Genomic DNA, 46,123 nt, shown 5'->3' with positions numbered 1-46,123 from the left:
ATAAACTTGAGTGTCCGTTACATTGCTGCTGTTACCTGCTGCATCTGTAAACGTCACTTTTGCATCGATGGTCTTATCGCCATCTGCCAATAAACCACTGCCCGGTACACTTACACTCCACGTACCATTTGCTGAATTTACTGTTGCGGTATAAGTCACCCCATTCACAACAACAGTTACGACAGTAGTCGCTGCATCTGCTGGTACACCTGTTAATGTGCCTGTTAAGGTTACGTTCCCCGCCGATTCTGCCGCATTAATAACGTTATCCGCAGTCACTGGATCAATATTAAATTTTACGGCATCGGTACTTGGTGGTGTGGTATCACGGTTATTATTATTTCCCCCACCATCATTATCACCAATCGCTGCTGCAATACCACCAATCGCAAGTACAGGTAAAGCCCATAGCCACGGACTGAAACCACTAGATGCTTCACCCGCATAAAGTAATGGCTCTACTGCCTGAATAGGTTGTAATGTTGCTGCTTCAACAGGTGCCGCCGCCGCCTCAGGCACAACTGCTGGAGTTTCTTCTAGAAAAACAGCCCCTTCATGATCATCATCATCTGAGTCCGCATCAGCATCGGCGTCAGCATCGGCATCTGCGTCTGCATCAGTTTCAGCATCTTTAAAATGCGCCCAAACTAATTGATTATCTTCACCTTGAAGAACCAGACTATTATCTGCTACTTCACTATTATTGAAGAAATTATGAATAACGATTGTTTCGCCATTCTTTAATACTACTACCGCATTTACACCATCTCTCTTAACAACTGAAATATCATTTGCAGAGACCTTAATTAATACAACTGAAGGTTCAGAAGGTAATGTGGCTGTTTTTCCCGTCGTATTTACAAGGGTTTGATGACTTTCCTTGGAAATAATTTGTATCTGAGACATGGTTATATTCCTCATTATAAATTTTTAATATTTAATCAGTTCTTAATGCATTATTAACTTAAGTTTAAATTATTGTTTCTAAGTGATAGAGTTCACAGCACCACTTTAAATCAAACCAAATAAATGTTAAATAGCTCACAAAATAAAAAAGTAAAATAACATTGAAACACTTCTTAACAAATAAACAAGATATTGATTAAAAAGAAAATAAAACATTAATTTTTTTAAAATTAAAATTAAAATTACACTTTTAAACAAATAGAACCCCAATTACCATTAAATTCCCAAAAGGTACTTAAATAAAATTTAAAAGACTATTAAAATATAATATCAAAATAGATTTAGCATAAAAAAATATTTAAAAATTCTTAAAAGACATTTAAAAATCTTTTAGATATAAAATAAAAAAAGCCTTTCAAAAAAGGCTTTTTTTAACAAACAAAAAAAACATAGTATTAAAAGTTATCAGGATTCTCTAAACGCTTAACCTCTTCACGTTTATTCGGATGATGCATGGTTGCAACACCATCATCAGTTTTTTGATCCAATAAAATCTCTGGATTAAAGATAGTAATTGTTTCACGCCCCTGACTATCTTCACCTACAATATATTTAAAACCACGACGATTCATCTTATTACACAGCCGCTGATAGAAGCCTTTCAAACCTTGTGTCTCTTCACTCGGGTTGTAGTAGAAAGCATTCATTACAGCTGGTAAACCAAGACCACAAACCACACCTGATAGCAATACACTAATAAAGGTATAACCTATCAGGATGCTACTGTATTGACTCAATTCAGGAATATTCGCTACAGCAAGGATCAGTGCCAATGAAATGCCCCCACGCACTCCGCCCCAAGAGAGTATTGCTAAGCTACCGTTATAGCTTTTATTTCGGAATGATGGAAATAAGGCAAAAGCGGCAAAGTTCGCCGCAAAGCGAGATAAATGTAGAATAATAAAGGCAATGATGCCACCAATAATCAGATTCGCACTCAAATCAAGGATAAACAGCTCTAAACCGATCAAAGTGAATAGGAAGGAGTTAATAATCCCCTCAACCGTATGCCAAAAATGATTGACCTCGCGAATTTCTCGCTGCTCACGAATTTCCTGCCATTTATTTCCGACGATCAGTCCACCAATCACACAAGCAATCGGTGCAGAGGCATGTGCAAATAAAGCCACTAGATATGAACCACTGGCAAGTAAGGCCGTGGTTAAAATCAGAGATTCCATCTCATGTTTACCACGAAGTAAACGTAAGATCGCAAAACCAAATGCAAAACCGATAATTACTGCAACGAATATCTCATATAATAAGGTTTCAACTGTTGCCAATAATGAAAAATGCTCTCCTTGTAAAACTTTTAACAGCGTCATAAATAAGGCAATACACATTGCATCATTAAATAATGACTCACCTTCCAGTTTCACAATCAAATGATGCGGTGCCCGAATAGAACTGAGTACTCCTTTAACCCCAATTGGATCAGTTGCACCAAGTGCCGCACCTAATAAGAGTAAAACACCGATTGGTACTGGGTAGCCAACCAGCCATTGAAATAAGTACAGTAAACCTGCATAAAATCCAGCACATAACACCAAAGCAATTGTGGCCAAAATGCTAATCGGCTTCCAGTAACTTCTCAAATCTGAAATTTTAAACTTCAATGCAGATGAAGTTAAAATAAAACAAATCACACCATTGATTAGAAAATCATAAAAATCAATATTTCTTACAGCAGCTTCAATATTATGAATATTAATGGTAATAAATTGATTGCCATTTAATAAACTCGCACCCCACTGTAAAATAAAGACAAAAATAGCCGAGACAATTGGAACACCAATGGCCTGAGGAAAACCTAATATTCGTTTATTAAAAATGGTCGTTGCAATGGATAAAGCAAAAACAACCGTCAATGCTTGCAAAAGAAAAAAGTTACCCATAAGACCTCTTTATTTATTCAATTTTAATAACATAGACCTGCTTTAAATTTTAAAATTTTAATAAATGATAAAATTTAAAATACTGTACGATTGAATAAAGAATGATGGCCTATGCTGTAATTCATTCATCTGATTATTTAATTCTTATTAACAAATGGTTTAAGCACAACAATAAACCAATCATCCTCAATTCAGCATAGACGCTATTATTTTACGTTAATTCTTCTTCTGATTCGTATATCTTCCGTATAAAAATCAAGGAGCAACGCTCCTTTTTTATCCTACTTAAAGGTATTACACTGATTCACATCACCCGATTTCAACCCAATTTGGAACCATTGCATCCGTTGTTCACTGGTACCATGGGTAAAACTATCTGGCACAACTTGTCCAGTCGCACGGCGCTGGAGATAATCATCCCCAATTTTCTCAGCTGCATCCATCGCTTCTTCGATATCACCTTGCTCTAAAAATTGAGTTCGTTTCTGATTCTGATGTGCCCAAATGCCTGCGAAACAATCTGCCTGCAGTTCCAAACGTACAGAAAGTTGGTTGCCTTGTGTTTGACTGGCTTGGGCACGTGCCTGCTGTACCTGCCCTGAAATACCTAATAGGTTTTGGATATGATGCCCTACTTCATGTGCAATCACATAAGCTTGGGCAAAATCACCCGCTTGATCCTGACGAGAGAGTTCAGTTTGATTCTGCTCACCAGAAATACCCATTTGCTGACGCATTTCTTTAAAAAATGAGGTATCGATATAAACTTTCTGATCAGCCGGACAATAAAAAGGTCCCATCGCAGCCTGTGCAGTACCACAACCTGATCGAACCACCCCACTAAATAATACAAGTCGTGGTGGTTTGTAGCTCATCCCCAATTGTTGAAAAATCGGCGTCCACGTATCTTCGGTATCTGCCAACACTGTCCCAACAAAATCACTGGCCTCTTTTTGATCAGGTGTTAAGCTTTGTGGTGTACTGTCTTGCTGTGAAGACTGAGCATTGGTAACCGCTTGGGTTGCTTGATAGGCCTGTTGAGGGTCAACCCCAAAAAATTTCCAAGCCACAAAAGCGACCACTAGCCCAATAATACTAATTCCACCTGCTTTCGCACCGCCACCACCGCGACGGTCTTCAACATTGGTACTGACTCGACGACCTTTCCAACGCATAACTACCTCACATAATTCTGATGATGACGACTTAGCTTTAAGCGGATGCTTTTTTTGGCCAGAATTTCTGAATCAAACTGACAACCATCAACACAACCACACCTGCAAGCAACCCCACCCCTAAATTAATTAAGGTTGGCGTTAAAGCACCAATAATTGAACCTACACTCGGAATCAGCTCTAAATGATCAACCGTTTCTTCAGTAAAGTGATGCAATAAAGGAATGGTATGCGTAATGATCCCCCCGCCAACTAAAAACATTGCAATCGTGCCTACAATTGAAAGTGTTTTCATTAAAATTGGCGCAAAAGCAAGTAAACCACGACCGATTGTATTTTTTAATTCAGAAGCTTGTTGTGTAAGATATAAACCTAAATCGTCAATTTTTACGATCATTGCAACTAAGCCATACACCCCGACAGTCATAACGATTGCAATAATACTTAATACTGTCACTTTATTCATAAATGCAGCTGTTGCAACGGTACCTAACGAAATCACCACAATTTCAGCAGAAAGAATAAAGTCTGTTCGAATTGCTCCCTTTACTTTTTGCTTTTCAAACTGAGCCAAGTCGACCTCGACTTGTTGTAAGTTCTCACTGGCTTCCTCTGCTGTTTTGGCTTTTTTATGGAACAGCATATGCACGACCTTCTCTACCCCTTCATAACACAGAAACAGGCCTCCGATCATAAGCAATGGATTAATCAACCAAGGGGCGACAACACTAATCAATAGGGCCAATGGAACGAGAATTAATTTATTAACAAATGAACCCTTTGCAACACTCCAGACCACAGGTAATTCTCGATCTGAACGCACACCGCTGACTTGTTGGGCGTTAAGTGCTAAGTCATCACCTAAAACCCCTGCGGTTTTTTTGGCTGCCATTTTACTCATGACTGCAACATCGTCTAAAATCGTTGCAATATCATCCAGTAGTAGTAATAAACCACTCGCCATTTTTATGTCCTGATTTGTATTTATATACCCATTGTAGAATCACGCAGTGAAAGTACAATATGATTTTAAGAAAAAGTTAAAATTATCGCTGACGAAAAAAATTTATTTCTCGTACAATAATATCAATCTTATATCTATGAAATTACTGAATCTTGGAACATATCATGAGTAATGTTGATCAACGTCCCATCATTTTGACAGGCGACCGTCCTACAGGACAACTCCACCTTGGCCATTTTGTCGGTTCATTACGTTCTCGTGTAGGTCTACAAGACAGTCACCATCAACATCTGCTCTTAGCTGATGCACAAGCGATGACAGACAATGCAGATAACCCAGATAAAGTACGCAACAATATTCTTCAAGTGGCACTCGACTATCTTGCTGTTGGCATTGATCCGACTAAAACCACGATCTGCGTACAGTCATGTTTACCTGCGCTCAACGAATTGACCATGCTTTATCTCAACTACGTAACTGTTGCACGTTTAGAGCGTAATCCAACGATTAAGTCTGAAATCCAAATGCGTGGTTTTGAACGTGATATTCCAGCGGGTTTCTTGTGCTATCCAATCGCCCAAGCAGCTGATATCACTGCATTTAAAGCAACGGTTGTCCCAGTGGGCGAAGATCAGATTCCAATGATTGAGCAAACCAACGAGGTTGTGCGTCGTGTGAATCGTCAAATTGGTCATGACCTACTACCAGAATGTAAAGCCCTGTTATCAAATATGGCACGTTTACCTGGTTTTGATGGTAAAGCGAAGATGTCAAAATCCTTAGGTAATACCATTGTGCTCAATGCCACTGATAAAGACATCAAAAAAGCCGTAAATGCGATGTATACCGATCCAAACCATTTACGTATTGAAGATCCAGGTCAGGTTGAAGGCAATATTGTCTTTACCTATCTTGATGCTTTTGATCCAAATAAAGAAGAAGTAGAAGAGTTAAAAGCACATTACCGTCGTGGTGGTTTAGGTGATGGGACGGTAAAAAAACGTTTGGAAGGTGTGCTAAAAGAGTTAATTAGTCCAATTCGTGAACGTCGTGCCGAATTAGAAAAAGATCCGGATTACATCATGGATATTTTAAAACACGGTACAGAAAAATGCCGTGATATCACTCAACAAACACTGGATGAAGTAAAAGCGGGATTAGGTTTATTTAGATTTTAATTTACGTTACTTTTCCCATAAAAAAGCCCACACTTGGGCTTTTTTTTATTTAACTATCTGATTAACTTTAATTATAAAACTTTATTAAAAAAATAAAAAACTAACAATTTTCGTCACTTCTTAACATCAATTAACAGTATTTAACATGAATACCGATGAACTTAGTCAGGTTTTTTAATAATATGGCCTCGTAGGTTAGTTAACACTAATCTCATGACATTTCTCCTTTCAACCGAAACTGTTTTAAACAGATTCGTTGTTCAACGCACTGATCACCCCAATCATTGCGTTTTTTTTTGCCTGCAATAATGTGGTCGATATAGGTTGAAATTCAGACGTATACGCTTTACTCTTATAACTGTTTTATTTTTATAAAAAATTTATTAATTAACGCTAAAAGAAATAAGAGTAATCGCGATGATCTGGGATCTTTTAATACATCCGTCTAATTTGGTTTTTAGCATTGCTTTAATGCTGTGCCTATTTATCGGTATCCTTGAACTCATTCTTTTATTATTCGGTGGTAGTTCAAGTTTTCTAGAACAGTTTTTACCTGACAGCCTCAGTGAGGTTGATCATGCAAATGTCTCTTTAGAATCATCAGAAAATATTTTCACCCAATTATTAGAATGGCTCTATCTCGGTAAAGTCCCTTTACTCATTTGGCTGATTATCTTTTTAACTGTGTATGCACTGACGGGCTTGATCATCCAAGACCTTTTTTTCCAGTTTACTGAACACTATCTATCAGCATGGATCATTGCACCTGCCTGCTTATTTTTATCAATGCCACTCGTACGCTATAGTGCTGCATTAATTGCCAAAATAATCCCCAAAGATGAAACAACTGCAATTCAAGCAGATGATCTGATTGGTAGAACTGCACACATCATTTTAGGGGATGCTAAACCCAACTCCCCTGCACAAGCCAAAGTTAAAGACCAATTTGGCCAAACGCATTACGTCTTGGTTGAACCCGAGCTGGATCTAGTTTTCCATCAAGGGCAAGACGTGATTTTAACGCAAAGAACCAAAATTGGATTCCAAGCGATTGCTGCTTAATTTTTATATTTATTACATGAGGGTATTTACATGTTGAATTCAGCATTGACTGAAATTTTAATTATTACTGGTGTTATTTTTGCAGCACTGATTTTTATTGGCATTATCATTGCCCGTCTCTATACCCGTTCAAGTAAAGAAGTCTCCTTTGTCCGCACAGGTTTTGGTGGCGAGAAAGTGATTCTAAACGGTGGCGCCATTGTTCTCCCTGTTTTACATGAAATTATTCCTGTAAATATGAATACCTTACGTTTAGAGGTAAAACGTGCCGCAGACCAAGCACTGATTACTCGAGACCGTATGCGTGTTGATGTGATGGCCGAGTTCTATGTTCGTGTCAAACCGATTGCTGAATCAATTGCAACCGCAGCCCAAACCTTGGGGCGTAAAACCATGTCCCCACCAGAACTTAAAGATCTGGTTGAAGGTAAATTTGTCGATTCACTCCGTGCCGTGGCTGCGGAAATGGCGATGGAAGAACTGCACGAAAAGCGTGTCGACTTCGTTCAGAAAGTTCAACAAGTGGTCTCAGAAGATTTATCCAAGAATGGTTTAGAGCTTGAAACAGTATCCTTAACAGGTCTAGACCAAACTAGTTTTAAATTCTTTAACCCACAAAATGCCTTCGATGCGGAAGGTTTAACTAAACTGACTGAAACCATTGAAGACCGTCGTAAAAAGCGTAATGACATTGAACAAGATGCGGACCTTGCCATTCGTGCCAAGAACTTGGAAGCAGAGCGTGCACGCCTAGAAATTTCACGTGAAGAAGAATATGCAAAGTTGCAACAAGAGCGTGAAATCTCGATTCGTAAAGCTGAACAAACCGCAGAAATCGCCTCACAAGAAGCAGGTAAAAAACGTGAGGCTGAAGAAGCTCAAATTGCTGCTGAGCGTGAAGTGGAGCTAAAACGAATTGCTTCTGCTCGTGATGTAGAAAATGAAAATATCCAAAAAGCTCAGCTCATTCAAAAAGCACAGGTCGAACAGAAGAAAACTATTGAATTGGCTGAGCAAGATCGCGCCATTGCGATTGCTGAAAAATCTCGTGCTGAATCAGAAGCCAAAGCGCAAGCTGACAAGGCCCGTGCCGAAGCGGTAAAAGCAGAGGAAGAAGTTGTGACTGTACGTGAAACTCAACGCGCTGAGCGTCAAAAAGCGGTCGAGCTGGTTGCAGCTAAACAAACGGCAGAGAAAGAAGCGATTGCGATTACCGTAGCTGCTGATGCAGGTAAGAAAGCCGCTGCCGATGAAGCAGAAGCAGTACGTATTGCAGCAGAAGCAGATGCTGAAAAGATTCGCTTAAAAGCGAAAGGTGAAGCAGACGCAAAAATCCTACTTGCTCAAGCATTGGAAAAACAATATCAGGTTGATGCGGAAGGTGCTCGTGCAGTCAATGAGGCAGCCAATACCTTGTCTGCTGAACAGGTAGAGATGCAAGTTCGCTTGGCACTGCTCAAACATTTACCAGAGATCATTCGTGAAAGCGTCAAGCCAATGGAAAATATTGATGACATCAAAATTTTACAAGTCAATGGCTTAAATGGCTTTGCAGGTGGTTCTGCTGTTTCAAGTGAAAATACTGAACATGGCTCAACGGCTTCATTATCAGATCAGGTGGTAAATAGTGCCCTACGTTACCGTTCACAAGCACCATTGATTGATAGCTTGATGAATGAATTAGGTCTACAAGGTGGAGACATCAATGGTTTGACGCAAGGGTTAAAACCAAAAGCGGAATAAATGTATATACGCCATTTATAGCACTCTTTTGTCAATGGAGACCGAAATGCCGAATGTTCGGTCTTCAATTTTTATCTTACGCTCTTCATTCTTTTCACTAGTATGCATGCCAATCCATAACCTCATCTTTTACAAATATTAGTACTTTAGACAAGATGAACCACTGTATTTCACTGAACTTCAGCCAAGAATAGTTTGATAATCGAGGCAGCATGACTCGGCACAGCTTGAAGTAAACAGTGAGGTGCATCAATCGGTACAATACGAACGGTTGAAAGTTCCTTCTGTATAAAATATGCAGCCGTAGGTGGAACGACTCGGTCTTTGGTTGCTTGTAAATACAAAACTGGCACTGCAATGAATTTTAACTTTGACAAAACATTAACTGCGTGAACTGCATTCAGTCGTGCTTCAAACGCTGCAGAGGACACCTGCCCCACTGCCAAAGCTAGAGCTGAACGAAGTTCTCTAGTCGAATAGCGACCGAGCAGTAGGTAATCTAGCACCGCAATCGGCGCTAACCTAGGTGGGAGGATTTTAAGCAGAGAGCGAAATACCGAAAAAGTTGGACGAGGGTTGATCGCAAAGGTGCAGCATAAAATCACACCAATCAGACCTTTCGGCTGTGCCGCAGCAATAGAGATCGCGATAGGTCCAGAGAATGATTCACCAAGGATCACGAAAGGCTCATCAACTGGAAGGCTCTTTACAACAAGCTCTTCCAAAGTCTCATAACCGAATGCTTCTGTAGATGGATATCGAATAACTTTGACGTTAAAAGTATCACCAACTTCTGCGATCAGTGGCTGAAACAACGTGCCAGTGCCATCCATTCCAGGAAGAAGTACTAGAGCAACCATACAATACTAGCTACAGCTATACGGAAGATAACCATATAACTTTCCAAAAATTATTCCAAGGCTTCTCATCGATTTTATGTAATAACCAAAATTTGGGGATTAAAGCAATAATAACCCAATAAAAAAACCCCAATGTCTCCATTGGGGTTTTTTTAAAGATTAAAATCTAACGTATTACGCTAAACCTTTCTCTTTTAAAACTTGCAACATAGTAGAACCAAGCTCAGCTGGGCTACGTGTGTAAGCCATTCCCGCACGTTCAAATGCAGCAAATTTCTCTTCAGCAGTACCTTGACCACCAGAAATGATCGCACCAGCGTGACCCATACGCTTACCTTTAGGTGCAGTTACACCAGCGATGTAACCGACTACAGGCTTAGTCACGTTTGATTTGATGAATTCAGCAGCTTCTTCTTCCGCTGTACCACCGATCTCACCGATCATGATGATTGCATCAGTATCTGGATCGTCTTGGAACAATTGAAGTGCTTCGATTTGGTTCATACCTGGGATTGGGTCACCACCAATACCGATACAAGTAGACTGACCTAAACCAAGCTTAGTTGTTTGAGCAACAGCTTCATAAGTCAATGTACCTGAACGTGAGATGATACCAATACGACCTGGTTGGTGGATGTGACCAGGCATAATACCAATCTTACATTCACCTGGAGTGATCACGCCTGGGCAGTTAGGACCAACTAAACGAGTACCGTTACCGTTAGTTTCTAAGTAGCGTTTCGCTTTAAGCATGTCGATCGTTGGAACACCTTCAGTGATCACAACGATTAGGCCAACACCTGAATCAACCGCTTCAACGATTGAGTCTAAAACGAATGGAGCCGGTACATAGATTACAGATGCATCTGCATTTGTTTCACGTACCGCTTCTTTCATTGTGTTGAATACTGGTAGGTCAAGGTGAGTTGTACCACCTTTACCTGGAGTAACACCACCAACAACTTTTGTACCGTAGTCTAAAGCTTGTGCAGAGTGGAAAGTACCGTTTTTACCAGTAAAACCTTGTACCAATACTTTAGTGTCTTTATTAATTAATACGCTCATGATTGATACTCCTTACGCTTTAACTGCAGCTACAACTTTTTCTGCGGCATCAGATAAACCGTTCGCAGAAATTAATTTCAAACCTGATTCATCAAGTAATTTAGCACCTAACTCAGCGTTGTTACCTTCTAAACGAACAACAACTGGTACAGTTACATTTACTTCTTGAACCGCTGCAATAATTGCTTCAGCAATCATGTCACAACGTACGATACCACCAAAGATGTTGATTAAAACACCTTGTACAGACGTATCAGCAAGGATGATTTTGAACGCTTCGATTACGCGCTCTTTCGTTGCACCGCCACCAACGTCAAGGAAGTTTGCAGGCTGACCACCATAAAGTTTGATGATGTCCATGGTTGCCATTGCAAGACCAGCACCGTTCACCATACAACCAATGTTACCTTCTAAAGCAACATAGTTAAGGTCAAATTCAGATGCTTTCAATTCACGCTCATTCTCTTGAGACTTGTCACGTAAAGCAGCAACTTTAGGTAAACGGTAAAGCGCGTTAGAGTCGATACCTACTTTCGCATCTACACATAAAATATCGCCATTTTCACGAACTGAAAGTGGGTTAATTTCGAATAATGCAAAGTCATTTTCAACAAATGCTTGGTAAGCAGCAGCCATAATTTTTACAAATTGGCTGATTTGCTTGTCTTTCAAACCTAAAGCAAACGCAACTTCACGTGCTTGGAAAGGTTGTAAGCCAACTAAAGGATCAACTTCAACTTTGATAATTTTTTCAGGCGTTTCTTCTGCAACTTTCTCGATTTCTACACCACCTTCGGTAGAAGCCATGAAAGTAATACGACGGCTAGAACGGTCTACAACCGCGCCTAAGTAAAGCTCACGCTCAACAGGATAAACGTCTTCAGCAACGATAATGCTGTTAACTGGTTGACCATTTGCATCTGTTTGATACGTTACAAGACGAGTACCAATGATGTTGTTAGCAAATTCAATTACATCTTCTTTAGATTTTGCAACTTTAACGCCGCCAGCCTTACCACGGCCACCAGCATGAACTTGCGCTTTCATTACTGCGAATTTACCACCAAGCTGTTCAAATGCAGCGACTGCTTCATCTGCATTTGTTGCCAAGATACCTTCTTGTACTGGCATGCCATATTCTTTCAATAATGCTTTAGCTTGATACTCATGTAAGTTCATTTAGTTACCTACTATGTTGTTTGTAGTGATGCAGCCTAGATCTTCTTAAAACCAGACTGCTACATATTGAATCAATGATTATCTAAACTAGACAATCATCATCATTCAAAAAAGTGTGGCGAACCACACTTTATGTTTTATTTACGCTTACGTTGAATGGCGTGGATTGCACGACCGTCAACTGAAAGCGCTGCTTCATGTACAACTTCTGAGAATGTTGGGTGACCAAAAGTCATCAACTGTAAGTCTTCAACAGAAGAAACAAACTCAAGCGCGATCATACCTTGGTGTACGATATCAGATGCATTAGGACCCACAACGTGCATACCTAAAAGACGATCTGTTTTCGCATCAGCAACGAATTTCACAAAACCAGCAGTATCACCAGCAGCTAACGCACGACCATTCACCGCAAACGGGAATTGACCAGCTTTAACTTCGTGACCTTTTTCAGCAGCTTGTTCTTCAGTTAAACCAACCCAAGCAGCTTCTGGGTGTGTATAGATAACGCTAATAATCGTGTCATAGTTCACTTGAGCAGCATGACCGTGAATACGTTCAACCGCCATTACGCCCTCCTCCATTGCTTTATGTGCAAGCATTGGACCGCGTACCAAGTCACCAATCGCGTAAACACCTTCTACAGATGTTTGACATTGATCATTTACATCAACCAAACCACGCTCAGTCAATTTAATGCCTGAATCTTCAGCCAATAAACCTTCTGCATATGCTTTACGGCCTACACAAACGATAAGCTTGTCAAAAACTTGTTCTTTGTCTTCGCCAGCTTGGTTGTATTTAACCGTTACTTCTTGACCATTGGTTTCAGCGCCAGAAACTTTCGCACCAATGCGGATATCCAAACCTTGTTTTTTCAAGATTTTTTGATATTCCTTAGCCAATGCTTTGTCAGCCATTGGTAAGAATGCATCTAATGCTTCAAACACAACAACTTCTGAACCAAGACGACGCCATACTGAACCAAGCTCTAGACCGATAACACCTGCACCGATCACACCAAGACGCTTAGGAACTTCTGAGAATTTCAATGCGCCAGTTGAGTCAACAATTAAGTCTTCATCAACAGGTGCGACTGGGATATTTACAGGTACAGAACCCGTCGCAAGAATCACGTACTTCGGTTCTAAAACTTGTACTTCACCTTCAAACGGTGTGAATTCTACTTTTTTACCTGCAAGTAATTTACCCGTACCTTGTAACCACTCGATACCATTACCTTTTAGTAACTGAGCAACACCACCCGTCAATTGATCTACAACTTTGTCTTTACGTGCCAACAAAGTGTCTAAATCAAATTTAACTTCACCTGTGGTGATACCGTGTTCAGCAAGTTCATGAACTGTTGCTTCGTAACGGTGAGAAGAGTCAAGCAATGCTTTAGAAGGGATACAACCAACGTTTAAACAGGTACCACCTAAAGATGGCTTACCATTGTGAATACGTTTTTCGATACAAGCGACTTTGAAACCAAGTTGAGCTGCACGAATCGCCGCTTCATAACCACCAGGTCCACCGCCAATGACAACAAGATCAAACTGTTGAGACATTTTTATCTCCAAAATCCCATATAAAGGATCACTTTATATGGGAGGCAATATTTGTAGTATTAAAGATCAAGAATGAGTTTAGCTGGTTCTTCTAACAATTCTTTGATTGTTACCAAGAAACCTACAGCTTCTTTACCATCGATTAAACGGTGGTCATAAGAAAGCGCTAAGTACATCATTGGCAAGATTTCAACTTGACCATTTACCGCCATAGGACGTTCTTGGATTTTATGCATACCCAAGATCGCTGTTTGCGGCGTATTCAAAATTGGCGTAGATAATAATGAACCGAAAGTACCACCATTGGTAATCGTGAACGTACCGCCAGTCATGTCTTCGATACCTAATTTACCGTCACGTGCTTTGAAAGCGTAATCACGGATACCGTTTTCCACTTCTGCATAGTTCATACGGTCAGTATCACGAAGGACTGGTACAACTAAGCCACGCTCACTCGATACAGCGACACCGATGTCATAGAAACCGTGATAAACAATATCATCACCATCAATAGAACCGTTCACTGCTGGATAGCGTTTTAATGCTTCAGTTGCTGCTTTAACAAAGAAAGACATAAAGCCTAAACGCGCACCATGACGTTTTTCGAAAGCATCTTTATATTGCTTACGCATTTCCATGATTGGCTTCATGTTAACTTCGTTGAACGTTGTTAACATTGCAGTTTGTTGTGTAGCCGCCAATAAACGCTCAGCAACACGCTTACGTAAACGTGTCATCGGAACACGTTTCTCGATACGCTCGCCAACAGCAACGCTTAATGGTTGAACTGATGCAGCAGGTTTAGCTTGATGGCTAGCAACATCTTCTTTAGTGATGCGACCGCCACGGCCTGTACCTTGAACGTCAGCAGCATTGATACCAGTTTCAGACAATGCTTTACGAACTGCTGGCGCTTGGTTTTGATCAACTGCTTGAGTTGATGCAGCAGCCGCAGGAGCAGATGCAGCAGGCGCCGCTTCTGCTGGTGCAGCAGCTTCAGGAGCAGCGGCAGCAACAGCACCAGCTTCGAATTGAGCAATCACTTCGTCAGAAAGAACTGTATCGCCTTCACCTTTGATGATTGCAACTAAGCTACCATCAGCTGGAGCAACCACTTCTAAAACAACTTTATCGGTTTCAATGTCACAGATCACTTCATCACGTGATACAGGTTCACCTACTTTCTTGTGCCAAGTTGCGATCGTACCGTCAGCAACTGACTCTGGAAATACCGGTGCTTTAATTTCGGTTGCCATTATTTAGAATCTCCTGATTGTTCAACTTCAATCGCAAGTGCGTCATTGATAAGCTGAGCTTGTTGTTTTGCATGCAAGTATGGCGAGCCACAAGCAGGTGCGGCAGATGCTTCACGACCAGCATAGCTAATACGGATTTGTTTACCAGATTTAAGAACGTCTTCATACAAACGAGGAACGATGAATAACCAAGCGCCTTGGTTCTTCGGCTCTTCTTGTGCCCAAACAAGTTCTTGAATGTTTGGATACTCAGCCATAACTTCAGCTAAGCGTTGTTCTGGGTATGGATACAATTGTTCGATACGCACGATTGCAACATGGTTTAGACCAAGTTCACGACGTTTTTCGAGCAAATCGTAATAAACCTTACCGCCACAAAGCACTAAGCGAGTTACGTCAGCTTTGTTGATTTGATCAATTTCATCAATCACAGTTTGGAATGAACCGTTTGCTAATTCATCTAAAGTTGAAGTCGCAAGTTTATGGCGCAATAACGATTTTGGTGACATTACGATCATTGGTTTACGAATCGGGCGAACTGCCTGACGACGTAATGCATGGAAAATCTGTGCAGGCGTCGTTGGTGTCATCACTTGCATGTTATCTTCAGCACATAGCTGTAAGAAACGCTCTAAACGTGCAGATGAATGCTCTGGACCTTGACCTTCATAACCGTGTGGTAACAACATGGTTAGACCACACACACGCTCCCACTTGGTTTCACCCGAAGCGATAAACTGGTCAATTACCACTTGTGCACAGTTAGCGAAGTCACCAAATTGAGCTTCCCAAACGATCAAGCTTTTTGGCAATGTCGTTGAATAGCCGTATTCAAATGCAAGCACGGCTTCTTCTGACAATAAAGAGTCATAGACCGCAGTGCGTGGCTGATTTTCTTTAATATGGCAGAGTGGGATATAAACAGAACCATCGACTTGGTTATGTAATTTGGCATGACGGTGCGAGAATGTACCACGCCCCACGTCTTCACCCGTAATACGAACCAAGAAACCGTCATCAAGCAAAGTCGCATACGCTAAGGTTTCTGCAGCACCCCAGTTGAGTGGCATTTCACCGGTTTGCATTTTCACGCGATCATCAATGACTTTTTGAACTTGGCGCTGCAATACAAAACCTTCTGGTAATGTATTCATGGTTAAACCAAGTTCTTTCAAACGATCGATGCTGAATGTTGTATCCCAAAGATCGGTGTATTCATGGCCCAAGTAAGGCGCCCAATCAACAAACATTTTTTTGTTTGGTTCACGAACAAGCGCATTGGCAACATGATTACCTGCTTCTAAATCAGAACGATACCCTTCAACCATTGCATCTGCGCTTGCGCGATCAAGGATTTTTTCTTGAACCAATTGATCAGCATACAAGGTACGCGTAGTCGCTTTCTTGTTGATCACTTGATACATCAATGGCTGAGTTGCAGATGGTTCATCCGCCTCATTATGACCACGACGACGGTAGCAGAACAAGTCTAAAATGACATCTTTACGGAAAGTATGACGGAAATCATGTGCAAGCTGAGTTACGAAAATCACAGCTTCTGGATCATCACCATTGACATGGAAAATTGGTGATTGGATCATTTTTGCAACGTCAGTACAGTATTCTGTAGAACGTGTATCACGTGGATCAGAGGTCGTGAAACCCACTTGGTTGTTGATCACGATATGGACTGTACCGCCCACTGTATAACCACGTGTTTGTGACATTTGGAAGGTTTCTTGGTTTACACCTTGACCCGCAAATGCAGCATCACCATGTACGATCACAGGAAGTACGTCATCACCGCCAATGTCTTTACGACGAACTTGACGTGCACGAACCGAACCTTCAACCACAGGTCCAACGATTTCTAAGTGTGATGGGTTAAACGCTAATGCCAAGTGAACTTCGCCACCTGGTGTCATTACGTTTGAAGAGAAACCTTGGTGATACTTAACGTCACCAGAACCTTTCTTATGTAGGCTCTTACCTTCAAACTCACCAAATAGGTCAGCTGGGTTTTTACCCATAATATTAACAAGAAGGTTGAGACGACCACGGTGTGGCATACCAATCACAACTTCTTTACAACCAACACTACCTGCACGCTGGATGATTTCGTTCATCATTGGGATAAAAGACTCACCGCCTTCTACACCAAAACGTTTCGCACCAACGAATTTATTACCAAGATACTTTTCTAAGCCTTCTGCAGCGGTTAAACGCTCAAGGAAGCCTTTCTTCTGATCACTGGTATAGTTAAATTTACCGCGAACACTTTCCAAACGTTGTTGAATCCAACGCTTTTCTTTGGTGTCAACGATATGCATGTATTCCACGCCAACTGAACTACAGTAAGTCGCTTCCATGGCCTCAACCATTTCAGACAATGTTGCTTCTGCTTTGCCAATTGCGAGGTTGCCAGTATTAAATACAGTATCAAGATCTGACTTGGTTAAACCGTGAGCAGATAAATCGAGGTCAGGAACGTCTTCGCGTTTCGCAAGACCTAATGGATCGAGTTTAGCTTTTTGATGACCACGGTTACGGTAAGCAGCGATGAGTTGTAATACACCAATTTGACGACGCTCATGTTCTGTACTTACAGTGCTTTGTACGACAGGCTGAACTCGGCTTGCATTACGTCCCAAAAGGAGGAATTGCTCGCGCACACTGCCGTGTGGTTGATCACCTTTAGGGTATTTATCGAAATATTCACGCCAATCCTCTGACACTGAGGTTGGAGAAGTTAGGTACTGTTCGTATAGCTCTTCAATATACGCTGCACTATCAGCGGAAAGTTCAGTGTCAAGACGCGATGCGTCAGCAACTTCTTGCATTTTTGGACCCATTTCCTATTGCAAAAAATAATACAGGCTGCCTTTTAAGCATACCCATGATTCATAGTGTCAAACTGGTAAACACGACACTACTACTCAAGATCATCCAACCTTGAGACATTATTACTACACATCAGGAGTATTCCCTTTGATGTAACAAATGAGCTACGCACCTTCAATTCAAGGTCCATAACTCATTCTTCATACTCGATGAAATCGAGCAATTTTTTGCAAATCATTTTAGAAAAATTAACTCGAATTTTAACTTTTCTAAATTGACTTTTTTGATGAAACCTGTACAAATCAGCAAGACACTATCGAACGATAACATCAAGAATCTGTTTATTTTTTGATTTCATTTGTGGCAGAAATCCTAACATGTTCTCAGGCTTGGATTGATTTTTTTGACACATACCATCCATAAAGCAGCGAAATACACATATCAAATTATATTCTAATATACCGCCCTTTTGATAAAAGTTGCACTCCAATTGGTCAAAAATAAACATTCTCTACAAATCTTGCACAAACACTATTCAATCTGATGAAAAATAAACCAATATTTTAAATATATCGATTCTCATGATTTGTCTTAACAGCAAAATCTATAAATATTTAAGGCCGAATTACTGAAATTCAAGTCTAAAATATTTAAGTAAACACTTTTTAACCAAGCTCACCCTTTAATCAAATCCCAATAAAAAAAGAAGCCCCTTTCGGAGCTCCTTTTTCGCATTAGAAAAACAGATTAACCTGCTTGATCTAACAACATATTACGAATGTGACCAATTGCCTTTGTCGGGTTCAAACCTTTAGGACATACAGACACACAGTTCATGATCCCTTTACAACGGAACAAAGAGAATGGGTCGTCTAAACGAGCCAAACGCTCTTGTGTTGCCGTATCACGAGAGTCAATGATAAAGCGATATGCATTTAACAATGCTGATGGCCCAAGGAACTTATCAGGGTTCCACCAGAATGATGGGCATGATGTTGAACAACATGCACAAAGAATACATTCATATAGACCATCTAAGTGTTCACGCTCTGCTTGAGACTGTAAACGCTCTTTTGCTGGTGCTGGCTGATTGTTAATCAAGAACGGTTGGATCTTGTCATATTGATCATAGAACTGGTTCATGTCTACAACCAAATCTTTTACCACTGGTAAACCAGGTAAAGGACGAATCACAATCTTCTCTGGTAAATCGTTCAAGTTCCACAAGCACGCTAAACCATTTTTACCATTGATGTTCACACCATCCGAACCACAAATACCTTCACGGCAAGAACGGCGGAATGTTAATGATTCATCTTGCACTTTCAACGCAAGTAACGCATCAAGCAACATACGGTGCTTATCGGTTAACTCAAGTTTGAAAGTTTGCATGTACGGCGCTTTATCCTTATCAGGATCATAGCGGTAGATTTCGAATGTACGAGTGCCTCTACTCATCTTTGTTCTCCCGATTAGAATGTACGTGGCTTAGGTTCAATTGCTTCAACCGTTAATGGGCTGAAACGTACCGGCTTATATTCAAGACGATTGTCTGATGAATACCATAAAGTATGCTTCATCCACTCATCATCACGACGACCGTAAGAGTAAGTTGGGTGATCAGGTGCTAACTCATAGTCAACAACTGTATGCGCACCACGACATTCTTTACGTGCAGCAGCAGAAATCAGAGTCGCCTTCGCAACTTCATATAAGTTTTCAACTTCTAATGCTTCAACACGCGCAGTGTTAAATACTTTAGATTTGTCTTTTAAATGAATGTTACGAACACGCGGTTCAATCGCAAGAATTTCTTTTACGCCTTTATCAAGCAAAGCTTGAGTACGGAATACGCCCGCGTGATCTTGTACGATGTCACGAATTGCATCAGCAACTTCTTGTGCGTTTTCACCCGTCGTTGAATCATCTAACTTACGAATACGATCTAATGTATTTACTAACACATCAGTCGGAAGCGGTTGATAATCATCGCCATGATGTTTGGTCACGTAATCAATGATGTGCTCACCCGCGGCTTTACCGAAGACCACAAGGTCAAGCAAAGAGTTGGTACCTAAACGGTTTGCACCATGTACAGATACGCAAGAACACTCACCGATCGCATAGAACCCTTTCACTGGTTTTACATAATCACGAGTACCAACATAATGATACTCTTTAGTGTCTTTGTTGTAGCTTGCAGAGAACTCACCTTCTTCTACGCCATGCGGTACAACCACTTGGCCATGAATATTGGTCGGAATACCACCCATTTGATAATGGATTGTTGGCACCACTGGAATTGGCTCTTTGGTACAGTCAACGTTTGCAAACTTCTTACCAATCTCAAATACAGATGGAAGACGTTTCATAATGGTTTCAGCACCTAAGTGAGTCATATCCAATAAGATATAATCCGCTTTAGGACCACAACCACGACCTTCTTTAATTTCTTGGTCCATAGAACGTGATACGAAGTCACGTGGCGCCAAGTCTTTTAACGTTGGTGCATAACGTTCCATGAATGGTTCGCCGTCTTTGTTACGAAGGATACCACCTTCGCCACGACAACCTTCAGTCAACAATACGCCTGCGCCCGCAACACCCGTTGGGTGGAATTGCCAGAATTCCATATCTTGCAATGGAATACCTGCACGAGCAGCCATACCAAGACCGTCACCAGTATTGATATAAGCATTGGTTGATGCACGGTACACACGACCCGCACCGCCTGTAGCAAATAATGTTGCTTTGGCTTGGAATACTGCGATGTTACCGGTTTCTTGGTCAATCGCCGTTACACCAAGTACATCACCTTCTTCGTTACGGATTAAATCTAATGCAATCCATTCAACGTAGAATTGTGTACCCATTTTAACATTGCTTTGATACAAGGTATGCAATAACGCATGGCCTGTACGGTCAGCAGCAGCACACGCACGTGGAACTGCTTTTTCGCCGTAGTTTGCAGAGTGACCACCGAATGGACGCTGATAGATCGTACCATCTTCGTTACGGTCAAACGGCATACCCAAGTGTTCAAGCTCGTAAACAACTTTCGGCGCTTCACGCGTCATGAACTCGATTGCGTCCTGATCGCCTAACCAGTCAGAACCTTTCACCGTGTCATAGAAGTGGTAGTGCCAGTTATCTTCCTGCATGTTACCTAACGACGCACCAATACCACCTTGTGCGGCAACTGTATGCGAACGAGTTGGGAAAACTTTGGTCAATACCGCAACTTTTAAACCCGCTTGAGCAAGTTGGTAAGCAGCACGCATACCAGAACCACCACCACCAACGATAACAGCATCGAAAGTGAGGTTTTGAATATTTGAATAATCTTCTTTAGGGTTAATTGCGCCCATGATCTCTTCCTATCAATTTGCCCAGAAAATCTGGATACCCCAGATTGCGTACACGAACACTGAAATAATGACAGCAGAAGTGAGTACAAGGCGTAAACCTGAAGCTGAAGGGCCCATTTGACGAGTCGTTACATAATCAGTAAAGACTTGCCACATACCAATCCAAGCGTGTGCAACGAGCGATAACACTGCTAATAAAGAAAAAATCTTCATTGGCAACGTCAGCATAAAGCCAGCCCACTGTTCATAACCGAATCCGCTATTGCAAAGGATCCAGCCAAACAAAACTACAGTGTATGCAGCTAACACTACAGCACTGACACGTTGGATATACCAGTCACGAGAACCTGAACCTGTTAAACCTGTAGCACTTTTCATCAGAACATAATCCATACGAATGCTGCGACAATACCAACCGCAGACAAGATCAATGAAACTGTAGCAGCGATACGACCGCTTTGAAGTTCTTCAGCAAAACCGAGGTCAGCAAGTAAATGCTTCACACCTGCGATAAAGTGGAAAATCAAGCCAGCTACAAATACCCATACGACGAAACGTACAATGATATTTCCGAAAACGACATTTTTAACGTAGTCAAATCCTTCTGGAGAAGATAAAGACTTATCCAAAATCCATAAAAGAACTGCAACTAATACGAAAACGATTACACCTGATAGACGGTGTAGAATTGAGGCAATAGCCACGGGTGAGCGTAAATTTACCGCTAATACCTGACCCATGGACAAATTGACAGGTCTGTTGCTTTTCACAGCGGGCATCCTGTAGGTAGAAACTCCATCTGGAGTTTGTTTGACTTAATTCAAAGGAAAGCTGGCATTGTTAGGCAAGCACAGCACATGCCTAACCTATATAACGACACCGAATTATAAAACGTGAAATATCAAAATACAAACAATCAACTTTCGCTTTAGTCGAAAAAAACTTTAAATAAGAATCATTCACACGCATAATAACAGCGACAAATACATCAAGTTTTCCTAAAAACAACTATCTGATTGTTTTGTAATGATAAAAATAAAATACTATTTTTTATAGATACTTTTTAATTTTATAAATTCTTTTCTTCATATTTCACAAAAAGCCCCCCTTTTCAGCATGAAAGCAGCACAATTTTTCAAGCTTTATATATAGTCTAAAATAATACTGCTCATTTATATATTAAATATAATTAATTAATAATCTATGTTTATGCTTGCTTTTGCCAAATTCAATCAGTCATTTTTTAAACAATTAATCGCACCAAAATGCACCAACAACTTCTCGCTCTTGAACGCTTTTGATTGGTTTTTGAATGAACAGTTCACTGTAAAGCACGGCAAATATAGGGCTTGCAGATGGGGTAAGTATTTATTTTATAAGCCGCAACATCTAAGCCCAATAAAAATTTACTTACAATTGGACTGATGCTTCATTTTTTTTATGCACCTAAAACTTGATTTGACATATTATACTCGACCGGTGCTGTGATTTTACTCAGTTTTTTCTTCGATACTGAATGACTAATTGACTGTAGCAACGTCATTTTTTATCCCTAAGTATAATTGACAAAATTTTAGTAACCACTAATCTTATAGCAAATTTTGACACCGTCTGATTCGCACATGACAAGATTAGTATTTCGAGTCAGATAATCATTCACCAGGACAGGAGATCTATTGAATGTCTGCAGCAACTGGCAAAAAAGCCGTATTACAGCTTGATGGCAAAGAAATTGAATTACCAATTTACAGCGGCACATTAGGCCCAGATGTAATTGACGTTAAAGATGTATTGGCATCAGGTCACTTTACTTTCGACCCTGGTTTTATGGCGACAGCGGCTTGCGAATCTAAGATCACATTCATTGATGGTGACAAAGGTGTGTTATTACACCGCGGCTATCCAATTGATCAATTAGCGACTCAAGCAGACTACTTAGAAACTTGCTACTTATTACTCAATGGCGAGCTTCCAAATGCTGAACAGAAAGCAGAATTTGATGCGAAAGTACGTAACCATACGATGGTTCACGACCAAGTAAGCCGCTTCTTCAATGGTTTCCGTCGTGATGCTCACCCTATGGCAATCATGGTTGGTGTTGTTGGTGCATTATCTGCGTTCTATCACAATGGCTTAGACATCGAAGATGTTAACCACCGTGAAATTACTGCAATTCGTTTAATCGCGAAAATCCCTACACTTGCAGCGTGGAGCTACAAGTACACTGTAGGTCAACCATTCATTTACCCACGTAATGACCTTGGTTATGCAGAAAACTTCTTACACATGATGTTTGCTACGCCTGCTGACCGTGATTACAAAGTAAATCCTGTTCTTGCTCGTGCAATGGATCGTATCTTCACGCTTCATGCTGACCACGAACAAAATGCATCTACGTCTACAGTTCGTCTTGCAGGTTCGACTGGTGCGAATCCATATGCATGTATCTCTGCGGGTATCTCTGCACTTTGGGGACCTGCGCACGGCGGTGCAAACGAAGCTGTACTTAAAATGTTAGATGAAATTGGTAGCGTAGAAAACGTTGCTGAATTCATGGAAAAAGTAAAACGCAAAGAAGTTAAACTCATGGGCTTCGGTCACCGTGTTTATAAAAACTTCGACCCACGTGCGAAAGTCATGAAAGAGACTTGTGACGAAGTTCTTGCTGCATTAGGCATCAACGATCCACAATTGCAACTTGCAATGGAACTTGAGCGTATTGCGCTGAACGACCCGTACTTCGTTGAACGTAAACTTTACCCGAACGTAGACTTCTACTCAGGTATCATCTTAAAAGCGATTGGTATCCCTACAGGTATGTTTACGGTGATCTTCGCGCTTGCACGTACAGTTGGTTGGATCAGCCACTGGTTAGAAATGCACAGCGGTCCTTACAAGATCGGTCGTCCACGTCAGCTTTATACAGGCTCGACTCAACGCGACATCAAACGTTAATTTCGATTAGCGTTAATAAAAAAGGATGCTTCTGCATCCTTTTTTTGTTTTATCGGTTATGCTCTTAAAATAAAACTTAAACAACATTTATTTTACAGAACTAATTTACCGAGTCGATGATCAAAAAAACCACTGTTTTGATACAAGTTACGCTGCCCGTCTTTCAAATAAAAATGGCGTCTTTCACGTTGTTTTTATTGATGATCATACTAACTTGGGCGATTTTCATTTACTTTATTTATGATTTAAGCCTGTATTATTTTTATCAATTCCTGCCTTTTTTCGCCCAGCTTTTCAATATCGCCTTGATGTTCGGTTTATTGCTTATCATTGTTTACCTATATAACCAGCTTTATCAGAGGTACTTTAGACGCGCCATCACCTTTAAGTTATACCAGCAAGGCATGGCACTAGAGAGTGCAAAGCAATCTACTTTTTTCACTTGGCAAGATTTGATTCAGATCCAACTTCAGCAGCAGCAAGCTCAAATCCATAGTTTTAATCTCCTGAGTAAAAGCAAGCCCTATCGACAGTATTTTTATTTTAATTCATGGATGTGGCCTGCCACATTAACCCAGCAACATTGTGAGTTTTTACCATTCTGGAAAAAACTGGAAGCACTGGCAAAACAGCAACAGTTGCAACGAATCAGCAATAGAAGTACCCACAAGAAAACCCATATTGACATCATTAGCATAATTGCAAATCAACAGGCACTAGACGCTTTTCAAAGAAAACAGAGATGGACTGCTATCGCATTCATTCTTGGTATTTTAGTGAGTTTCAGCCTTTGTATTGCCTATCTACTCTGGAATAAATTTAACGATGGCAGTGTCAAACTCCCCCATCAACAAACCCAGTCAATCTCTGGCACAAATTTCGAAATATTTCAGAATCAAGTCTATATTTTTAAACAAGGCCAAGGTACTTTTTTACTCCCTCAAGTCAAGGCCGATCAATTTACTGGTTTAGCCTTAGATAACCTTCCTGATCGTGCACCTGAGCTGTATAGCAATGTTGGTAAAACAGCCCAACAAGTTTACTGGCAAGAGCATATCTTGTCTGGACTAAACCCAGCTCAAACCCGTTATTTAGGCAATGACTTTAGCAAAGATCATCAACAGGTTTACTTTCGCAATATACGTTTAACCAACGTGAATGCCACTCATTTTTCGGCAATCTTACATCCAAGATTCAATACACTTGGCTATTTTTATGCCAAAGATGATCAACAGGTCTATTACAAAACAAAAGCATTAACAGATTTAGATCCGCAACAGAGCCAAGCATTTCCAAATAGCAGCCAATATATTCACGATCAGCAGCTGGTTTATTATCAAGATAAAAGGCTGGACCAGTTAAATGCGCAACAGACGCAGATTTTCAGTGGCAGTAATCGTTTTAGTCGAGATCTGAATTTAGCAACCGATGGCCATGCTTATTATCTCAATCAACAACCACTCCCTCATATTGCTGAACATAAATTCTGGGGAACTACACCTGTTGACGTGACTCGGTTACAACTGCTTGGCAGTCAAAGCAATGAACCCTACCCCGGAAATTTCAGCTATCTTTTTGCAGATCAGCAACAGATTTATGTCTATGACGAGTTTTATCAACAACTCAAAGTGCTGTACCGTTTTCAGCAGCCTGTGCGATTAATAGTTTTAGCTGATCGACGTCTAAGTGATGGGCAACATAGTTACCTGATTACAGAAAAACTCTACCGCACCAGAGGACGCTCTTCTGGCAGCACCACCCATGGCTTTAAAATCAGCCTGATTCGTGAACAAGATCAACAGATCATGGCACAATATTTTGCTCGCAACCCTAACGCTCTAAAACTATCCAACCTACTTCATGACAGGGAGATCAACTAATCTCAGAATTAACAAGATAATAGGGATGTCGATCAACATCCTTGGTTATCATTCAGATTTCTGCAGGATTGCTGGCTTAAATCTCATCTTCTTCTAGTTCTAACGCACGCAATAGTGTATTGCTAATGCCATCGGCACGTAACCACGCCAATTCATAACTGGCCTTTGCCAAAGCCAGTACACGACGCTCAAACTCATCCCAAATCGGTTTGACTTGTGCATCGCTAATCCCCAGCCCACTCTCATGTGCCAAGTGTTTATTCTTCTCGCAAATTTTCAAGGCGTGGTACAGCTTGCGCCCTTTACTGGCACTGTCTAAGACACGGGTTCGTTTATTCTGAATAAAACCCTCGATATGCTGTAAATTCGCATGGGGTAACAAAGGCACCAGAATTTGGTCCAGTTGCGCATCTAAGCGCTTCCACACCATCAAACGCTGCTCTGGCGTATAGGTATTCCACTGAATCACTTCATGATTAAAACGGCGACAGCCACGGCAGACCAGATCACCAAATACCGTTGAACAACGCCCTGCACACGGGGTCAATGAAGGGATTCGACGATCATTACTCAAAACCAACTCCTCTAAAACCATATTTATTTTATGGTTTTCTCGCTTATTTTCAGATTTCGCGCTAAAATGTGCGCCTCATTTTTCTATCTTAATACATTTGGAGTTATCCATGAACGCTACTGTAGAACAGCTTGCACCTGTAGAACAGCAAGCGACCAATAATTGGGTTGTTGCGGCACTATATCAATTTAAAGAAGTTTCAGATGCAGCGGATCTGCAACAACGTCTTTTGGACTTAGTGAAAAGCATCAATTTATGTGGAACTCTGATTGTAGCGTCTGAAGGCATTAATGGTACGGTTGCAGGCGATCGTGCCGCGATTGATGCCGTTCATCAATTCCTTTTGAACGAAGGTTTTAACGCAATGGAATATAAAGAGTCTGAAAGCTCTGAAAAACCATTCCGTAAAATGAAAATCAAACTTAAAAATGAAATTGTAACTTTAGGTGTAGAAGTCAAGCCACGCGATTTAGTTGGCCACTATCTTGATCCTAAAGAATGGAACGAGCTAATTAGTCGTGATGATGTGATCTTAATCGACACACGTAATGACTATGAATATAAAGCAGGTACCTTCAAAGGTGCAGTTGACCCGAAGACTGAAAGCTTCCGTGAATTTCCAGAATACGTAAAACAAAATCTTGAACAGCACAAAGATAAAAAAATTGCGATGTTCTGTACGGGTGGTATCCGTTGCGAAAAATCGACCTCTCTCCTGCTTCAAGAAGGTTTCAATGAGGTTTATCACCTCAAAGGTGGTATTTTAAAATACCTAGAAGAAACCCCTGCTGAAGAAAGCATGTGGGAAGGTGAATGCTTCGTATTTGATGGTCGTACTGCGGTGACTCATGGGGTTGAAGAAGGCGAAAACATCAAGTGTCATGCGTGTGGTTGGCCACTGACCAAAGTTGAAGCAGAATTACCAAGTTATGAACATGGCGTATCTTGTGTTTACTGTATTGATAAAACCACGGACAAGCAAAAAGCGGGCTTCCGTATGCGTCAGTCACAAATTGCTGCAGCAAAGCGCAAACGCCTGTAAGCTAAAAAGTAGATTAAAAGCCATAGTTCAACTATGGCTTTTTTATTGCGCGATAAAATCAAGTAACGATTCCACGCTTGAGCATTAACATAACAATCACTATGCTGAAAATAACAATCAAATGAATCAGATAAGGGCGTTATGGGACTTGAAGAATGGGTTCTATCCATCATGGAGAAACTGGGATATTTAGGTATCGCATTTTTAATGTTTCTCGATAATGTTTTTCCACCGATTCCCTCAGAAATCATTATGCCATCGGCTGGCTATACCGCTTCAAAAGGTGAACTCACTCTGATCGGCGTCATTATTGCAGGAAGTGTTGGCTCCATTCTGGCCGCAATGCTGCTGTATTGGGTCGGGCGCAAAGTTCCCCAGCAACAGTTGTTTCATTTTATCGAACGCTACGGCAAATATTTACGCATTCAAGTGAAAGATCTGGAAAAAGCACTGACATGGTTTAACAAACATGGACATCGCATTGTGTTCTTCGGGCGAATGATTCCAGCAGTTCGCTCCTTGATTAGTATCCCTGCAGGGATGAGCCGAATGCCTTTTGGTAAATTTATGCTTTACAGTAGCGCTGGAACCGTGATTTGGACCAGTTTTCTCGCCTATCTGGGTTATCATTTTAGTGAAAATCAAGCGCTGATGATCGTGATTCTACAGCGTGTCAGCTATCTGATCCTTACCATTGTGATGCTGTACCTGCTGTGGTGGGCAATTAAAAAGTTTTACCTGTCTAAATCAAATCGCAACTCATAGCACCAACAAAACTTAGCCAGAGATGAAACCGTATTAAATCGAACTGATAGCCAGTGTATCAAACCCCAACTGGCTTTTATGCATTTCATCTCTTAACCAGTCTCTGAGCAATCGTTTACGAATATCATCCTCAAAAGGTTGCGCGGATAATAAATAATAGGCCGAACCATCCGCATAGGCTGTGGTGAGTGGCTCCAACATTTGATATTTCATTTCTCGCTCAACCATATAGGCAGAAACCACGGTTGCGCCTAAACCCGCCAAACAAGCCTCGATACAAAGATAAAAATGCTCAAGTGAAGATCGTTTTAAATCAGCAAACCGTTCTGGGGTTCGGCGCTTAAACTGTTGCCATAGCTGAGGTCTGGATTTAGAAATAAATACTTGCGTTGTTGCCGCTTGATCATACTTCGCCGCTACAGCAAGCATCTGTTCATCCGCAATTTTTTCGCTATACAGGGCTGCCCCCCAATCAAAATCATCTCGCCTTAAGGCCACATCAATATGTTGTGAATTAAAATCCACCGCCCCGCCGCCCGTTAACAAGCTCACTTCAAACTCTGGATAGCGCTGTTTAAATTGCGCTAAACGAGGAATCAGCCATTTCATCGCCAGCGTCGGTTCACAGGACAGAATCAGGTTCTTTTGTGCTTTGCTGTGTTGTTGTAATTGTAATAAGCATTGTTCAATCTGCTGAAAGACCTGCTGACAACAATCAAACAGGACTTCACCCTCTGGCGTTAAACTTAATTTTCGGGCTTCGCGCACAAACAATACCAGACTTAAACCATCCTCCAAGTTTTTAAGCTGTTTGCTGACTGCACTTTGTGTCACAAATAGCTTTTCTGCAGCTACAGTGACACTTTCATAACGCGCCACATAATAAAAAAACTTAAGTGAATTCAAAGACAATCGTTCAATCATTCCAAAAACTCATACATAACAGGAATTAACTTCAGTTTTAAATATAGCAAGAATATGAAAAATATAAAAAATCTTTAATGAGTCAATTTAGGAATAAATGAGTGAATGAAATCATTGCTGTAGGTTTAGTGACCCTGCTCGCAGTTATTAGCCCCGGTGCAGACTTCGCCCTTGTGACACGAAATAGTTATCTCTATGGCCGCTATTTGGGCATCTGTACCGCCTACGGCATTGCAATGGGTGTCTGGGTACATATCAGTTATAGTTTGATTGGACTCAGCTTTTTACAGCAACACCTTCCCCACTTAATCCAACTGATTCAATATATCGGTGCAGCTTATTTGATTTATATTGGCTACCAAACCTTTACCCAAGCCCCGATCCTGTTTGATGAAAATAGCCATCAGATCACACGTTGGCAGGCCATTCGGCATGGTTTCCTCACCAACAGCCTCAACCCCAAAACCACACTGTTTGTGATGAGTATTTATTCACAGGTCATGACCAGCAATAACAATCTACACACCCTAATCGGCTATGGTGTATTTATTTCTGGCAGCCATCTGGCTTGGTTTAGCCTCGTTGCCTTATTCTGCTCCACCCCTTTTATTCGCAATAAAATTCTGGCACGACAAGTTAGTATCAATCGGGTCATTGGTGGTATCTTGAGTGCTTTAGGACTCAGTCTATTTTTTGCTCATTTTTAAATCTTAGTCTTGAGATGAGCTCAATAGAATAGAACAGCACAAGCAGCCATAAAAAAACGCCTTCTAGAGGCGTTTTAGTATTTTATGATCATTCATCAACCACGATGACCGCAGTATCAGATATGCCCTTACGCAGGCGTATGGTACATAAGATAAATTTCATTTAGATTATCAGGAATTTCTTCAGCCAATTCATCCATTAACTGACCATTACGGCGGAAAGATTCCATCTGTGGATCTTCTTCATCAATACCGCTAAACACCATGATTGGCAGGGTTAAATCAACCAACTGCTCTTCAAACTCAGGCGCAAACCATGCATCTTCATTGAGGAACATGGCATCAACGAAACCAACACTCCAATCACCTAAGCTTGAATCTACATCTGCTTCTTCAATTTCAAATGGAAATTCGATTCCATTTTCATTGGCCAAGTCTTGACGAATTGATTCCAACCAAGCTTTAACTTGTTCAATGATTTCACTTGGAACTTTCTTTTGATTGCTCTCAAAAAGTTCATCTAACCAACGATCGAATTGTGGACCAACTGCAATCGCACATAAAAAGCCATGAGTCGCTGCAAAATCTAGACCATATTCGTTTTGATCGCCGTCAAGATAGTTACTCAATAAGTCTAAATCTAACGTGCTCATTCTTTCATCCAACTTTAAAAATACATCGGCAACAGCATAACATTTTCGGACATAAAGTCTTAGCTATTTCGCTCAGTCTTCGTCGTCAAGGTCATCGTCGTCGAAATCATAATCAAAATCTTTGAGTTCTCGCTCTAAACGACGTTGGGCCAAGAGATCATCGATCAAACGGCGCTTTTCTAATGATTCTTTGGCGCTGATTTTTCCAGATGATTCGTCAAAACCAGCATCATCTTCACCATAGTTATCATCATCTAATTCAAAATCTGTAGAAGACACTAAGTACCTCTAATGAAAAAATATAAATGGGCCTAGCCGCTATTTATCGGTCTTGGCCCACCTTGTCAAGTTTTATTTGTTTTTTTTACTATAAAATGATGATTTGTACTTTTTTTCGTCAGTTTTTTTGTGTATTTATAATCTGAGGATTGTTGCCCTTAAAAAACATCTTTAATCAGGACTGACTGCTTGAAAAATGATAACTTAACCCCATATTCAAGGAACGAACATGAAATCAAAGCTATTTTTTATTTAAAGCAAACGGATCAAATCCAAAACATTCGTCGTGAATTGTGCTATCATGCACGGTTTTTCACCGCCCCAGATTCAACAAAAGAGTAAGCAAAGATGAGCGATATGAATTCCCCTACTTCGCAAGTAGCGGCTCTGATTAGCCGAGGCAAAGAGCAAGGTTATTTAACTTACGCTGAGGTTAACGATCATCTACCAGACTCAATTACGGAAAGTGAGCAGATTGAAGACATCATTCAGATGCTTCAAGACGTTGGTATTCCAGTGCATGAACGTGCGCCAGAAACTGACGACACCATGTTTGGTGAATCAACTGAAGCTGCCGATGAGGTTGCTGAAGAAGAAGCTGCTGCCGTATTAGCATCGGTTGAAAGTGAGCCTGGTCGTACCACAGACCCTGTCCGTATGTATATGCGTGAAATGGGTACGGTTGAACTTCTTACACGTGAAGGCGAAATTAGCATTGCAAAACGTATCGAAGAAGGTATTCGTGACGTTTTACACTCGATTGCTTACTGGCCAAATGCTGTTGAAGTTGTTTTACAAGAATATAATGACTTTTTAACTGGCGAGCGTCGTCTTGCCGATATTCTCTCTGGTTATTTAGATCCAGAAACTGACGAAGATATTCCTGAAGTTCTTGAAGAAGAAACTGAACTTGAAGAAGAAGAGACAGATTCTTCTACAAAAACCAAAGACGTTAAACTTGATGATGATGACGAAGAAGAAGAGTCTGAAGGTGATGATGATTCTGAAGGTGATTCAGGTCCAGATCCTGAAGTTGCCAAAGTTCGTTTCTCTGAATTAGAAGCAGCGTGGAATGAAACCAAAACTGTTGTGGCAAAACATGGCCGCAATAGTGATGAAGCAAAAGCCGCGCTTGAAGCGCTTGCGGCTGTGTTCATGATGTTCAAATTCACGCCACGTTTATTTGATATTATTTCAGAAATGATTCGTGGTACGCATGAACAAATCCGTTCGAACGAACGTGAAATTATGCGTTATGCAGTTCGTCGTGGCCGTATGGACCGTAACCAGTTCCGTATGACCTTCCCTGAGCAAGAATCAAATCCAGCTTGGTTAGATGAACAAATCGCGAAAGCACCTGCTGAAACCAAAGCACATTTGGAAAAAGTACGTCCTGACGTATTGGCATTCCAGCAAAAGATTGCCGATATTGAAAAAGACCTTGATCTGAACGTGAAAGATATCAAAGATATCTCGAAACGTATGGCGGTTGGTGAAGCGAAAGCACGTCGTGCCAAGAAAGAAATGGTTGAAGCGAACTTACGTTTGGTAATTTCGATTGCGAAAAAATATACCAACCGTGGCTTGCAGTTCCTCGACTTGATTCAAGAAGGTAACATCGGTTTGATGAAAGCCGTAGACAAGTTTGAATATCGTCGTGGTTATAAATTCTCGACTTATGCAACGTGGTGGATTCGTCAGGCGATTACGCGTTCGATTGCCGACCAAGCACGTACTATTCGTATTCCAGTACACATGATTGAAACCATTAACAAGATCAATCGTGTATCTCGTCAACTTCTTCAAGAAATGGGTCGTGAACCGACGCCTGAAGAATTGGGTGAGCGTCTGGAAATGGACGAAGTTAAAGTTCGTAAAGTACTTAAAATCGCAAAAGAACCGATTTCGATGGAAACACCGATCGGTGATGATGAAGATTCGCATCTTGGTGACTTCATTGAGGACTCAAACATCACTTCACCAGTAGATGCTGCGACCTCAGAAGGCTTAAAAGAAGCGACCCGTGAAGTACTTGAAAACTTGACTGAACGTGAAGCGAAAGTATTGAAAATGCGTTTTGGTATTGATATGCCAACCGACCATACTTTAGAAGAAGTAGGTAAACAGTTTGACGTAACCCGTGAACGTATTCGTCAGATTGAAGCGAAAGCGTTACGTAAGCTTCGTCACCCTTCTCGTTCAGAACACTTACGTTCATTCTTGGAAAACGACTAATCTTTGGGAAATCTTGTGCTAGACCAATACATTGTATTGGTTTAGCGCAGGACTTGAAGTTCAACACTTCATCCCCATTTATGTATTAGATCAAAAGCGCCTGCACTGATGCAGGCGTTTCAAATTAAGAGGTTGCTCATGTTAGACCGCACTCCTTCTCGTGAATTGCAAGAACATCTTTGGGTTTTCCCGATGGACTATCCGATCAAATTGATTGGTAATGCAGGGGATGAACTTCGAGTGGCTGTTGTTGATATTTTGCAGAAGCACTTCCCTGAATTTGATGGCGACACCGTAAAAGTTCAGCCGTCACGTACAGGCAAATACCACTCTTTAACCGCACAACTGCGCTTTGAAGAGTTGGAACAAGTTCATGCCTTATACGCTGACCTTGCAGCCTGTCCTTTAATTAAGACAGCGCTTTAATAAAGAAGTCCAAAATACGAAAGTGTTTTGGATTTTTTTTCGCAAAAAATAACACGCGACTTTTTAATAAATCTCTATTGATCTGATTTAAATCATTACATAATTCAACAACTCATCAATTCAAAGCTGACAAGGAAATCCTGTTGTAATGAGCGCTGCAAAACCAACTTTAATCATTCGTTGTTTCAATGATCTACAAGATTACACGACTCGTTTTGAAGCAATGAAAGACTTCACAAGCAATCGTGATGAAAGCACACCTGATGAGGTTTGGCTGTTACAGCATCAAGATGTCCTAACCCAAGGACAAGCAGGCAAGCCTGAACACATTCTGCTGCACAGCAACCTGCCGATTGTACATACTGATCGCGGTGGTCAAGTCACTTGGCATGGCAGAGGTCAATTGGTTGCCTATTTTCTATTAGACCTGAATCGCTTGAAATGGCATGTGCGTACTTTAGTCAGTTTTGCAGAACAGGCCATGATTGATCTACTCAAACAATACAACATCCATGCCTATGCCAAAGCTGATGCCCCAGGCGTTTATGTCGATGACCGCAAAATCGGGTCCTTAGGCTTTAAAATTCGTCGTGGCCGTAGTTATCATGGTCTTGCCCTGAATATTGATTGTGACCTCACTGGTTTTCAAACCATTAATCCCTGCGGTTATGCAGGCTTAGAGATGGTACGCTTACAAGACTTACTGACAGATTATCCAAGCTTTGAGCAGCTCTGTGCCGATTTTGTCCACTATCTGCAAAATACCGATTTCTTTAATGACCTTGTAGTCAAATCTGAATAATTTACTTTTCAATTCCAATAAAATAAATTAGAGTAAATACTCTAAATTAGCTTTTGCATAATTTTAACAAGGGATACGCAAGTGATTTCAACCAAAGCAGTGAAGCCCACGTTGCAATTTGCCTACGTCAAACTCATGATGGATGTTGTGGGTCGTGGCCTCGTGATGGCAAGCCAAGTGGATGATGAAGTACAACAGGAAGTGTCGAAGTTTCCGGTTGGTTTTATCCTTTCAATGAATGTTTTCCCCAATGGACCTGCATTTGTTGCTCGAGTAACCGAAGAAAAACAATTAGAGCTATTGTCTAATTACAAAGGCAAGCCTGATTTAACCATTACCTTCAAGCATTTAACCCATGCCTTTTTGGTATTTTCTTTCCAAGAAAGTACCGCACAAGCCTTTGCCAATGACCGTATGATTGCCGATGGTGATGTTTCAAGTGCCATCCGTCTGGTGCGTTGCTTGAACAAAATGGAAGCTCTGATCTTACCTAAGCTAATCGCTTCACTTGCAGTCAAACGCTACCCTGCTGAATTAACATTAAAAGAAAAATTCACGGGTGCAAAAAATATTTATCTTAAAGTCGCAAAATCATATCTCAAACGGAGCGCATAACATGGCTAAGCCTTATTACGAGTTTTTCTGTCCTGTAAAAGTCATTGCTGGTAACGCTGCCTTAGAGCATATCCCATTTGAACTTGCGACGCTTGGCGCAAAACGTCCGATGATCATTACCGATAAAGGTGTACGTGCCAATGGTTTGCTTAGCCCAATCGAAGCAGCATTCAGCACCACCGATGCGGTGATTGGTGCGATCTTTGATGATGTTCCACCCGATTCAAGCTTGGAAGTGGTTCGTTTAGCCGCAGAACTGTACCGCAAGCAAAAATGCGATGCGATCATTGCAATTGGTGGTGGTTCAGTCATCGATACCTCAAAAGCGACCAATATCTTGGTGTCTGAAGGTGGTGATGATCTGTTGCAATATTCAGGTGCGCACAACCTACCAAAACCACTCAAACCTTTCTTCGTAATTCCAACCACCTCTGGTACAGGTTCAGAAGTCACTATGGTAGCTGTGGTTTCGGATACGCAACGCAATGTCAAACTGGCTTTTGCCTCTTATTACTTGATGCCGCATGCTGCAATTCTTGATCCACGCATGACACAGACACTCCCACCTCATTTGACTGCCATGACAGGCATGGATGCACTGACACACTGTGTTGAAGCCTATACCTGCTTAGCTGCGAACCCACTCAGTGATGCCTATGCCAGCGCAGGGATTAAAAAGATCAGCGAAAACTTGTTCAAAGTTTTAGACAATCCAAGCGATGCACAAGGTCGTTTAGAGCTTGCACAAGCATCTACTATGGCAGGGATTGCATTCTCGAATTCAATGGTGGGCTTAGTTCACTCATTGGGTCATGCACTTGGTGCAGTTGCACATCTGCCCCACGGCTTATGCATGAACTTATTCCTGCCATACGTGCTGGAATATAACAAAGAAATCAATGGCGACAAGATTGGTGAATTACTGCTGCCGCTTGCGGGTGCAGATATTTATGCTCAAACGCCTGCTAACTTACGTGCAGACAAAGCGATTGCCACAATTTTAGCGATGCGTGATCGTTTATTCAGCCTGACCAAATTGCCACGTACGCTACGTGAAACAGCTAAAGTCACTGAAGCACAATTGGATGAAGTGGCAGAGAAGGCACTGAATGACGGTTCGATCATTTACAATCCGAAAGAAGCAAACTTGCAAGACATTCGTGCAATCTTACAAAAAGCATGGTAATACATTGAGTTAAATCAAGTATTCCTGCTTAAAAGCCCCGATATTGATGTGATATCGGGGCTTTGTATTTTTAAGTGAATCTTTATTCATCTATTTATTTACCCAATTGGCAAAAAAATTGCTAAAAAAAGCATAAAAGTACTGACAATTTATAGTGTTTTAGGATAGATTGGCGCACTTTCGTTTTTTGTACGGGGGATCGTTTTTGTCTCAAACGATCCTTAACACTATGGCTGATCTTTGATCAACGATTATGAGGATAACGCCGTTGACAAATTTATCTGGGACTCAACCAACAGCGAAGCTTCAAAAGAATCTTGTGCTTTGGCACATCATCATTATTGGCTTAGCTTATATTCAACCATTAACTTTATTTGATACGTTTGGTTTAGTATCTGAAAGAAGTGGTGGTCATGTACCGACTTCCTACATATTTGCCTTAGTTGCAATTCTTTTAACGTCGATCAGTTATGGTCACATGATTCGTCGTTATCCGTCTTCTGGTTCTGCATATACCTATGCCCAAAAGTCGATTCACCCTAATGTTGGTTTTATGGTGGGTTGGTCTTCGTGGTTAGATTATTTGCTCTCTCCTCTGGTCAATATCATTCTTGCTGATATTTATTTGAGAGCACTCTTCCCAGAAGTAAATAACTGGATTTGGGTGATTGGTTTAACCGTCCTGATGACGGTGATCAACCTGTTTGGGGCACGTTTTGTCGCGCGTTTTAACAGTACCATTGTGGTCATCCAGCTCGGTGTTATTTTCTACTTTGTGTATCAGGTCTATATCCTGCTCACACAAGGGGTTTATGCCGATGGCACTCTGAATCCAGATAAAGCTGAGTTATGGTCGCTTGCGCCATTCTGGAATGAAATGACCTCTGTCGGGGCATTAATTGCAGGTGCAACGGTGCTATGCTTCTCATTTACGGGCTTTGATGCGCTTTCTTCACTTGCCGAAGAAACCAAAGATGCTGAAAAGACTTTGCCACGTGCAATTTTCACCACAGCATTGCTTGCAGGTATCATCTTCATTGTCAGCACCTACTTTATTCAGCTTTACTTCCCAAGTAATCCGAATACCTACTTCAACCCACTGGATGAATCTCAACCAGTCATGGTTGCAGCCATTGGTAGCCTTGCATTTAAAACCATGGTTTTATACTTTGCAGTCGTAGCAGTGATGGCATCAGGTATTTCGGCACACGCAGGTGTATCGCGTTTAATGTATGTGATGGGTCGTGATGGCGTGATCAATAAGAAATTATTCGGTCATATTAGCCCACGTTTACATACGCCAACTTACAACATCTTGATTGTGGGTGTTGTGGCTTTATCTGCGGGTTTCCTTGATCTTGAGCATATCGTGAACTTAATTAGCTTTGGTGCATTAACTGCATTTAGCTTTGTTAACTTCTCGGTGATTTCTCGCTATGCATTAAGAGATGGCAAGAACAAGACGCCTAAAGACATTATCAGCTATATCATTATCCCAACACTCGGTTTTGCCAGCGTGTTTATGATGTGGTTGGAAATTGACAAATTGGCTTTACAGATTGGTTTGGCTTGGGCCGTCATCGGTGTCGGTTATCTTGCTTACAAGACCAAAGGCTTCAAATACAATGCGCCACAGCATAATGAATTTGATGACAGACATTAATCTGGTGAAATCATAAAAAAGGCGCTAAATGCGCCTTTTTTATGCGCTTAAATTTAAACAATTCTCGATTTTGATCTTCTTAAGCCTTCGACATTTGATCTAATCTGAGTAATTAAGTCGCCACCGTCACGAATGGCAATCAGGTTTAATACTTTATCTGTCTTGTCGGTACTGATCAGCACAATATTACTTAAGCCAAAAATGCGTAGAAAAAAAGGCTGCTCATGTCGATAGTCTCTGACTCGATAGAGTTCCAATTGATTGGTGGTTTTATTCAATACCCCTTTGGACATAATTAAACGCTCAGAAGTTAACTCGTATTTTGTATATTTAGTCTGTAACCAACGCCATAAGATCAATAGCAAAGGAATGACCAAAAAGAATAAAACACCACACACAACAAAGTATGCAAGATTACTGATTTGAGAAGGAGTCCCCTGCCATTCTACATTTTCCATAACAACCCCGATAAGTGATTTAAAGTTTTTATGAGATCGCTTTCACAATTATTTTTATTGATCATTGCCTTATTAGAAATAATCGCTTTAAAAATTAGTTATTAAAAAATAATGTATGAAAGCACTCTGTTTAGCACATATTAATAAGAAAGAACTTTTAATACTTCCACAGCAAATATAATCAAAAAAATCAAAGTGATCAAAAGATTCAGATATAAAGCATATTCAATAAAAAACATTTAAAACCAATTTAACAACCCGATTAGGCCTTTTGTTTATTTCTCTTTCAAAGCTGCATTATGATTAAAAAAAATCCAACAATATTTGAAAATTAAAAATCAAATTGATTTTTAAACGCCACAAAAACAGAGGGAATAGAATAATGAAAAATATCGTTAAAGGAAGTGGCGTTGCGCTGCTTTCTGTAGCACTCAGTGCTTGTTGGTTTGACTCTGGTAGCGGCGGAGGTTCAAGCTCATCTGGACCTGCCCCAACGCCTACGCCTACGCCTACGCCTACTCCGACACCCACTCCAACGCCGACACCAACACCTACGCCTACACCAACTCCGACACCAACTCCGACACCTACTCCAACGCCTACACCAACTCCGACACCTACTCCAACGCCGACACCAACACCCACTCCAACGCCGACTCCGACTCCGACTCCGACTCCGACTCCGACTCCGACGCCAACGCCAACGCCAACCGTATCTCAAACATTTGCAGGAACTTGGGAGTCTCCCTTTTGCTATCCTGCACCCAATAATTTCCGTCTAATTATGGAAAATCATATCGTATCGAATAATTCGTTTGATACGCTGATTGAAGGAGAGCGTTATCAAGAAGCCAGTTGTTCAGGGGAAATTTTTGGAGATTTTGAACACGATGGTGGTCCTCGTGGTTTGTTGTACTACAATATAGGCAATGTCCAACGCACGAATCAGACCACATATCATCTGGCACGAGTAAAACTTTATGGTGCCAATGATAGTAATTCCAATGCAGCCGTATTAGCCTTTAAAGATGCCAATACCCTTTGTATTTTTGAAAGCTCAGAAACCAATGGCACGAACATTGATCGCACAGTACAAGCCATGGACCCAAATCAGTGCTGGAGAAAATCACCGCTTAAACGCTTCCAAAGTTTGAGGGCAAGTCCATTTATTACGACCAGCACTTATGAATTTAAAGATCTGGAACCCACCCTTGCACGACTCAAAAATCAACTAGATGCTCAAGCCAATGCAGGCTTTAGACTGGTAGATGTTCGTATTGATACCAATGTAACTTCCGACACCGCATCTTCTTTGCTTACCACCGAAGAAATGCGTATGCGTAATCTTTATATTAAAAACAACGCAAACAATGCAGCTAAGTGGCAATACCAACTCACCACGGCCACTACGACAGGCACATCAACCGAAAGACACAATCTGTTCAAAGCCGAACTGACTACTCAAGCGAGCCAAGGTTTCCATTACCGTACACAATATCAACTTGATCAGGATAAGGGCACCTTTAATATTTATGAAAAACGCGTTGGTGATACTGCAGTCTATACGGTAGATGAAAGTCTTATCCGCCCCAATCTCGTGACTCCAACAACTTGGACAAATTATGCCAATGAACTTGGCAAAGCAGGCTGTCGCTTGGAATATGCTTATCGCATCAACCTCCAACAGTACTCTTTCCTCTGTACCAACAGTAATCTTCATAATGGGACTTATGATTATCGTTGGATTCCAATCAGTAGCAGCACTAAAGCCACTGAGATCAAAACGATTTTGGATCAACAAAAAGCTGCTGGTTATATTTATCGTTTTAATTTCCAAGATGGTAATGATGATTATGGCTTAGTATTAGAAAGAGATAGCAGCAATACCAATACCACCAATTTGGTATACAAAATATTTGATGGCAGTGTCTTAGATGATCGTGAGCCAGGTGCCAGCGTTTATCTATATACACAACGCCTGATTGGGCAGTCTTCTCTTGGCTGGAATTTATGGGCTACGCCAATTACTGGTAGACGCTTCGCAAGTGGTGATCAAACACTTACGATTTATGCCAATCGTGCTAGAGACTAAGCCCATCGTGACACAACATTAAAAGCAATAACAAAAGACCGCCTAAATTTGGCGGTCTTTTGTTATCAGTTTAAAAACTTAACCATGCAATTTTTCAACAATTGCTTTCACGCGTTTTGCATAAAGTTTGGCTGTTTCTAAATCCCCTGTTGGAATCTCATCGGTACTTGCATCAGATGGAGACTGAACCAACAATCCAACCGAACCACCTAAGTTATTTACATCTTCACGCTTCGCTGCTTTGGTATTGGCAGGCAACAAACCTAAGCTCACCCAAATACCGCCATGCTGCGAAGCCAAAGTTTGTAATTGAATCAAGGTCACTTGCTTATCACCATTCAGGCTCGCGCTATTGGTAAAACCCGCAAAGACTTTATCTTGCCAACCACGAGTAAACCAGACTTTTGAAGAAGCGTCGGCAAATTTCTTAAATTGCCAAGGGGCTGCCGCCATATAAGTTGGTGTGCCAAACACAATCCCTTGTGCATCATTTAAAGTCTGCCAATCTTGCTCTGTGATCTCACCATTCTGATCAATTTCAATTAAAGCTGCGTCAATTGCACCCGCAAAAGTTTCAGCAACCACTTTGGTATGGCCATAGCCCGAGAAGTAAACAACCGCAATTTGTGTCATGAGAGTATCCAAAATTTTTCAAAAGTTCGATTTAATGATATATTTTAGAAACTAGGTGTCAATTAGTTACCAGATGGTAACTACTGCCATTCAATTGAAAAAATGAGGGTTGTCGCTATGAATCAGGCATTAAAATACGATATTTATCAACAACATTGTCCTGCTCGGTTATTTTTTGAAAAAATTGCAGACAAATGGGTACTGATGATCATCAATGTGCTTGCGCGAGAAACCCAACATTTCAATTTACTCAAAAAGAGCATTCAAGGCATCTCACCTAAAGTATTGTCACAGAAACTAAAAATGCTAGAACGTGATGGCTTTATTGAAAGGCAAGTACAAGATACTGCACCAATTCGGGTGGATTATTCACTCACGCCACTCGGTCTGGAAGTTGCAGAAATGGCGTACCAACTCAAAGATTGGGCTGAAAGTAATATTGAACAAGTGATCTACGCTCAACAACGTTTTGATACGATACAGGAACAACAATTCGAATAATTCCGTGAGGTGTGTATGTACCCACAGCCTTTAATTGCAGTGGCCGATGTCGAGAAAACCAGTCAGTGGTATCAAACGGTACTGGGCTTAGAAAGTGGACATGGCGGCAGAGAATATGAACAATTGCTGTTTGAACAGCGCATGGTGCTGCAATTGCATCAATGGCAAGCCCATGACCACGCACATATCGGAGACCCGAAACGGGTCGTTGGTAATGGCGTTTTGCTTTGGTTTGAAAGCACTCAATTTGATGAGATTGTAGCGAGTTTACAAACCCATCAAGTCGAAATTTTGGAAGGGCCGAAATATAATCCGAACGCGCATCATCGCGAAATCTGGTTTAAAGACCCGAAGGGTTATACCTTGGTGGTTGCAAGCCCCTATGGTGATCTCTAAGCTGCGAAAATTAGAGTTGTTTAAAACCCTGTTGTCGCCACGCTTCATAGACAATCACAGCGGTTGCATTCGAGAGGTTTAAGCTTCTTGAATTTTCAGCCATCGGCAAACGAATCCATTGCTCTTGTGGGAACATGAGACGCACTTGCTCTGGCAGACCACGGGTTTCAGGTCCCATCAACAAGGCAACGGGACGATTCAGATCAACCGTATGCGGTGTCGCTGTACCTTTGGTGGTAAGCGGAAAAACATGCTCAACCCCTTTGGCTTTTAAATCAGCAAGACAAAGTTCGATATTGTCCCAGATTTGCATTCTCGCCCATTCGTGGTAATCCAAACCTGCACGCTTCAACTTTTTATCATCCAGCTCAAAACCTAAAGGTTTGACCAAATGGAGTTGCGCACCGGTATTGGCGCATAGACGAATGATATTACCTGTATTCGCTGGAATTTCAGGTTCGTATAGGACGACATGAATCACTTAATTACTCACTTATACATATATTGGCTAGCTTGGCACAGAACCTAATTTACTAAAAAATATGGCCATTAGCTTCACTCAGGCATAGCCTTCGTCTTGCGTTCGGGCAGCGATAATCAATCGCTGCTTCTCCTCACTCATGCCATTTTAACTGTTCGCGTAGACTGACCACTTCACCAATAATGGTTAAAGTCGGCGCTACGATCTGATGTTCAGATACTTTGGTCGCGATATCTGCCAATGTACCCACCACCACTTTCTGATCAGGGGTGGTACCTTTAGAAATTAAGGCCACAGGCATCGTTGGACGCTGACCATGTGCAATCAATTGCTCACAAATGCGTTCCAGACCAACCAAGCCCATATATAACACCAAAGTCTGGTTCTCATAAACCAGTTCATTCCAAGGTAGCTCAGGTGAGCCTTCTTTTAAATGACCAGTCAAGAATCGCACGCTTTGCGCATAATCACGATGGGTTAGTGGAATACCTGCATACGCTGAACAACCTGAAGCTGCGGTAATACCCGGAACAACCTGGAACGTTACATTGGCTTCCACCAACTCTTGAATTTCTTCTCCACCACGGCCAAAGATAAAAGGATCGCCACCTTTTAAGCGACAAACACGTTTACCTTGCTGCGCATATTCAACCAATAAAGCATTGATGCCATCTTGTGGAACCGAATGATTAGAACGTGCTTTACCGACATAAATCTTTTCAGCATCACGGCGGCACAAATCCAGAATCGGTGCGGATACCAAGCGGTCATAAATCACCACATCGGCTTGTTGCATTAGACGCAAAGCTTTTAAAGTCAGTAGTTCTGGATCGCCCGGCCCTGCTCCAACCAAATATACCTCACCTTTCGGTGCGGTCCATTCTGTTAAAGCCTGCTCAATCAGATCATTGGCTACATCAATATTGTCATTGAAAACCTGTTCTTTCAGCGGACTAGCATACAGGTTTTCCCAGAAGATACGACGCTCATCTGGATTGGCAATTTTTGCTTTCACTTGCTTACGCCACTGACCTGAAAACTCAGCCAATTTACCCATGCCGTGCGGCACAAGAGTTTCGATCTGAGTGCGCAACTGTCTGGATAACACGGGTGATGCGCCATTGGAAGCTACTGAAATCACCAGCGGTGAACGATCAATAATCGCAGGCACCATAAAGCGGCAATGTGGAATATCATCGACACTGTTGACCAACAAATTACGCTGTTCACACTGTTCAAATACGCTTTTATTGACTTCAGGCCGATCTGTCGCAGCAATCACTAAGCGATAAGCTGTTGCCAGAACCATTTCAGAAAAAGTCGCTTGAATATATTGCCCTGCCGATTGTTCAATCAGTTGATCTAATTCAGGAAGGATCTCTGGTGCAATCACATCCACAATTGCACCAGCTTTGACGAGCAGGTTTGCTTTGCGGTAGGCAATATGCCCACCACCCACAATCAGACAACGTTGCTGCTGCAACTTTAAAGAGATTGGGAAAATTTCCACGTGACGCCTCTATATTTTCAATCTGATTGAGCTCAAGCAAAAACTATGCACAAAATCGATGCACAGTTTAGTCGATGTAGCTAACACCGCCCATATATGGACGTAAAACTTCTGGAATCTCGATTGAACCATCAGCGCGTTGATAGTTTTCCATCACCGCAAGCAAGGTACGACCAACTGCCAAACCTGAACCATTCAAGGTATGCACCAATTCGATCTTCTTCTGATCAACACGGTAGCGTGCTTTCATACGACGTGCTTGGAAATCGCCCACATTTGAGCAGCTTGAGATTTCACGATAAGTATCTTGGCTTGGCACCCAAACTTCTAGGTCATAGGTTTTAACAGCACCGAAGCCCATGTCACCACCACAGAGCAAAATCTTACGGTACGGTAAGCCCAATGCCTGCAAAATGCCCTCTGCGTGTGCAGTCAACTCTTCAAGTGCCTGCATAGAGTGCTCTGGTTTTACGATTTGCACCATTTCGACCTTATCGAATTGGTGTTGGCGAATCAAACCACGGGTATCACGGCCATAAGAACCTGCTTCGCTACGGAAACATGGCGTATGTGCAGAATATTTCAGTGGCAAACGATCCGCATCAATAATTTCGTCACGAACGAAGTTGGTCACTGGCACTTCAGCAGTTGGAATCAAGTAATACTCTTTTTCACCCTGAAGTTTGAATAAGTCTTCTTCAAACTTAGGCAGTTGACCTGTACCACGTAAGCTGTCTGCATTGACCAAATACGGCACATAAGCTTCGGTATAGCCATTTTTAAGCGTGTGCGTATCCAACATGAACTGAGCTAAAGCACGTTGTAAACGCGCCAAAGGTCCTTTCAATACGCTGAAACGTGAACCTGTTAATTTGGTCGCTGTTTCAAACTCCAGACCACCCATCATTTCACCAAGGTCGGTATGATCTTTGATCTCGAAATCAAACTGACGTGGTGTACCCCACTTTAAGATTTCAAGGTTATCGCTTTCATCTTTACCAAAGGGAACAGATTCATCTGGCAAGTTTGGAATCGCCAATGATTTTTGTTCAAGCTCAGCTTGCAACTCAGCCAAAGCCACTTCCGCAGCTTTGATCTCATCACCAATGGCTGCCATACGCGCCATGATTTCAGAAGCATCTCCACCCGATTTTTTGATTTGACCGACTTGCTTGGCACCTGCATTACGCTCAGCTTGCAAGTTTTCAGCTTTGGATTGCAAATCTTTACGGCGAGCTTCTAAATCAGCCCACTCTTGCACATTTAGCTGAATACCACGTTTTGCCAAAGCAGCATTGACTGCTTCGATATTATTTCTAAGTAATTTTGGGTCGATCATAATCAATCATGAATAGAGAAAAAAACTGGCTATAGTGTAAGGCTTTAACCTAAAAAAATACAGCGATTGGCAACAAAGTTCAGCATCTACACCTGAGATGTAGATGCTGGAGAAGAACTAGTTCGGATCTTTTGGCAAACTTGGTAAATATTCAGCCTTCACAAACTGTTTGGCTGCATAGTACGGCAAGGTCAACTCACTCATGCCTTCAGCATAAGATGCCAATTCATACAGCGGATAAACAAATACGATGCCATTTACCCCATAGTAATAGTTATCACTGACCTGTAATTGTTCTTTTTTAATGCTGTGGTCTTCGAGCCAATTTTGATTAGATGCATACAGCTCATCACGTAGTTTGGTATTCATATCAGGTTTTAGCAATTCACTGACTGTAATATGTTTTTTATTGCTCAAGTCAAAATTCACAAACTCTTGATGTGACATGCCATGTGCCGCCCCCGCAGAATAAGAATAAGTCTGGATTGAAAAAGTGGCTAGATTATAGTTTTGCCCCACAAAGCGGACATAGGTACTGCTTTCGCTTTGCGATGCTTCATCCGCAGGGACTTTTACTTTCTGGTCTGCAATATTGGAAAACGCATTCGGCTCGGCCTTTTTCATCCGATTCACGAAATATTCATCAATCCATTTCTGATTGGTTTCAACCGTTTGTAAATCATAGCTAGTACAGCCATCCTCCAAACAGACTTTCTGCTTTGGAATTTTAACCGTCACCACTTTTGCATGAATCAATGGAATATCGACTTTTTCAGTGGTCGCAGTGCTGTCTTTTTTAGGTTGGCAACCTACTAATGCAACAACCGTCAGAATGGGGAGTAGTGGAATAATTTTTGATAATTGTGAAGGTTTCATCGTCATGC

Annotated in this window: 41 protein-coding genes; 17 read left to right on the top strand and 24 right to left on the bottom strand. The window is 41.3% G+C overall.

Annotation, left to right across the window (positions count from 1 at the left end; translation table 11 throughout):
* The 4 genes from F957_RS21830 to F957_RS16155 all read right to left on the bottom strand — a co-directional run.
* The coding region (locus F957_RS21830; protein ID WP_016660193.1) for a BapA/Bap/LapF family prefix-like domain-containing protein at nucleotides 1-906 on the bottom strand (906 nt) is incomplete at its 3' end.
* A gap of 455 nt (nucleotides 907-1,361) precedes the next feature.
* Complete coding sequence (locus F957_RS16145; RefSeq protein WP_016541327.1) at nucleotides 1,362-2,861, bottom strand: cation:proton antiporter; 1,500 nt, start codon at nucleotides 2,859-2,861, stop codon at nucleotides 1,362-1,364.
* A gap of 281 nt (nucleotides 2,862-3,142) precedes the next feature.
* On the bottom strand, nucleotides 3,143-4,036 hold the full coding sequence (gene ypfJ, locus F957_RS16150) for a KPN_02809 family neutral zinc metallopeptidase (protein WP_016541328.1): 894 nt from the start codon (nucleotides 4,034-4,036) through the stop codon (nucleotides 3,143-3,145).
* Nucleotides 4,037-4,073: 37 nt separating this feature from the next.
* Nucleotides 4,074-5,000 (bottom strand): DUF808 domain-containing protein, encoded by a 927-nt coding sequence (locus F957_RS16155; RefSeq protein ID WP_016541329.1) that lies wholly within the window; start codon nucleotides 4,998-5,000, stop codon nucleotides 4,074-4,076.
* A gap of 164 nt (nucleotides 5,001-5,164) precedes the next feature.
* Between F957_RS16155 and trpS the strand changes: the two genes are divergently transcribed.
* The 3 genes from trpS (at nucleotide 5,165) to F957_RS16170 (ending at nucleotide 8,983) form a co-directional block, all read left to right on the top strand.
* On the top strand, nucleotides 5,165-6,178 hold the full coding sequence (gene trpS, locus F957_RS16160) for a tryptophan--tRNA ligase (RefSeq protein WP_016541330.1): 1,014 nt from the start codon (nucleotides 5,165-5,167) through the stop codon (nucleotides 6,176-6,178).
* 417 nt (nucleotides 6,179-6,595) lie between these two features.
* Nucleotides 6,596-7,240, top strand: coding sequence for a YqiJ family protein (locus F957_RS16165; protein ID WP_016541331.1), 645 nt, complete (start codon nucleotides 6,596-6,598; stop codon nucleotides 7,238-7,240).
* A gap of 30 nt (nucleotides 7,241-7,270) precedes the next feature.
* Entirely contained in the window at nucleotides 7,271-8,983 is a 1,713-nt protein-coding gene (locus F957_RS16170; RefSeq protein ID WP_016541332.1) for a flotillin family protein, read from the top strand.
* Nucleotides 8,984-9,153: 170 nt separating this feature from the next.
* On the opposite strand, the gene F957_RS16175 is transcribed toward F957_RS16170, so the two are convergent.
* The 10 genes from F957_RS16175 to sdhC form a co-directional block, all read right to left on the bottom strand.
* Complete coding sequence (locus F957_RS16175) at nucleotides 9,154-9,843, bottom strand: alpha/beta fold hydrolase (protein ID WP_016541333.1); 690 nt, start codon at nucleotides 9,841-9,843, stop codon at nucleotides 9,154-9,156.
* A gap of 174 nt (nucleotides 9,844-10,017) precedes the next feature.
* Nucleotides 10,018-10,908, bottom strand: a complete 891-nt coding sequence (gene sucD / locus F957_RS16180) for a succinate--CoA ligase subunit alpha (RefSeq protein ID WP_003655479.1) — start codon at nucleotides 10,906-10,908, stop codon at nucleotides 10,018-10,020.
* Between the two features lie 12 nt (nucleotides 10,909-10,920).
* On the bottom strand, nucleotides 10,921-12,087 hold the full coding sequence (gene sucC / locus F957_RS16185) for an ADP-forming succinate--CoA ligase subunit beta (protein ID WP_003655470.1): 1,167 nt from the start codon (nucleotides 12,085-12,087) through the stop codon (nucleotides 10,921-10,923).
* Between the two features lie 137 nt (nucleotides 12,088-12,224).
* Complete coding sequence (lpdA, locus tag F957_RS16190) at nucleotides 12,225-13,658, bottom strand: dihydrolipoyl dehydrogenase (RefSeq protein WP_004803172.1); 1,434 nt, start codon at nucleotides 13,656-13,658, stop codon at nucleotides 12,225-12,227.
* Nucleotides 13,659-13,717: 59 nt separating this feature from the next.
* A complete protein-coding gene (gene odhB, locus F957_RS16195; RefSeq protein ID WP_004803170.1) occupies nucleotides 13,718-14,914 on the bottom strand; it encodes a 2-oxoglutarate dehydrogenase complex dihydrolipoyllysine-residue succinyltransferase in 1,197 nt (398 codons plus the stop codon).
* A complete protein-coding gene (locus F957_RS16200) occupies nucleotides 14,914-17,754 on the bottom strand; it encodes a 2-oxoglutarate dehydrogenase E1 component (protein WP_016541334.1) in 2,841 nt (946 codons plus the stop codon). Before F957_RS16200 ends, odhB begins: the two co-directional genes overlap by 1 nt.
* A 748-nt stretch (nucleotides 17,755-18,502) precedes the next feature.
* Nucleotides 18,503-19,213, bottom strand: a complete 711-nt coding sequence (locus F957_RS16205; RefSeq protein ID WP_004664446.1) for a succinate dehydrogenase iron-sulfur subunit — start codon at nucleotides 19,211-19,213, stop codon at nucleotides 18,503-18,505.
* 14 nt (nucleotides 19,214-19,227) lie between these two features.
* Nucleotides 19,228-21,123, bottom strand: a complete 1,896-nt coding sequence (locus tag F957_RS16210; RefSeq protein ID WP_016541336.1) for an FAD-dependent oxidoreductase — start codon at nucleotides 21,121-21,123, stop codon at nucleotides 19,228-19,230.
* A gap of 12 nt (nucleotides 21,124-21,135) precedes the next feature.
* A complete protein-coding gene (gene sdhD, locus F957_RS16215; RefSeq protein WP_004652198.1) occupies nucleotides 21,136-21,501 on the bottom strand; it encodes a succinate dehydrogenase, hydrophobic membrane anchor protein in 366 nt (121 codons plus the stop codon).
* The gene (gene sdhC / locus F957_RS16220) at nucleotides 21,501-21,902 is read right to left on the bottom strand and encodes a succinate dehydrogenase, cytochrome b556 subunit (RefSeq protein ID WP_045544733.1); all 402 of its coding nucleotides are present in this window, start codon (nucleotides 21,900-21,902) and stop codon (nucleotides 21,501-21,503) included. Before sdhC ends, sdhD begins: the two co-directional genes overlap by 1 nt.
* Before the next feature lie 901 nt (nucleotides 21,903-22,803).
* Between sdhC and gltA the strand changes: the two genes are divergently transcribed.
* Nucleotides 22,804-24,078, top strand: coding sequence for a citrate synthase (gltA, locus tag F957_RS16225; RefSeq protein WP_004652200.1), 1,275 nt, complete (start codon nucleotides 22,804-22,806; stop codon nucleotides 24,076-24,078).
* A gap of 116 nt (nucleotides 24,079-24,194) precedes the next feature.
* A complete protein-coding gene (locus F957_RS16230; RefSeq protein WP_016660191.1) occupies nucleotides 24,195-25,958 on the top strand; it encodes a DKNYY domain-containing protein in 1,764 nt (587 codons plus the stop codon).
* A 76-nt stretch (nucleotides 25,959-26,034) separates the two neighbouring features.
* Here F957_RS16230 and F957_RS16235 read toward each other — a convergent pair whose 3' ends face one another.
* A complete protein-coding gene (locus tag F957_RS16235) occupies nucleotides 26,035-26,532 on the bottom strand; it encodes a DUF1289 domain-containing protein (protein WP_016541339.1) in 498 nt (165 codons plus the stop codon).
* Nucleotides 26,533-26,641: 109 nt separating this feature from the next.
* Here F957_RS16235 and trhO point away from each other — a divergent pair, with 109 nt between their 5' ends.
* Together trhO and F957_RS16245 are read left to right on the top strand one after the other, a co-directional pair.
* Nucleotides 26,642-27,574: an oxygen-dependent tRNA uridine(34) hydroxylase TrhO gene (gene trhO / locus F957_RS16240; RefSeq protein ID WP_016541340.1), complete on the top strand. Its 933-nt coding sequence runs from the start codon at nucleotides 26,642-26,644 to the stop codon at nucleotides 27,572-27,574.
* A 141-nt stretch (nucleotides 27,575-27,715) separates the two neighbouring features.
* Entirely contained in the window at nucleotides 27,716-28,339 is a 624-nt protein-coding gene (locus F957_RS16245; RefSeq protein ID WP_016660189.1) for a DedA family protein, read from the top strand.
* Nucleotides 28,340-28,372: 33 nt separating this feature from the next.
* Here F957_RS16245 and F957_RS16250 read toward each other — a convergent pair whose 3' ends face one another.
* Nucleotides 28,373-29,263: a LysR family transcriptional regulator gene (locus tag F957_RS16250; RefSeq protein WP_016541342.1), complete on the bottom strand. Its 891-nt coding sequence runs from the start codon at nucleotides 29,261-29,263 to the stop codon at nucleotides 28,373-28,375.
* Nucleotides 29,264-29,364: 101 nt separating this feature from the next.
* On the opposite strand from F957_RS16250, the gene F957_RS16255 reads away from it, so the two are divergent.
* Entirely contained in the window at nucleotides 29,365-29,970 is a 606-nt protein-coding gene (locus F957_RS16255) for a LysE family translocator (RefSeq protein WP_016541343.1), read from the top strand.
* A gap of 128 nt (nucleotides 29,971-30,098) precedes the next feature.
* Here F957_RS16255 and F957_RS16260 read toward each other — a convergent pair whose 3' ends face one another.
* Together F957_RS16260 and F957_RS16265 are read right to left on the bottom strand one after the other, a co-directional pair.
* Entirely contained in the window at nucleotides 30,099-30,623 is a 525-nt protein-coding gene (locus tag F957_RS16260) for a YecA/YgfB family protein (protein ID WP_016541344.1), read from the bottom strand.
* Nucleotides 30,624-30,695: 72 nt separating this feature from the next.
* Nucleotides 30,696-30,902, bottom strand: coding sequence for a PA3496 family putative envelope integrity protein (locus tag F957_RS16265; protein WP_004652209.1), 207 nt, complete (start codon nucleotides 30,900-30,902; stop codon nucleotides 30,696-30,698).
* 348 nt (nucleotides 30,903-31,250) lie between these two features.
* Here F957_RS16265 and rpoD point away from each other — a divergent pair, with 348 nt between their 5' ends.
* The 6 genes from rpoD (at nucleotide 31,251) to F957_RS16295 (ending at nucleotide 37,829) form a co-directional block, all read left to right on the top strand.
* Nucleotides 31,251-33,137: an RNA polymerase sigma factor RpoD gene (rpoD, locus tag F957_RS16270; RefSeq protein WP_016541346.1), complete on the top strand. Its 1,887-nt coding sequence runs from the start codon at nucleotides 31,251-31,253 to the stop codon at nucleotides 33,135-33,137.
* Nucleotides 33,138-33,275: 138 nt separating this feature from the next.
* On the top strand, nucleotides 33,276-33,563 hold the full coding sequence (locus tag F957_RS16275) for a YbeD family protein (protein ID WP_004652212.1): 288 nt from the start codon (nucleotides 33,276-33,278) through the stop codon (nucleotides 33,561-33,563).
* Nucleotides 33,564-33,711: 148 nt separating this feature from the next.
* Complete coding sequence (lipB, locus tag F957_RS16280; protein ID WP_016541347.1) at nucleotides 33,712-34,365, top strand: lipoyl(octanoyl) transferase LipB; 654 nt, start codon at nucleotides 33,712-33,714, stop codon at nucleotides 34,363-34,365.
* An 81-nt stretch (nucleotides 34,366-34,446) separates the two neighbouring features.
* Nucleotides 34,447-34,980, top strand: coding sequence for a hypothetical protein (locus F957_RS16285; RefSeq protein ID WP_004652214.1), 534 nt, complete (start codon nucleotides 34,447-34,449; stop codon nucleotides 34,978-34,980).
* 1 nt (nucleotide 34,981) lies between these two features.
* Nucleotides 34,982-36,166 carry an iron-containing alcohol dehydrogenase gene (locus F957_RS16290; RefSeq protein ID WP_016541348.1) on the top strand — a complete coding sequence of 395 codons (1,185 nt, stop codon included), beginning with the start codon at nucleotides 34,982-34,984 and terminating at the stop codon, nucleotides 36,164-36,166.
* Between the two features lie 268 nt (nucleotides 36,167-36,434).
* The gene (locus tag F957_RS16295) at nucleotides 36,435-37,829 is read left to right on the top strand and encodes an APC family permease (protein ID WP_016541349.1); all 1,395 of its coding nucleotides are present in this window, start codon (nucleotides 36,435-36,437) and stop codon (nucleotides 37,827-37,829) included.
* A 53-nt stretch (nucleotides 37,830-37,882) separates the two neighbouring features.
* Here the strand turns inward: F957_RS16295 and F957_RS16300 are convergent, their stop codons facing one another.
* Nucleotides 37,883-38,287, bottom strand: a complete 405-nt coding sequence (locus F957_RS16300; RefSeq protein ID WP_016541350.1) for a PH domain-containing protein — start codon at nucleotides 38,285-38,287, stop codon at nucleotides 37,883-37,885.
* A gap of 382 nt (nucleotides 38,288-38,669) precedes the next feature.
* On the opposite strand from F957_RS16300, the gene F957_RS0120490 reads away from it, so the two are divergent.
* Nucleotides 38,670-40,379 (top strand): PT dipeptide repeat lipoprotein, encoded by a 1,710-nt coding sequence (locus F957_RS0120490; RefSeq protein WP_016660188.1) that lies wholly within the window; start codon nucleotides 38,670-38,672, stop codon nucleotides 40,377-40,379.
* Between the two features lie 78 nt (nucleotides 40,380-40,457).
* On the opposite strand, the gene F957_RS16305 is transcribed toward F957_RS0120490, so the two are convergent.
* Nucleotides 40,458-41,012, bottom strand: a complete 555-nt coding sequence (locus F957_RS16305) for a flavodoxin family protein (protein WP_016541352.1) — start codon at nucleotides 41,010-41,012, stop codon at nucleotides 40,458-40,460.
* Between the two features lie 117 nt (nucleotides 41,013-41,129).
* Here F957_RS16305 and F957_RS16310 point away from each other — a divergent pair, with 117 nt between their 5' ends.
* Together F957_RS16310 and F957_RS16315 are read left to right on the top strand one after the other, a co-directional pair.
* Nucleotides 41,130-41,513 (top strand): winged helix-turn-helix transcriptional regulator, encoded by a 384-nt coding sequence (locus tag F957_RS16310; RefSeq protein WP_016541353.1) that lies wholly within the window; start codon nucleotides 41,130-41,132, stop codon nucleotides 41,511-41,513.
* 15 nt (nucleotides 41,514-41,528) lie between these two features.
* A complete protein-coding gene (locus F957_RS16315) occupies nucleotides 41,529-41,909 on the top strand; it encodes a VOC family protein (RefSeq protein ID WP_016541354.1) in 381 nt (126 codons plus the stop codon).
* A 10-nt stretch (nucleotides 41,910-41,919) separates the two neighbouring features.
* On the opposite strand, the gene F957_RS16320 is transcribed toward F957_RS16315, so the two are convergent.
* From F957_RS16320 to F957_RS16335, 4 genes are all read right to left on the bottom strand, one after another.
* Entirely contained in the window at nucleotides 41,920-42,390 is a 471-nt protein-coding gene (locus tag F957_RS16320) for a tRNA (cytidine(34)-2'-O)-methyltransferase (RefSeq protein WP_004803126.1), read from the bottom strand.
* Nucleotides 42,391-42,523: 133 nt separating this feature from the next.
* Nucleotides 42,524-43,900 carry a siroheme synthase CysG gene (gene cysG / locus F957_RS16325; RefSeq protein WP_016541355.1) on the bottom strand — a complete coding sequence of 459 codons (1,377 nt, stop codon included), beginning with the start codon at nucleotides 43,898-43,900 and terminating at the stop codon, nucleotides 42,524-42,526.
* A 67-nt stretch (nucleotides 43,901-43,967) separates the two neighbouring features.
* Entirely contained in the window at nucleotides 43,968-45,239 is a 1,272-nt protein-coding gene (gene serS / locus F957_RS16330; protein WP_005205904.1) for a serine--tRNA ligase, read from the bottom strand.
* A gap of 117 nt (nucleotides 45,240-45,356) precedes the next feature.
* Entirely contained in the window at nucleotides 45,357-46,121 is a 765-nt protein-coding gene (locus tag F957_RS16335) for an RsiV family protein (protein WP_016541356.1), read from the bottom strand.
* Nucleotides 46,122-46,123 lie beyond the last annotated feature (2 nt).

Source organism: Acinetobacter gyllenbergii CIP 110306 = MTCC 11365 (assembly GCF_000413855.1).
Lineage (GTDB): Bacteria > Pseudomonadota > Gammaproteobacteria > Pseudomonadales > Moraxellaceae > Acinetobacter > Acinetobacter gyllenbergii.
This window is presented reverse-complemented; position numbering and strand designations above follow the sequence as displayed.

What these genes read in the sequence shown, in the direction of transcription:
- F957_RS16145 (WP_016541327.1), bottom strand. Translation starts at nt 2,861, where the DNA reads ATGGGTAACTTTTTTCTTTTGCAAGCATTGACGGTTGTTTTTGCTTTA.
- ypfJ (WP_016541328.1), bottom strand. Translation starts at nt 4,036, where the DNA reads ATGCGTTGGAAAGGTCGTCGAGTCAGTACCAATGTTGAAGACCGTCGC.
- F957_RS16155 (WP_016541329.1), bottom strand. Translation starts at nt 5,000, where the DNA reads ATGGCGAGTGGTTTATTACTACTACTGGATGATATTGCAACGATTTTA.
- trpS (WP_016541330.1), top strand. Translation starts at nt 5,165, where the DNA reads ATGAGTAATGTTGATCAACGTCCCATCATTTTGACAGGCGACCGTCCT.
- F957_RS16165 (WP_016541331.1), top strand. Translation starts at nt 6,596, where the DNA reads ATGATCTGGGATCTTTTAATACATCCGTCTAATTTGGTTTTTAGCATT.
- F957_RS16170 (WP_016541332.1), top strand. Translation starts at nt 7,271, where the DNA reads ATGTTGAATTCAGCATTGACTGAAATTTTAATTATTACTGGTGTTATT.
- F957_RS16175 (WP_016541333.1), bottom strand. Translation starts at nt 9,843, where the DNA reads ATGGTTGCTCTAGTACTTCTTCCTGGAATGGATGGCACTGGCACGTTG.
- sucD (WP_003655479.1), bottom strand. Translation starts at nt 10,908, where the DNA reads ATGAGCGTATTAATTAATAAAGACACTAAAGTATTGGTACAAGGTTTT.
- sucC (WP_003655470.1), bottom strand. Translation starts at nt 12,087, where the DNA reads ATGAACTTACATGAGTATCAAGCTAAAGCATTATTGAAAGAATATGGC.
- lpdA (WP_004803172.1), bottom strand. Translation starts at nt 13,658, where the DNA reads ATGTCTCAACAGTTTGATCTTGTTGTCATTGGCGGTGGACCTGGTGGT.
- odhB (WP_004803170.1), bottom strand. Translation starts at nt 14,914, where the DNA reads ATGGCAACCGAAATTAAAGCACCGGTATTTCCAGAGTCAGTTGCTGAC.
- F957_RS16200 (WP_016541334.1), bottom strand. Translation starts at nt 17,754, where the DNA reads ATGCAAGAAGTTGCTGACGCATCGCGTCTTGACACTGAACTTTCCGCT.
- F957_RS16205 (WP_004664446.1), bottom strand. Translation starts at nt 19,213, where the DNA reads ATGAGTAGAGGCACTCGTACATTCGAAATCTACCGCTATGATCCTGAT.
- F957_RS16210 (WP_016541336.1), bottom strand. Translation starts at nt 21,123, where the DNA reads ATGGGCGCAATTAACCCTAAAGAAGATTATTCAAATATTCAAAACCTC.
- sdhD (WP_004652198.1), bottom strand. Translation starts at nt 21,501, where the DNA reads ATGAAAAGTGCTACAGGTTTAACAGGTTCAGGTTCTCGTGACTGGTAT.
- sdhC (WP_045544733.1), bottom strand. Translation starts at nt 21,902, where the DNA reads ATGCCCGCTGTGAAAAGCAACAGACCTGTCAATTTGTCCATGGGTCAG.
- gltA (WP_004652200.1), top strand. Translation starts at nt 22,804, where the DNA reads ATGTCTGCAGCAACTGGCAAAAAAGCCGTATTACAGCTTGATGGCAAA.
- F957_RS16230 (WP_016660191.1), top strand. Translation starts at nt 24,195, where the DNA reads ATGATCAAAAAAACCACTGTTTTGATACAAGTTACGCTGCCCGTCTTT.
- trhO (WP_016541340.1), top strand. Translation starts at nt 26,642, where the DNA reads ATGAACGCTACTGTAGAACAGCTTGCACCTGTAGAACAGCAAGCGACC.
- F957_RS16245 (WP_016660189.1), top strand. Translation starts at nt 27,716, where the DNA reads ATGGGACTTGAAGAATGGGTTCTATCCATCATGGAGAAACTGGGATAT.
- F957_RS16250 (WP_016541342.1), bottom strand. Translation starts at nt 29,263, where the DNA reads ATGATTGAACGATTGTCTTTGAATTCACTTAAGTTTTTTTATTATGTG.
- F957_RS16260 (WP_016541344.1), bottom strand. Translation starts at nt 30,623, where the DNA reads ATGAGCACGTTAGATTTAGACTTATTGAGTAACTATCTTGACGGCGAT.
- rpoD (WP_016541346.1), top strand. Translation starts at nt 31,251, where the DNA reads ATGAGCGATATGAATTCCCCTACTTCGCAAGTAGCGGCTCTGATTAGC.
- F957_RS16275 (WP_004652212.1), top strand. Translation starts at nt 33,276, where the DNA reads ATGTTAGACCGCACTCCTTCTCGTGAATTGCAAGAACATCTTTGGGTT.
- lipB (WP_016541347.1), top strand. Translation starts at nt 33,712, where the DNA reads ATGAGCGCTGCAAAACCAACTTTAATCATTCGTTGTTTCAATGATCTA.
- F957_RS16290 (WP_016541348.1), top strand. Translation starts at nt 34,982, where the DNA reads ATGGCTAAGCCTTATTACGAGTTTTTCTGTCCTGTAAAAGTCATTGCT.
- F957_RS16300 (WP_016541350.1), bottom strand. Translation starts at nt 38,287, where the DNA reads ATGGAAAATGTAGAATGGCAGGGGACTCCTTCTCAAATCAGTAATCTT.
- F957_RS0120490 (WP_016660188.1), top strand. Translation starts at nt 38,670, where the DNA reads ATGAAAAATATCGTTAAAGGAAGTGGCGTTGCGCTGCTTTCTGTAGCA.
- F957_RS16305 (WP_016541352.1), bottom strand. Translation starts at nt 41,012, where the DNA reads ATGACACAAATTGCGGTTGTTTACTTCTCGGGCTATGGCCATACCAAA.
- F957_RS16310 (WP_016541353.1), top strand. Translation starts at nt 41,130, where the DNA reads ATGAATCAGGCATTAAAATACGATATTTATCAACAACATTGTCCTGCT.
- F957_RS16315 (WP_016541354.1), top strand. Translation starts at nt 41,529, where the DNA reads ATGTACCCACAGCCTTTAATTGCAGTGGCCGATGTCGAGAAAACCAGT.
- serS (WP_005205904.1), bottom strand. Translation starts at nt 45,239, where the DNA reads ATGATCGACCCAAAATTACTTAGAAATAATATCGAAGCAGTCAATGCT.
- F957_RS16335 (WP_016541356.1), bottom strand. Translation starts at nt 46,121, where the DNA reads ATGACGATGAAACCTTCACAATTATCAAAAATTATTCCACTACTCCCC.